The sequence below is a fragment of the Rhizobium leguminosarum bv. trifolii WSM2297 genome (assembly GCF_000271845.1).
On sequence record NZ_JH719395.1, the window covers coordinates 3607266 to 3663752 of the forward strand.

The 56487-nt window shown below is 61.6% G+C and carries 54 protein-coding genes and 1 pseudogene (2 of these 55 running past the window's edge); 26 read left to right on the forward strand and 29 right to left on the reverse strand.

The features are described 5' to 3' along the window. The 3 genes in view from RLEG4DRAFT_RS32605 to dnaQ are tightly spaced (each overlapping or abutting the next) and all read left to right on the forward strand, a layout consistent with a single transcriptional unit that may run on beyond the window. Positions 1-355 carry the final stretch of a shikimate dehydrogenase gene (locus RLEG4DRAFT_RS32605; protein ID WP_003583232.1) on the forward strand. 503 nt of this gene lie to the left of the window's left edge, so only the last 355 of its 858 coding nucleotides appear in the window; its start codon lies off the left edge, out of view; it ends in the stop codon at positions 353-355. Continuing rightward, on the forward strand, positions 355-966 hold the full coding sequence (gene coaE, locus RLEG4DRAFT_RS32610; RefSeq protein ID WP_003583234.1) for a dephospho-CoA kinase: 612 nt from the start codon (positions 355-357) through the stop codon (positions 964-966). The genes RLEG4DRAFT_RS32605 and coaE overlap by 1 nt, the downstream gene beginning before the upstream one ends. After that, complete coding sequence (dnaQ, locus tag RLEG4DRAFT_RS32615) at positions 959-1681, forward strand: DNA polymerase III subunit epsilon (protein ID WP_003583236.1); 723 nt, start codon at positions 959-961, stop codon at positions 1679-1681. The genes coaE and dnaQ overlap by 8 nt, the downstream gene beginning before the upstream one ends. Positions 1682-1748: 67 nt before the next feature. Here dnaQ and secB read toward each other — a convergent pair whose 3' ends face one another. Then, positions 1749-2231: a protein-export chaperone SecB gene (gene secB, locus RLEG4DRAFT_RS32620; protein WP_003583238.1), complete on the reverse strand. Its 483-nt coding sequence runs from the start codon at positions 2229-2231 to the stop codon at positions 1749-1751. Positions 2232-2332: 101 nt separating this feature from the next. After that, entirely contained in the window at positions 2333-2839 is a 507-nt protein-coding gene (locus RLEG4DRAFT_RS32625; RefSeq protein ID WP_003583241.1) for an FxsA family protein, read from the reverse strand. Positions 2840-2970: 131 nt separating this feature from the next. Here RLEG4DRAFT_RS32625 and RLEG4DRAFT_RS32630 point away from each other — a divergent pair, with 131 nt between their 5' ends. The 5 genes from RLEG4DRAFT_RS32630 (at position 2971) to gyrB (ending at position 8300) form a co-directional block, all read left to right on the forward strand. Beyond that, positions 2971-3675 (forward strand): Tim44/TimA family putative adaptor protein, encoded by a 705-nt coding sequence (locus RLEG4DRAFT_RS32630; protein WP_003583243.1) that lies wholly within the window; start codon positions 2971-2973, stop codon positions 3673-3675. After that, on the forward strand, positions 3668-4786 hold the full coding sequence (mltA, locus tag RLEG4DRAFT_RS32635) for a murein transglycosylase A (RefSeq protein ID WP_003583245.1): 1119 nt from the start codon (positions 3668-3670) through the stop codon (positions 4784-4786). Before RLEG4DRAFT_RS32630 ends, mltA begins: the two co-directional genes overlap by 8 nt. After that, positions 4786-5355 carry a Smr/MutS family protein gene (locus RLEG4DRAFT_RS32640; RefSeq protein WP_003583247.1) on the forward strand — a complete coding sequence of 190 codons (570 nt, stop codon included), beginning with the start codon at positions 4786-4788 and terminating at the stop codon, positions 5353-5355. Before mltA ends, RLEG4DRAFT_RS32640 begins: the two co-directional genes overlap by 1 nt. Continuing rightward, positions 5352-5729: a helix-turn-helix domain-containing protein gene (locus RLEG4DRAFT_RS32645; protein ID WP_003583249.1), complete on the forward strand. Its 378-nt coding sequence runs from the start codon at positions 5352-5354 to the stop codon at positions 5727-5729. Before RLEG4DRAFT_RS32640 ends, RLEG4DRAFT_RS32645 begins: the two co-directional genes overlap by 4 nt. A gap of 135 nt (positions 5730-5864) precedes the next feature. Continuing rightward, positions 5865-8300 carry a DNA topoisomerase (ATP-hydrolyzing) subunit B gene (gene gyrB, locus RLEG4DRAFT_RS32650; RefSeq protein WP_037094973.1) on the forward strand — a complete coding sequence of 812 codons (2436 nt, stop codon included), beginning with the start codon at positions 5865-5867 and terminating at the stop codon, positions 8298-8300. Positions 8301-8367: 67 nt separating this feature from the next. On the opposite strand, the gene RLEG4DRAFT_RS32655 is transcribed toward gyrB, so the two are convergent. Together RLEG4DRAFT_RS32655 and RLEG4DRAFT_RS32660 are read right to left on the reverse strand one after the other, a co-directional pair. Next, on the reverse strand, positions 8368-8967 hold the full coding sequence (locus RLEG4DRAFT_RS32655; protein WP_003583253.1) for a nitroreductase family protein: 600 nt from the start codon (positions 8965-8967) through the stop codon (positions 8368-8370). Between the two features lie 43 nt (positions 8968-9010). Beyond that, positions 9011-9295 carry a DUF2218 domain-containing protein gene (locus RLEG4DRAFT_RS32660; protein WP_003583255.1) on the reverse strand — a complete coding sequence of 95 codons (285 nt, stop codon included), beginning with the start codon at positions 9293-9295 and terminating at the stop codon, positions 9011-9013. A 271-nt stretch (positions 9296-9566) separates the two neighbouring features. Between RLEG4DRAFT_RS32660 and RLEG4DRAFT_RS32665 the strand changes: the two genes are divergently transcribed. The 9 genes from RLEG4DRAFT_RS32665 (at position 9567) to RLEG4DRAFT_RS32705 (ending at position 18655) form a co-directional block, all read left to right on the forward strand. Beyond that, positions 9567-10409: a fumarylacetoacetate hydrolase family protein gene (locus RLEG4DRAFT_RS32665; protein ID WP_003583256.1), complete on the forward strand. Its 843-nt coding sequence runs from the start codon at positions 9567-9569 to the stop codon at positions 10407-10409. 201 nt (positions 10410-10610) lie between these two features. Next, positions 10611-11888, forward strand: coding sequence for a polyhydroxyalkanoate depolymerase (locus RLEG4DRAFT_RS32670; protein ID WP_003583258.1), 1278 nt, complete (start codon positions 10611-10613; stop codon positions 11886-11888). Positions 11889-12033: 145 nt separating this feature from the next. After that, complete coding sequence (locus RLEG4DRAFT_RS32675; RefSeq protein WP_003583260.1) at positions 12034-12468, forward strand: DUF2852 domain-containing protein; 435 nt, start codon at positions 12034-12036, stop codon at positions 12466-12468. An 85-nt stretch (positions 12469-12553) separates the two neighbouring features. After that, entirely contained in the window at positions 12554-13312 is a 759-nt protein-coding gene (locus RLEG4DRAFT_RS32680; protein WP_003583261.1) for a M48 family metallopeptidase, read from the forward strand. Between the two features lie 179 nt (positions 13313-13491). Next, complete coding sequence (locus RLEG4DRAFT_RS32685) at positions 13492-14160, forward strand: phosphoribosylanthranilate isomerase (RefSeq protein ID WP_003583265.1); 669 nt, start codon at positions 13492-13494, stop codon at positions 14158-14160. Between the two features lie 2 nt (positions 14161-14162). Further along, complete coding sequence (gene trpB / locus RLEG4DRAFT_RS32690; RefSeq protein ID WP_003583267.1) at positions 14163-15383, forward strand: tryptophan synthase subunit beta; 1221 nt, start codon at positions 14163-14165, stop codon at positions 15381-15383. Between the two features lie 3 nt (positions 15384-15386). Next, on the forward strand, positions 15387-16226 hold the full coding sequence (gene trpA, locus RLEG4DRAFT_RS32695; RefSeq protein ID WP_003583268.1) for a tryptophan synthase subunit alpha: 840 nt from the start codon (positions 15387-15389) through the stop codon (positions 16224-16226). Positions 16227-16369: 143 nt separating this feature from the next. Then, complete coding sequence (gene accD / locus RLEG4DRAFT_RS32700) at positions 16370-17275, forward strand: acetyl-CoA carboxylase, carboxyltransferase subunit beta (protein WP_003583270.1); 906 nt, start codon at positions 16370-16372, stop codon at positions 17273-17275. Positions 17276-17302: 27 nt separating this feature from the next. After that, entirely contained in the window at positions 17303-18655 is a 1353-nt protein-coding gene (locus tag RLEG4DRAFT_RS32705; protein ID WP_003583271.1) for a bifunctional folylpolyglutamate synthase/dihydrofolate synthase, read from the forward strand. A gap of 88 nt (positions 18656-18743) precedes the next feature. Here the strand turns inward: RLEG4DRAFT_RS32705 and trxA are convergent, their stop codons facing one another. The 12 genes and pseudogenes from trxA to RLEG4DRAFT_RS32765 form a co-directional block, all read right to left on the reverse strand. Further along, positions 18744-19064 (reverse strand): thioredoxin, encoded by a 321-nt coding sequence (gene trxA, locus RLEG4DRAFT_RS32710; RefSeq protein WP_003544118.1) that lies wholly within the window; start codon positions 19062-19064, stop codon positions 18744-18746. 71 nt (positions 19065-19135) lie between these two features. Then, on the reverse strand, positions 19136-22687 hold the full coding sequence (addA, locus tag RLEG4DRAFT_RS32715; RefSeq protein ID WP_003583273.1) for a double-strand break repair helicase AddA: 3552 nt from the start codon (positions 22685-22687) through the stop codon (positions 19136-19138). Then, complete coding sequence (gene addB / locus RLEG4DRAFT_RS32720; RefSeq protein WP_003583275.1) at positions 22680-25874, reverse strand: double-strand break repair protein AddB; 3195 nt, start codon at positions 25872-25874, stop codon at positions 22680-22682. The genes addA and addB overlap by 8 nt, the downstream gene beginning before the upstream one ends. A 3-nt stretch (positions 25875-25877) precedes the next feature. Beyond that, entirely contained in the window at positions 25878-26609 is a 732-nt protein-coding gene (locus RLEG4DRAFT_RS32725; RefSeq protein ID WP_003583277.1) for a nucleotidyltransferase family protein, read from the reverse strand. A gap of 13 nt (positions 26610-26622) precedes the next feature. Next, positions 26623-28134 (reverse strand): tRNA (adenosine(37)-N6)-threonylcarbamoyltransferase complex ATPase subunit type 1 TsaE, encoded by a 1512-nt coding sequence (tsaE, locus tag RLEG4DRAFT_RS32730; protein ID WP_003583278.1) that lies wholly within the window; start codon positions 28132-28134, stop codon positions 26623-26625. Next, positions 28131-30714: pseudogene (locus RLEG4DRAFT_RS32735) on the reverse strand (ATP-binding protein). The gene tsaE and the pseudogene RLEG4DRAFT_RS32735 overlap by 4 nt, the downstream one beginning before the upstream one ends. A 203-nt stretch (positions 30715-30917) precedes the next feature. Continuing rightward, positions 30918-32318: an adenosylhomocysteinase gene (gene ahcY / locus RLEG4DRAFT_RS32740; protein ID WP_003583282.1), complete on the reverse strand. Its 1401-nt coding sequence runs from the start codon at positions 32316-32318 to the stop codon at positions 30918-30920. A gap of 172 nt (positions 32319-32490) precedes the next feature. Then, complete coding sequence (locus tag RLEG4DRAFT_RS32745) at positions 32491-32766, reverse strand: HPr family phosphocarrier protein (protein ID WP_003583284.1); 276 nt, start codon at positions 32764-32766, stop codon at positions 32491-32493. 9 nt (positions 32767-32775) lie between these two features. Beyond that, a complete protein-coding gene (locus RLEG4DRAFT_RS32750; RefSeq protein ID WP_003544139.1) occupies positions 32776-33177 on the reverse strand; it encodes a PTS sugar transporter subunit IIA in 402 nt (133 codons plus the stop codon). A gap of 150 nt (positions 33178-33327) precedes the next feature. Beyond that, positions 33328-33777: an HPr kinase/phosphorylase gene (locus RLEG4DRAFT_RS32755; protein ID WP_003583287.1), complete on the reverse strand. Its 450-nt coding sequence runs from the start codon at positions 33775-33777 to the stop codon at positions 33328-33330. Beyond that, the gene (locus RLEG4DRAFT_RS32760; RefSeq protein WP_003583288.1) at positions 33774-35564 is read right to left on the reverse strand and encodes a sensor histidine kinase; all 1791 of its coding nucleotides are present in this window, start codon (positions 35562-35564) and stop codon (positions 33774-33776) included. Before RLEG4DRAFT_RS32760 ends, RLEG4DRAFT_RS32755 begins: the two co-directional genes overlap by 4 nt. A gap of 79 nt (positions 35565-35643) precedes the next feature. After that, complete coding sequence (locus RLEG4DRAFT_RS32765) at positions 35644-36378, reverse strand: response regulator transcription factor (RefSeq protein WP_003571378.1); 735 nt, start codon at positions 36376-36378, stop codon at positions 35644-35646. Between the two features lie 337 nt (positions 36379-36715). Here RLEG4DRAFT_RS32765 and RLEG4DRAFT_RS32770 point away from each other — a divergent pair, with 337 nt between their 5' ends. The 3 genes from RLEG4DRAFT_RS32770 to RLEG4DRAFT_RS32780 all read left to right on the forward strand — a co-directional run bounded on the left by RLEG4DRAFT_RS32770 (position 36716) and on the right by RLEG4DRAFT_RS32780 (position 39548). Beyond that, positions 36716-38326, forward strand: coding sequence for a phosphoenolpyruvate carboxykinase (locus tag RLEG4DRAFT_RS32770; protein ID WP_003583291.1), 1611 nt, complete (start codon positions 36716-36718; stop codon positions 38324-38326). Positions 38327-38488: 162 nt separating this feature from the next. Further along, positions 38489-38929: an alternative ribosome rescue aminoacyl-tRNA hydrolase ArfB gene (arfB, locus tag RLEG4DRAFT_RS32775; RefSeq protein WP_003583292.1), complete on the forward strand. Its 441-nt coding sequence runs from the start codon at positions 38489-38491 to the stop codon at positions 38927-38929. A 1-nt stretch (position 38930) separates the two neighbouring features. Then, positions 38931-39548, forward strand: coding sequence for an alpha-ketoglutarate-dependent dioxygenase AlkB family protein (locus RLEG4DRAFT_RS32780; protein WP_003583294.1), 618 nt, complete (start codon positions 38931-38933; stop codon positions 39546-39548). A 21-nt stretch (positions 39549-39569) separates the two neighbouring features. Here RLEG4DRAFT_RS32780 and coaA read toward each other — a convergent pair whose 3' ends face one another. The 9 genes from coaA to hisB are packed head-to-tail and all read right to left on the reverse strand — an operon-like array spanning position 39570 to position 44984. Continuing rightward, positions 39570-40565 carry a type I pantothenate kinase gene (gene coaA / locus RLEG4DRAFT_RS32785; protein WP_003583295.1) on the reverse strand — a complete coding sequence of 332 codons (996 nt, stop codon included), beginning with the start codon at positions 40563-40565 and terminating at the stop codon, positions 39570-39572. Next, positions 40562-40885 (reverse strand): phosphoribosyl-ATP diphosphatase, encoded by a 324-nt coding sequence (locus RLEG4DRAFT_RS32790; protein ID WP_003571373.1) that lies wholly within the window; start codon positions 40883-40885, stop codon positions 40562-40564. The genes coaA and RLEG4DRAFT_RS32790 overlap by 4 nt, the downstream gene beginning before the upstream one ends. Positions 40886-40901: 16 nt before the next feature. Continuing rightward, positions 40902-41690 (reverse strand): imidazole glycerol phosphate synthase subunit HisF, encoded by a 789-nt coding sequence (hisF, locus tag RLEG4DRAFT_RS32795; RefSeq protein WP_003583297.1) that lies wholly within the window; start codon positions 41688-41690, stop codon positions 40902-40904. After that, on the reverse strand, positions 41691-42437 hold the full coding sequence (gene hisA, locus RLEG4DRAFT_RS32800; RefSeq protein WP_003583299.1) for a 1-(5-phosphoribosyl)-5-[(5-phosphoribosylamino)methylideneamino]imidazole-4-carboxamide isomerase: 747 nt from the start codon (positions 42435-42437) through the stop codon (positions 41691-41693). A gap of 6 nt (positions 42438-42443) precedes the next feature. Then, positions 42444-43001: a hypothetical protein gene (locus RLEG4DRAFT_RS32805; protein WP_003583301.1), complete on the reverse strand. Its 558-nt coding sequence runs from the start codon at positions 42999-43001 to the stop codon at positions 42444-42446. Next, the gene (locus tag RLEG4DRAFT_RS32810; RefSeq protein WP_003583302.1) at positions 42998-43180 is read right to left on the reverse strand and encodes a hypothetical protein; all 183 of its coding nucleotides are present in this window, start codon (positions 43178-43180) and stop codon (positions 42998-43000) included. Before RLEG4DRAFT_RS32810 ends, RLEG4DRAFT_RS32805 begins: the two co-directional genes overlap by 4 nt. Before the next feature lie 34 nt (positions 43181-43214). After that, on the reverse strand, positions 43215-43865 hold the full coding sequence (gene hisH / locus RLEG4DRAFT_RS32815; protein ID WP_003583304.1) for an imidazole glycerol phosphate synthase subunit HisH: 651 nt from the start codon (positions 43863-43865) through the stop codon (positions 43215-43217). A 2-nt stretch (positions 43866-43867) separates the two neighbouring features. Next, positions 43868-44353 (reverse strand): DUF2628 domain-containing protein, encoded by a 486-nt coding sequence (locus RLEG4DRAFT_RS32820; RefSeq protein WP_003583305.1) that lies wholly within the window; start codon positions 44351-44353, stop codon positions 43868-43870. Positions 44354-44375: 22 nt separating this feature from the next. Continuing rightward, positions 44376-44984, reverse strand: coding sequence for an imidazoleglycerol-phosphate dehydratase HisB (gene hisB, locus RLEG4DRAFT_RS32825; RefSeq protein WP_003583306.1), 609 nt, complete (start codon positions 44982-44984; stop codon positions 44376-44378). A gap of 177 nt (positions 44985-45161) precedes the next feature. Here hisB and hslV point away from each other — a divergent pair, with 177 nt between their 5' ends. The 5 genes from hslV to RLEG4DRAFT_RS32850 all read left to right on the forward strand — a co-directional run bounded on the left by hslV (position 45162) and on the right by RLEG4DRAFT_RS32850 (position 51942). Continuing rightward, a complete protein-coding gene (hslV, locus tag RLEG4DRAFT_RS32830) occupies positions 45162-45689 on the forward strand; it encodes an ATP-dependent protease subunit HslV (RefSeq protein WP_003583308.1) in 528 nt (175 codons plus the stop codon). 90 nt (positions 45690-45779) lie between these two features. Further along, positions 45780-47087, forward strand: coding sequence for an ATP-dependent protease ATPase subunit HslU (hslU, locus tag RLEG4DRAFT_RS32835; protein ID WP_003583312.1), 1308 nt, complete (start codon positions 45780-45782; stop codon positions 47085-47087). A 189-nt stretch (positions 47088-47276) separates the two neighbouring features. Further along, entirely contained in the window at positions 47277-48224 is a 948-nt protein-coding gene (locus RLEG4DRAFT_RS32840) for a DUF1402 family protein (RefSeq protein ID WP_003583314.1), read from the forward strand. Between the two features lie 48 nt (positions 48225-48272). Next, complete coding sequence (locus RLEG4DRAFT_RS32845; protein ID WP_003583316.1) at positions 48273-49685, forward strand: cytochrome P450; 1413 nt, start codon at positions 48273-48275, stop codon at positions 49683-49685. Between the two features lie 85 nt (positions 49686-49770). Next, a complete protein-coding gene (locus RLEG4DRAFT_RS32850) occupies positions 49771-51942 on the forward strand; it encodes a malate synthase G (protein WP_003583318.1) in 2172 nt (723 codons plus the stop codon). 78 nt (positions 51943-52020) lie between these two features. On the opposite strand, the gene RLEG4DRAFT_RS32855 is transcribed toward RLEG4DRAFT_RS32850, so the two are convergent. After that, entirely contained in the window at positions 52021-52704 is a 684-nt protein-coding gene (locus RLEG4DRAFT_RS32855) for a L,D-transpeptidase (RefSeq protein WP_003583320.1), read from the reverse strand. Between the two features lie 179 nt (positions 52705-52883). Here RLEG4DRAFT_RS32855 and RLEG4DRAFT_RS32860 point away from each other — a divergent pair, with 179 nt between their 5' ends. Next, positions 52884-53378, forward strand: a complete 495-nt coding sequence (locus RLEG4DRAFT_RS32860; RefSeq protein ID WP_003583321.1) for an MmcB family DNA repair protein — start codon at positions 52884-52886, stop codon at positions 53376-53378. Between the two features lie 12 nt (positions 53379-53390). Here the strand turns inward: RLEG4DRAFT_RS32860 and RLEG4DRAFT_RS32865 are convergent, their stop codons facing one another. The 3 genes from RLEG4DRAFT_RS32865 to hrpB all read right to left on the reverse strand — a co-directional run. Continuing rightward, positions 53391-53969, reverse strand: coding sequence for an ActR/PrrA/RegA family redox response regulator transcription factor (locus RLEG4DRAFT_RS32865; protein ID WP_025417428.1), 579 nt, complete (start codon positions 53967-53969; stop codon positions 53391-53393). Positions 53970-54037: 68 nt separating this feature from the next. Continuing rightward, positions 54038-55348: an ActS/PrrB/RegB family redox-sensitive histidine kinase gene (locus RLEG4DRAFT_RS32870; protein ID WP_003583323.1), complete on the reverse strand. Its 1311-nt coding sequence runs from the start codon at positions 55346-55348 to the stop codon at positions 54038-54040. A 23-nt stretch (positions 55349-55371) separates the two neighbouring features. Next, positions 55372-56487: the end of an ATP-dependent helicase HrpB gene (hrpB, locus tag RLEG4DRAFT_RS32875; RefSeq protein ID WP_003583325.1), read on the reverse strand. Its footprint extends 1350 nt past the window's final position; the window shows 1116 of its 2466 coding nt (coding positions 1351-2466); its start codon lies beyond the right edge, outside the window; it ends in the stop codon at positions 55372-55374.

Sequence of the window (56487 nt, forward strand, 5' to 3'; positions counted from 1 at the left end):
ACTGGCCGATCGCTTCGGTCCGAAGGTTCAGGCGCATCCGGCCGATGCGCTTGCCGAGGTCATGAAAGGAGCCGGCCTTTTCATCAATACCACCTCGCTTGGCATGGATGGCGAGGCGGCGCCGCAGCTCGATTTCACCCCGCTTGCAGCCGATGCCGTCGTCACCGACATCGTCTACATCCCGTTGAAGACGCCGATCCTGGCACAGGCAGAAGAGCAAGGATTTTCCACGGTCGATGGTCTCGGCATGCTGCTGCATCAGGCCGTGCCGGGATTCGAAAAATGGTTCGGCAAGCGTCCTGTCGTCGACGCGGCACTGCGCGCTCTGATCATCGCCGATATGGAAGCTCACTGATGCTGAAGATCGGACTGACCGGCTCCATTGGAATGGGAAAATCGACAGCAGGCAAGCTCTTTGCCGAGGCCGGGATCCCGCTGAATGATTCGGATGCCGTGGTCCATGATCTCTATGCAGGCGAGGCTGCACCCCTGGTGGATGCCGCCTTTCCCGGCACGATGAAGGATGGAACGGTCGACCGGCGCGAACTCGGCCGCCAACTGGCGCTTGATCCCGATGGCTTCAAACGCCTGGAAGCGATCGTCCATCCGCTGGTGCGCAAACGCGAGACGGAATTTTTAAAGCGGCAGCGCGGCGCCGGCGCCGAGATGGTCGTCCTTGATATTCCGCTGCTCTTCGAAACCAATGCCTGGGAAAGAGTGGATGTCGTCGTCGTTGTCAGCGCCGGTCCACAGATTCAACGCGAGAGGGTGCTTGCGCGCGAAGGCATGACCGAGGAAAAATTCGAGATGATTCTCTCGCGCCAAACGCCGGACGCGGAAAAACGGCGCCGGGCGGATTATCTGATCGACAGCAGCGGCAGTATCGCGGAGACGAAGGAACGGGTGCTCGAGATTATCGCCGACCTGAAAATACGGATTGCCAAGGGAGATTTCCGGAATGCGTGAGATCATCTTCGATACGGAAACCACCGGCCTCGACAACCGCGCCGACCGCATCATCGAAATCGGCGGCATCGAACTGTTCAACCATTTCCCGACCGGCAACGTCATCCATATCTACATCAATCCTGGAGACCAGAAGGTTCATCCGGATGCGCTCGCTGTGCACGGCATTACCGATGAGTTCCTGAAGGACAAGAAGCCTTTCGCAGACGTTGCCGAAGAAATCCTTGCCTTCTTCGGCGATGCGAAGTGGATTGCCCACAACGCCACTTTCGATATGGGCTTCATCAACGCCGAATTGGCGCGGATCGGTTTACCGCCGATCCTGCCGGAGAGGGTGGTCGATACCCTGTCGATGGCGCGGCGCAAACATCCGATGGGGCCAAATTCGCTCGACGCGCTCTGCCGGCGTTACGGCATCGACAATTCCCACCGCACCAAACACGGCGCGCTGCTCGACTCCGAACTGCTCGCCGAAGTCTATATCGAGATGATCGGCGGCAGGCAGGCAGCTTTCGGCCTGAGCATGACCGCGACGTCAGGCCAGAACGGTCGCGGCGACGGGGCGGAGGAAGAGGATGTGGTGATGGCATCGGTGCTCGAGCGGCCTCGACCGCTCGCCCCCCGCCTCAGCCCGTCTGAGGCGCAGGCGCATGAGGCGCTCGTCGCCAAGCTCGGTGAAAAAGGCATCTGGGCGAAATACGCCAGCCTCAATTAAACCGGCCTCAATTGAAAATGCCCGGGACTTGCCCGGGCATCCGCATCTCTGAACCGAAAAAATCCGATCAGTTCGGAACGGCCTGAACCTTGGCACGGGCCTGTTCTTCGGCAACGCGCTGAGCGAACATCTGCGTGAAGTCGATCGGGTCGATCATCAGCGGCGGGAAGCCACCGTTGCGGGTGACGTCGGCGATGATCTGACGGGCGAAGGGGAAGAGCATGCGCGGGCACTCAATGAAGAGAACCGGCAGCATGTGTTCCTGCGGGAAACCGGCAACGCGGAAGACACCGCCATAGGCGAGCTCGGTATGGAACACCGTCTTGTCGCCGTCCTTGGCTTCGGCATTCAGCGACAGCACGACATCGAAATCCGTATCCGAAAGCGGATTGGCGTTGACGTTCACATTGATGTTGATCGTCGGCGCCTTGTCGCGGGCCTGCAGCGAGCGCGGTGCACCCGGATTTTCGAAGGAGAGATCCTTGGTATATTGCGCAAGGATCGAAAGGGTGGGGCTGGCCGCACCGTTGCTGTTGTCATCGTCTGCCATTGGCTTTTCCTCGAGGGGCATGGGAATGGTGCCGCCATCTAACATTTCAGGGGAGGGCTTACAACCCTAGGCGCTTGGTCCGGTTGATCGGTCGAAGCGCCTCAGTCGCCGAGATGTTTGCCCGACCACGGCGAGTTGCGGTCCGGCTCCCTATGATAGTCCTCATCGTCGAGATCGACCACCTTTGAGTTCGGCTTGCGGTCGCGGAAATCGGGCTGTGGTCCGGCGGAAAAGCCGCCCTTGGCATTAATGGTGACGAAGCGCTTGGCGACCCACCGCCAGACAAGATCGCGCACCGGCGGAATGAGAATGAGGATCGCGACGATATCCGTGAGGAAGCCGGGAATGATCAGCAGCAGCGAGGCGATGACGTTCATCGCCGGCCGCAACAGCTCGCGACCCGGCATCACCCCGTTTCGTCCTTCGCTCGACATGCGGCGCAAAATACCGATGCCCTGCCGGCGCAGCAGAACCAGCCCGAGAACGAAGCCCAGCATGACGAGCGCCAGCGTCAGCCACAATCCGATTGCCCGGCCGACGACGACGAAACCGGCAATTTCGGCAAGCGGCAGCAGCAGAATGAAAGCTGGCAGGATCGAAAAACGCATGATCGTCATGTCCCGGGCTAACCGGTCTCCTCTTGGCGCCGGCGAAGATGCCAGCCATCATTTGAATCATCTGTATAGGCAGACTATATGGGAGTACAAATCAGAGATGTTAACGGCGGCTGCGATACGATATGAGTTCGAACGACTTCATCACATTATTCTTCCTGGTGGCGGCTGTGCTGATTTTCTTTCAGCTCCGCTCCGTGCTCGGGCGCCGCACTGGAAACGAGAAGCCGCCGCGCGATCTCTATACGCCGCGGGATGCGGCACCTGCCGAAGCCGCCGATGCCGGCAAGGTCGTGACGCTGCCGCGCCGCGATGCGACGACGGAGGATGAGGATCGTTTCGCCGCCATCGATGCCGTCGCCGCCCCGGGAACGCCGCTCAACGAATCGCTGCGCGCGCTGAACAAGGCTGATCCCGCCTTCAGCCCGAAGGAATTTCTGAATGGCGCCCGCCTGGCTTACGAAATGATCGTCATGGCCTATGCCGATGGCGACCGGAAATCGCTGAAGAACCTGCTGTCGCGTGAAGTCTATGACGGCTTCGATGCGGCGATCGGCGAGCGCGAAACTCGGGGTGAGAAGGTCAAGTCCACCTTCGTGGGCATCGACAAGGCCGAAATCACCCATGCGGAGACCAAGGGCAGTGAAGCGCAGATCACCGTCCGCATCATCAGCCAGCTGATATCGGCCACCTACGATAAAGCGGATGTGCTGATCGAAGGCGACGCCGAAAACGTCGCCGAGGTCAACGACCTCTGGACCTTCGCCCGCGACACCCGCTCGCGCGATCCGAACTGGAAACTCGTGGCGACCGAATCGGAACATGAGTGACCACGCATCGGACTTCGTCCTGCAGGCCATAAGCTTCGATACCCTGGAAGGCTGGAAGGATGACGATCCCTCCGGCCTTTTTGAAGTCATGCGACGCTGCCGGCGGCAGATCACCGATGTCAAACCTTACCGCACCGGATCGCTTGGCCTGAGCGCCGAAGACTTGCTTCCGCTTCTGCTCGCCGCCGAAGATTTCACGCCGTCATCTCCGGCCTCGGCGCGCGCCTTTTTCGAGACCCACTGTCGGCCCTTCCTGATCCGCCGCAAGGATGGCAATTCCGGCTTCGTCACCGCCTTCTACGAACCCGATATCGAGGTCTCGGAGCGGCCGGACGAGGTTTTCCGTTTCCCTTTCTACCGGCGCCCGGACGATCTGATCGATCTCGACGACGCCAATCGCCCCGCCGAGCTCGACAATTCCTATGCTTTCGGCCGTCGGCATGACGGCCGTATCGACGCCTATCCGGATCGCCGCGCCATCGATCAGGGTTATCTCGAAGGCCGCGGTCTCGAAATCGCCTGGGCAAAGTCGAAGGTCGATGTCTTCTTCGTGCATGTGCAGGGTGCGGCCCGCCTGCGTTGTCAAGACGGCCGTATCGGCCGCATCACCTATGCGGCGAAGGCCGGCCATCCCTTCTCCGCGGTCGGCAAGCTGCTGATCGACCGAGGCGAGATTGATCGCGCAGACATCTCGATGCAGACGATCCGTGCCTGGCTGGCGCGCAATCCCGAGCGCGTCGACGAGGTGCTGTGGCATAACCGCTCTTACATTTTCTTCCGAGAAGCGCCGGTGGCCGATCCCGAGGCCGGTCCGATCGCCGCCGCCAAGGTGCCGCTTCTCGCCGGGCGTTCACTTGCGGTCGACCGGATGATCCATACCTTCGGCTTTCCCTTTTTCATCCGCGCCGAAAGCCTCACCCACCTCGATCAAGGCAGGCCCTTCCGCCGGCTGATGCTGGCGCTCGATACCGGCTCGGCGATCGTCGGACCGGTGCGCGGCGATATCTTCACCGGCTCGGGGGATCTATCGGGTGAAATGGCCGGTACCGTCCGCAACGACGCCGATTTCGCCATTCTCATTCCCAATGCCGCCGCCGGACGATTCGATTGATGGCCAGGGATCGCAAACTCAGCGCCGATGAGAGGATCCTCTGGGGCAAGGTTGCCCGCAGCACGCGGCCGATGCCGGGCAAGGCGGGTGAACTGACCGAACTCGACGCTTTTCTCGCCGAAACCGAAGCGGCGGCGGAACAGGAGAAAGCGGAAAAGCAGGCACCGACATCGGCGATTCCCTTCCAGCCAGCAGCACCCGCGACGGCGAAACCATCGGCCGGGGTGCATCATCCGCTGGAAAAGCCGGTCAAGCGCAAGATCGCCAAGGGCCGGCTGGCGCTCGAAGCGCGGATCGACCTGCACGGGCTGGTACAGAGCGAGGCTCATGCCATCCTTCTCGATTTCCTGATCCGCGCCCACGATCGCGGTATGAGGCATGTCTTGGTCATAACCGGCAAGGGCAGCTCGATGGGCAGCGACGGCGCGCTGAAGCGGGCCGTGCCGCTGTGGTTCTCGAAGCCGGAATTCCGCTACCTGATCTCTTCCTATGAGTCGGCCGCACAGCAGCATGGCGGTGAGGGCGCTCTCTATATCCGCCTGTCGCGGCGGCATGGGGAAAGGCCATGACTCCCTTCGGAGAGGCGGTTCGCCGGCTGAGAGCGCGCAAAGGTGTCTCGCAGAAGGAGATGGCACAAGCGCTGAATGTCTCGCCCGCCTATCTCTCGGCGCTGGAACATGGCAAGCGTGGATTGCCGACATTCGATCTGCTGCAGCGCATCGCCGGCTATTTCAACATCATCTGGGATGAGGCGGAGGAACTGTTCCTGCTCGCCCGCTCCTCCGACCCGCGCGTGGTCATCGACACGTCAGGCCTGCCTCCGGAATATACCGAATTTGCCAACCGACTGGCGCGGCGGATTCGCAATCTTGACAGTGCCGAGATAGGCCGGCTATCGGCTCTTCTCGAAAATCACGGCAAAGGCGACGGAAAAGCGTCATAATCCCCTGTTTTATGCCTTGTTCAGGGGAGTTGCCATTGGGAACCGGGTTCAAAAAACCTATATACGAGAGTGAAGAAAGCCGGTGATTCGCAAGGCGCGCCGCAGCTTTACGACAACAGGGAAAATCTCGACAGAATGAGCGATACATCCGCGACGGAAAACGGCGTAAGCACCGAATATGGCGCAGATTCCATCAAGGTTCTGAAGGGCCTCGATGCGGTGCGCAAGCGTCCCGGCATGTATATCGGCGATACCGACGATGGCTCCGGCCTGCATCACATGGTCTATGAAGTCGTCGACAACGCGATTGACGAAGCGCTCGCCGGCCATGCCGACATCGTCACCGTCACCCTCAATCCGGATGGCTCGGTGACGGTCACCGATAACGGCCGCGGCATCCCGACGGACATTCACACCGGCGAAGGCGTGTCGGCGGCCGAAGTCATCATGACGCAGCTGCATGCCGGCGGTAAGTTCGACCAGAACTCCTACAAGGTCTCGGGCGGCCTGCACGGCGTCGGCGTTTCGGTCGTCAACGCGCTGTCCGTCTGGTTGAAGCTGAAGATCCGCCGCCAGGGCAAGATCCATGAAATGAGCTTCACCCATGGCGTCGCCGATGCGCCGCTGAAGGTCACGGGCGACGCGCCCAATGAGACCGGCACCGAAGTGAGCTTCATGCCGAGCACCGGCACCTTCACGATGACGGAGTTCGACTACGGCACGCTGGAGCACCGTCTTCGCGAACTCGCCTTCCTGAACTCCGGCGTCCGCATCCTGCTGACCGACAAGCGCCATTCCGATATCAAGCAGGAAGAACTGCGGTATGACGGCGGCCTCGAGGCTTTCGTCGCCTATCTCGACCGGGCCAAGAAGTCGCTTGTCGACAAGCCGGTCGCCATCCGCGGCGAAAAGGACGGCATCACCGTCGAAGTGGCGATGTGGTGGAACGACAGCTACCACGAGAATGTGCTCTGCTTCACCAATAACATTCCCCAGCGCGACGGCGGCACGCATATGGCCGGCTTCCGCGCGGCGCTGACGCGCCAAGTGGTTTCCTATGCCGACAATTCCGGCATCACCAAAAGGGAAAAGGTGACGCTGCAGGGCGAAGATTGCCGCGAAGGCCTGACGGCGGTGCTGTCGGTCAAGGTGCCCGATCCGAAATTCTCCTCGCAGACCAAGGATAAGCTGGTTTCCTCAGAAGTCCGCCCTGTCGTCGAAAGCCTCGTCAACGAGGCGCTGAACACCTGGTTCGAAGAACATCCGAGCGAAGCCAAGATTCTCGTCGGCAAGGTCGTTGAGGCAGCCGCCGCTCGCGAAGCGGCCCGCAAGGCCCGTGAATTGACCCGCCGTAAGGGCGCACTCGACATCGCTTCGCTGCCGGGCAAGCTTGCCGACTGCTCTGAACGTGACCCGTCAAAATCCGAAGTCTTCCTCGTCGAGGGTGATTCGGCCGGCGGCTCGGCCAAACAAGGTCGCTCGCGCGAGAACCAGGCGATCCTGCCGTTGCGCGGCAAGATCCTCAACGTCGAGCGCGCCCGTTTCGACAAGATGCTGTCGAGCCAGGAAATCGGTACGCTGATCACCGCCCTCGGCACCGGCATCGGCAAGGACGAGTTCAACGTCGAAAAGCTGCGCTACCACAAGATCATCATCATGACGGACGCCGACGTCGACGGCGCCCACATCCGGACCCTGCTGCTCACCTTCTTCTTCCGCCAGATGCCGGAACTGATCGAGCGCGGCCACCTCTATATCGCTCAGCCGCCGCTCTATAAGGTCTCGCGCGGCAAGTCTGTGCAGTATCTGAAGGATGAAAAGGCGCTCGAGGAATATCTCATCAGCCAGGGCCTAGAAGATGCGGCGCTGAAGCTCGGCAGCGGCGAAGTCCGCACCGGCCAGGATCTGCGCGAGGTCATCCTCGATGCTTTGCGCATGCGCGCTCTGCTCGACAATCTCCATTCGCGCTACAATCGTTCCGCCGTCGAACAGGCGGCGATCGCCGGTGCCCTCAACGCCGAACTCGCCAGCGACCCGACAAGGGCGCTGGCGTTGGCGAACGAAGTGGCAGGACGCCTCGACATCATCGCCGAGGAGACCGAGCGCGGCTGGCAGGGTGATCTGAGCAGCGATGGCGGCTTGCGCCTCGAACGCATGGTCCGCGGCGTCCGGGAAATCGTCGTGCTCGACATGGCGTTAATCGGCTCTTCGGATGCCCGCCATATCGACCAGCTGACTGCGCGCCTCAAGGAAATCTATCAGACGCCGCCGTCGCTGCATCGACGCGAAGGCGATGTCGAGATCTCAGGCCCGCGTGCCTTGCTCGACGCAATCTTTGCAACCGGCCGCAAGGGCCTGACCATGCAGCGCTACAAGGGTCTTGGCGAGATGAACGCCGAGCAGCTCTGGGAAACGACGCTCGATCCGAACGTCCGCTCGCTGCTGCAGGTCAAGGTCAACGACGCCACCGATGCCGACGGCCTCTTTGCCCGGTTGATGGGTGACGAAGTCGAACCGCGGCGCGAATTCATCCAGGACAATGCGCTGAGCGTCGCAAACCTCGATATCTGATGGATATCAGACATGAAAAAGCCCCGCCGTCCCAAGGGATGGCGGGGCTTTCGTTTGTTCTCACCGCTCAGTTGGCAACGAAACGGCCGTTGAAGGCGACCTCGGAGAGCGGTTTGCGCTGGCTGGGGAATTCGCGCGCTTGATAGCGCTCGGAAAGCACGCTCTTGTCGGCGATACGGCCGACGGCGATGCCGGCTTCGACCCGGTACCCCTCGGGAATGGCGAAGGTCTGGCTGATCTCGTCATGTTTGATGCCGCCCATGCCATGGGCATAGAAACCGGAGAGGCGGGCCTGGAGCGCCAGATACCCCCAGGCGGCACCGGCATCGAAGGAATGGGTGTAGCTCGGCTTTTCCTCACCTGAACCGGCAATCCCGGTGAAGCCGCGCGAGACGACGAAGACCAGCGCCGACGCATTCGCCGCCCATTCCTGGTTGGCCGCGACCAGCAATGCGACGAATTTCTGCCAATGCTCCGACCCGTTCAGGGCATAGATGAAGCGCCAGGGCTGTTGATTGGACGAGGATGGCGCCCAATGGGCGGCGTCGAGCAGGCTGAGCAGCTGCGCTTCCTCGATGATTTCGCCGGTGAAGGCGCGCGGTGACCAGCGGTCGAGAAACATCGGATCGATCGGATATTGGGATTCGCGGTTATTGCTCTGTGTCATGCTTGTTCCCGGGGTTGGGGCAGAAATTCGGATCGGGGTTGGATCAGTCCGTCCGGACGATGTCGAGTTCCTCACGGAAGGCAAAACGCTTCAGATGATCGTCGATGACGCCCTGCATCCTTGTCTGTTGCGCCGGATCGGCGACGGAAAGCATCATGGTCAGCGCCGCATCGTCGGCGGCAAACGTCACCTCGGCCGACTCGCTGAACGGCACCCGACCCTTGTGCGAGTCGAAATCGACGCTGAATTTATGGCTCCAGTGTTTGCAGAGCTGCTGCAGATAGCGGCTTGCATGTTCGGTGGGCACGACGGCTTTGGAGAGGTGCATTTCAAACTCCATCTCATCTCGGACTGGAGCCGAGTCATATTTCCTGCTTCGCAGCCTTGGCAAGTGCAACGCCGTCGCAGTTGGGTAGACGGACTGTCTTCAGAAAAACGGCCTCACTCGGCGTCGATGATGCGGCAATTCATGCGGTTTGCGCCGAAATTGATCCGAATTCAGGAAAAGCCGTACCGCTTGGCGGCAAAGCCGTAATGACACCGGTGAATAATTCGTTCATAGGTGGCTGCAAATCCGTTTTCGATGAGGAGGAAATTCCATGAAGCTGATGCGTGTTGGCGAAGCAGGCAGTGAAAAACCCGCACTTCTCGATGCCGATGGCAAGATCCGCGATCTCTCCGGGCATGTCGCCGATATCGGCGGCGAGGTGATCACCCCGGCCGGCCTTGCAAGAATAGCGGCGATCGATCCGAAGAGCCTTCCGGAACTTGCCCCCACCCGCATCGGCGCCTGCATCGCCGGCACCGGCAAATTCATCTGCATCGGCTTGAATTATTCGGATCATGCCGCCGAAACCGGCGCCACCGTTCCGCCGGAGCCGATCATCTTCATGAAAGCAACATCGGCAATCGTCGGGCCGAACGACAATGTCGTCATTCCCCGCGGTTCGGAAAAGACCGATTGGGAAGTCGAACTCGGCGTCGTCATCGGCAAGACGGCCAAATATGTCACGCAAGCCGAAGCGCTGGACCATGTCGCCGGTTATTGCGTCTCCAACGACGTTTCCGAGCGCGCTTTCCAGACCGAACGGTCCGGGCAATGGACGAAGGGCAAATCCTGCGACACCTTCGGCCCGATCGGCCCCTGGCTGGTGACCAAGGACGAAATTCCCGAACCGCAGAACCTCGGCATGTGGCTGACGGTCAACGGCCAGAAGATGCAGAACGGCTCATCGAAGACCATGGTCTACGGGGTTGCTTTCCTCGTATCCTACCTCAGCCAGTTCATGTCGCTGCATCCCGGCGATGTGATCTCGACCGGCACGCCTCCGGGCGTCGGCATGGGCCTCAAGCCGCCGCGTTATCTCAAGGCCGGCGACGTGGTCGAACTCGGCATTGAGGGCCTCGGCACCCAGAAGCAGACCTTCGTAGCGGATCGTTAACGACGATTCCTGCTGAGAACCTTAGTTTTCACGCCGATAATGATGCCGGAGAGTCACTTCTCCGGCATTTCTTGTGCGGGTCTGGGTCGTCCATGTTGCTGCGCAACAAAAAACTGTTAGTCTGCGTGACGTGCCCGCGTAACGGAAAGAGTCGATGCCTCTCAATCGGCGTCATCTTTTCGATAGAGAAAGGTGGCGCTTTTGTTTTATCAGCTTTATGAATTGAACCATGCCGCCATGGCGCCGTTTCGCGCCGCGGCAGACATCATGCGATTTGCCTATGCCAATCCGCTGAACCCGTTTTCCCACACGCCGTTCGGCCGGACGATTGCGGCAAGCCTCGAAATGTTCGAACGCACGACGCGCCGCTATGGCAAGCCGGAATTCGGATTGAATCAGACGACGATCGGTGAGCAGACGGTTTTTGTTCGCGAAGAGATCGTCTGGTCCCACCCCTTCTGCAATCTCCTGCATTTCGCCCGCAGTGGTCCAGGTGCCCGCGGCAACGACCCGCGCATCCTGATTGTCGCGCCGATGTCCGGCCATTATGCGACGCTGCTGCGCGGGACGGTCGAGGCGCTGCTGCCGAGTGCCGATGTCTACATCACCGACTGGATCGACGCCCGCATGGTCCCGATGACGGAAGGCAGCTTCGATTTCGACGACTACGTCGACTACGTCATCGAGATGCTGCATTTCCTCGGTCAGGACACGCATGTGATCGCTGTCTGTCAGCCGTCCGTTCCGGTGCTGGCGGCCGCTGCCGTGATGGAAGAAGCCAATGATCCGCTGTCGCCGTCGTCGATGACGCTGATGGGCGGCCCGATCGACACGCGCATCAACCCGACGGCGGTCAACCAGCTTGCCCAGGAGCGGTCGCTGCAGTGGTTCTCCGACAATGTCATCATGAACGTGCCCTGGCCGCAGCCGGGCTTCATGCGTCCGGTCTATCCCGGCTTCCTGCAGCTTTCGGGTTTCATGTCGATGAATCTCGACCGGCATCTGGTCGCCCACAAGGAATTCTTCATGCACCTGGTGAAGAACGACGGCGAGCCGGAAAAACATCGCGATTTCTACGACGAATATCTCGCCGTCATGGATCTGACCGCCGAATTCTACCTGCAGACGGTCGAGCAGGTGTTCATCAAGCATTCCCTGCCGAAGGGCGAGTTGATGCATCGCGGCAAACGCGTCGATCCCGCGGCCATCCGCAAGGTGGCGCTTCTGACCGTCGAAGGTGAGAACGACGACATCTCAGGCGTCGGCCAGACCGAGGCGGCGCAGACCATCTGCGTCAACATTCCCGAAAATATGCGCATGCATTATCTTCAGCCGGATGTCGGCCACTATGGTGTTTTCAACGGCTCGCGGTTCCGCCGCGAGATCGCGCCGCGCATCATCAATTTCGTCCGCGAGCATTCCCGTTCCGCCGTCAAGCCGCCGGTGCCGCGCGTCATCAAGGGCGGTCGCAGCGCCTGATTTAGGCGCAGCTGAATTAGCAAAACGGATTCAAGGCCTTGTCCGATTTTATGGGCAATCGTCTTGAAGGCCGTTGTTGCGGTAACCACATCGATTTCAGCGTTCGGTATCCTGCCGGGCGCGGAAAGCGAGGGATACCCGCACGATGAACCAGTCAGCATTGCTTCGACCGGATTGGACTCCGGCTACCATTGCCCTGATGATTCTCGGCTTCATGGTTTTCTGGCCTCTGGGTCTTGCCATGCTTGCCTACATCATCTTCGGCGACCGTCTGCGCGGCTTCAAGCGTGACGTCAACCAGGCGACCGATGGCTTCTTTGCCTCCTGCCGCCGTTCGAACGGCCGGCACCGCCCGCACTTCTCGACCGGCAATGTCGCCTTCGACGACTGGCGCAAGGCCGAGATCGACCGGATCGAGGAAGAGCGCCGCAAGCTCGATGAAATGCGCGAGGAATTCGACGCCTACATGCGCGAACTTCGCCGCGCCAAGGACCAGGAAGAGTTCGATCGCTTCATGCGTGACCGCAGGAACGCCAAGCGTGACGACAACGGCCCGGTCGCTGAATACCAGACGCCGTGAAGGCCTGAACGCTGAAAGTGACCGGCATCTTCCGATGCCGGTTTTTCTATGTCCGCTCCCCCGGCGAATCGGGTAGAAAACAACCATGTTCTCGCTTCTGAAAACAAGGCCGAAAGCCCGAAAACCGGCGCCGCCCGAAACGCGGACGCTCGATGTAGCCGGCCGGCTGATGCCGCTGACCATCAAGCAGCACGACCGGGCGACGCGCATCACCTTGCGCATAGAGCCGGGCGGCCGGGCCTTGAAGATGACCGTGCCGAAAGGTCTTGCGGCGCGCGAGGTCAATGCCTTTCTCGACCGGCACCAGGGTTGGCTGCTGACCAAACTTGCCAAGTTTTCGACTGATGCCGGCCTGCGCGACGGCGGCGAAATTCCCTTTCGCGGCGTTTCCCATCGGATCCAGCATACCGGCAGCTTGCGCGGCCTGACAGAAGCGGTTTCCGTCGATGGCAGACCGGTGCTGCTGGTCAGCGGAATGGAGGAACATGTCGGGCGGCGCATCGCGGCCTTTCTCAAGAAAGAGGCGCGCGCCGACCTCGTAAAACTGGCGACGCTGCATGCCGGCACGATCCGGGCGCCGATCCGCTCGATCTCGATGAAGGATACCCGCAGCCGCTGGGGCTCGTGTTCGTCGGAAGGAAATCTGAGCTTTTCCTGGCGTATCGTCATGGCGCCGCCGTCGGTGATCGATTATCTCGCCGCCCACGAAGTTGCCCATCTCAAGGAAATGAACCACGGCCCGCACTTCTGGACGCTTTGCCGCAAGCTTTGCCCCGGTATGGAAGAGGCAAAGACTTGGCTGAAGCGGCATGGCAGCCAGTTGCACGCCATTGATTTCGACTAATTCAAGTCACCCGGAAATGTGCGGCGGTTCCTGGAGAACGACATGCATAAAAACAAGGCGCTAAAGCCCGTCGCATGAATCCAGTTTGATGCGACGCGCTTGAGCCGAAAGCCGCGCTAAATACAGCTTTCCATGCAAATTGGCTCGACTCTTGCCGCATTTCGTGTCACTTCGCTGCCATGAAACCGGATATCAAGATCTGTGGCTTGAAGACGCCTGAAGCTGTCGATCGCGCGCTGAAACGCGGCGCGACCCACATCGGTTTTATCTTTTTCGAAAAGAGCCCGCGCTATATCGAACCGGACCTGGCGGCAAAACTTGCCGAGCCGGCGCGCGGCAAGGCGAAGATCGTCGCCGTTGTCGTCGATCCCAGCAATGACGAACTGGACGAGATCGTCTCGCTGCTGAAGCCGGATATTCTGCAGCTGCACGGCAATGAGAGCCCCGAACATGTGCTGACCATAAAGGCGCTCTATGGTCTGCCGGTCATGAAGGTATTTTCGGTGCGCACGGCCGATGATCTGAAGCGTGTCGAGGCCTATATCGGCATCGCCGATCGTTTCCTCTTCGATGCAAAAGCGCCGAAGGGGTCCGAATTGCCGGGTGGTAACGGCATTTCCTTCGACTGGAGCCTTCTCGCCTGGCTCGATGGCAGCATCGACTACATGCTGTCCGGCGGGCTGAACAAGAACAATGTCGCGGATGCGCTGGCCAATACCAAGGCACGTGGTATCGACGTCTCTTCGGGCGTCGAAACTGCGCCTGGCGTCAAGAGCGTCGCAATGATCGATGAATTTTTCGATGCGGTTGAAGAGGCGGATGCGCCTGTCATGGCCTCAGGGAGTTGAGAGTGAACGAGACGCCTAAACCGAATTCCTTCCGCTCCGGGCCTGATGAAGACGGCCGCTTCGGCATCTATGGCGGTCGTTTCGTTGCCGAAACATTAATGCCCTTGATCCTCGATCTGCAGGACGAGTGGGAAAAGGCCAAGAACGATCCGGCATTCCAGGCCGAATTGAAGCATCTCGGCGCCCATTATATCGGCCGCCCGAGCCCGCTCTATTTCGCCGAGCGGCTGACGGCGGAACTCGGCGGCGCGAAGATCTACTTCAAGCGCGAGGAGCTGAACCACACCGGCTCGCATAAGATCAACAATTGTATCGGCCAGATCCTGCTTGCCAAGCGCATGGGCAAGACCCGGATCATCGCCGAAACCGGCGCCGGCCAGCATGGTGTCGCCTCGGCCACCGTCGCCGCCCGCTTCGGCCTTCCCTGCGTCGTCTATATGGGCGCCACCGACGTCGAGCGTCAGGCGCCCAACGTTTTCCGCATGAAGCTGCTCGGCGCCGAGGTCAAACCGGTGACAGCCGGCAGCGGCACGCTGAAGGACGCGATGAACGAGGCGCTGCGCGACTGGGTCACCAATGTCGAGGATACCTATTACCTGATCGGAACGGCGGCTGGTCCGCATCCCTATCCGGAGATGGTCCGCGATTTCCAGTCGGTGATCGGTACCGAAGCGAAACAGCAGATGCTGGCAGCCGAAGGCCGCCTGCCGGATCTCGTCATCGCTGCCGTCGGCGGCGGTTCGAATGCGATCGGCATCTTCCATCCTTTCCTGGATGATCCCACCGTCAAGATCGTCGGCGTCGAAGCCGGCGGCAAGGGCCTGCAGGGCGACGAACATTGCGCGTCGATCACCGCCGGTTCGCCGGGCGTGCTGCACGGCAACCGCACCTATCTGCTGCAGGATGGCGACGGCCAGATCAAGGAAGGCCATTCGATTTCCGCCGGTCTCGATTATCCCGGCATCGGCCCCGAACATTCCTGGCTGAACGATACCGGCCGCGTCGACTATGTTCCGATCATGGATCATGAAGCGCTCGAGGCCTTCCAGACTCTGACCCGCCTCGAAGGCATCATCCCGGCGCTCGAGCCGTCGCATGCGATTGCCGAGGTGATCAAACGCGCACCGAAGATGGGCAAGGACGAGATCATCCTGATGAACCTCTCCGGCCGCGGCGACAAGGATATCTTCACCGTCGGCAAGATTCTGGGAATGGGACTGTAAGACATGACCGCACGCATGGACAAACGCTTTGCCGAGCTGAAGGCCGAGGGCCGTCCGGCGCTCGTGACCTATTTCATGGGCGGCGATCCTGACTACGATACCTCGCTCGGCATCATGAAGGCGCTGCCGGAGGCGGGCTCCGACATCATCGAGCTCGGCATGCCCTTTTCCGATCCGATGGCCGACGGCCCGGCGATCCAGCTGGCCGGCCAGCGTGCGCTGAAAGGCGGCCAGACGCTGAAGAAGACGCTGCAGCTGGCGGCCGATTTCCGCAAGAGCAACGATTCGACGCCGATCGTGATGATGGGCTACTACAATCCGATCTATATTTACGGCGTCGAGAAATTCCTCGATGACGCGATCGCCGCCGGTATCGACGGCCTGATCGTCGTCGACCTGCCGCCCGAAATGGATGACGAACTCTGCATTCCGGCGATCCGCAAAGGCATCAATTTCATCCGCCTTGCGACGCCGACGACGGATGAAAAGCGCCTGCCGAAGGTTTTGAAGAACACCTCAGGTTTCGTCTATTACGTCTCGATGAACGGCATCACCGGGTCGGCGCTGCCGGATCCGTCGCTGGTTTCGGGCGCGGTCGAACGCATCAAGCAGCACACCGAGCTGCCCGTCTGCGTCGGCTTTGGCGTCAAGACGGCGGAACATGCAAAGGTCATCGGCGGTTCGGCCGACGGTGTCGTGGTCGGCACCGCCATCGTCAACCAGGTGGCGACCAGCCTGACGAGTGACGGCAAGGCAACGGCGGACACGGTTCAGGCCGTTGCCACGCTGGTGCGCGGCCTTTCCACGGGAACCCGTTCGGCGCGCCTTGTTGCTGCCGAATAGTTTGCCCACATTGGCACTAAAGCATGTCGCGCGAAGTGTGCAGCGGTTTGCGGCAACGACATGCGGGAAAACAAAGACCTGAAGCGTCGGCCAGGCAATTCTGACAGCCCGGGACGCGCTTTAGTTAATCAGGAGTATACGAGTTGAACTGGATCACCAACTACGTTCGCCCGCGGATCAATTCCATGCTGGGCCGTCGCGAAGTGCCGGAGAATCTCTGGATCAAGTGCCCGGAAACCGGCGAGATGGTCTTCCACAAGGATCTGGAAGGCAACAAATGGGTCATCCCGGCCTCCGGTTATCACATGAAGATGCCGGCCAAGGCCCGCCTGGTCGATCTTTTCGACAATGGCGAGTTCGAATCGCTGCCGCAGCCGAAGGTCGCCCAGGACCCGCTGAAGTTCCGCGATTCGAAGAAATATAGCGATCGCCTGCGCGACAGCCGCCTGAAGACCGAACAGGAGGATACGATCCTCGCCGGCCTCGGAAAGGTGCAGGGTCTGAAGCTCGTCGCCGTCGTGCACGAGTTCAACTTCATCGGCGGTTCGCTCGGCATGGCCGCCGGCGAGGCGATCGTCAAGGCTTTCGAGCGTGCGACCTCCGAAAAGTGCCCGCTGGTGATGTTCCCCGCTTCCGGCGGCGCGCGCATGCAGGAAGGCATCCTGTCGCTGATGCAGCTGCCGCGCACGACCGTTGCCGTCGACCTGCTGAAGGAATCTGGTCAGCCCTACGTCGTCGTCCTGACCAACCCGACCACGGGCGGCGTCACCGCCTCCTACGCCATGCTCGGCGATATTCATCTGGCCGAACCGGGGGCCGAAATCGGCTTTGCCGGCAAGCGCGTCATCGAGCAGACATTGCGTGAAAAACTGCCCGAAGGCTTCCAGACCTCCGAATATCTCTTGGAGCATGGTATGGTGGACATGGTCGTCAAGCGTCACGACATTCCGGAAACGCTGGCGCGTCTCCTGAAGATCCTGACGAAGAAGCCCGTCTCGGCGGCGAATGACATGAATAGCGGCGCGATCGCCCTGGCGGCGAGCGCCTGATAACCGATAAGCAGGCGGGGTGCCAAATTGATACCCAGGGGCCAAACCGCGGTGAGTGAGGCAGCACAGGAGATTGAAAAGCTCATGGGATTGCATCCCAAGGGCTTCGACTTGTCGCTGGATCGCATCACCCGTCTTCTCGATGTGCTCGGCAATCCGCACATTAAATTGCCGCCGGTGATCCATGTCGCCGGCACCAACGGCAAGGGCTCGGTCACCGCCTTCTGCCGGGCTCTGCTCGAAGCCGGCGGCTACAGCGCTCACGTTCACACCTCGCCGCATCTCGTCAATTGGCACGAGCGTTATCGCATCGGTGTCAAGGGCGGGCGCGGGCAGCTTGTCGATGACGCCGTCTTTGCCGAGGCCCTGCGCCGGGTGGCAAATGCCAATGCAGGACAGCATATCACCGTCTTCGAAATCCTGACGGCAGTCACCTTCATCCTGTTTTCCGAACAGCCGGCCGATGCCGCGATCATCGAAGTCGGTCTCGGCGGCCGGTTCGATGCCACCAACGTCATTTCCGATCCGGCCGTCTCGGTGATCATGCCGATTTCGCTGGATCATCAGCCCTATCTCGGCGACCGGGTCGAGCTGATCGCCGCCGAAAAAGCCGGCATCATGAAGCCCGGATTTCCCGTCGTCATCGGTCATCAGGAATATGATGCGGCTCTCGACGTGCTGATGTCGACGGCCGAACGGCTGCATTGCCCGAGCGCCGTCTTCGGACAGGATTTCATGGCGCATGAGGAATATGGCCGGCTCGTCTACCAGGACGAATTCGGTCTTGCCGACCTGCCGCTGCCGCGCCTTCCCGGTCGCCATCAATATGCCAATGCCGCCGCCGCCATTCGCGCCGTCAAGGCCGCGGGTTTCACCGTCACCGAGACTATGATGGAAAAGGCGATGAATCTCGTGGAATGGCCGGGCCGGCTGCAGCGCCTGGGCGAAGGCCGGCTGCTGGCGCATGCGCCCGCCGGCGCCGAGATCTGGATCGATGGCGGGCATAATCCCGGTGCCGGCGAAGTGATCGCCGAGGCCATGGCCAATTTCGAAGAGCGCCAGTCACGGCCGCTTTTCCTGATTATCGGCATGATCAACACCAAGGACCCGGTCGGCTATTTCAAGGCCTTTGCCGGATTGGTCGAGAAGGTTTTCTGCGTGCCGATCCGCGGCAGCGACGCGATGATCGACCCGGTGATATTGTCGAACGCCGCTTATGATGCCGGCTTGGTTGCCGAACCGATGTCGACGGTCGGCGATGCGCTGGAAGCCATCAAAGCCGTCCTCGATCCGGAAGGCCTACCCCCGCGCATCCTCGTCGGCGGCTCTCTCTATCTCGTCGGCGATGTGCTTTCCGACAACGGCACGCCCCCAAGATAAAGGGCGCGAAGTGAAGGTTGCGACATGAAAAAAGCCCGGTCGAACCGGGCTTTTTCGTTCATGCGATCTCAGTAGGGGGCGATATCAATCAGGCAGCGCTCGAAATCCAGTTCGAAAGCGCGGTCTTCGGCTTGGCGCCGACAGAGATATCGGCAACTTCGCCGCCCTTGAAAATTGCAAGGGTCGGAATGGAGCGCACACCGAATTGTGCGGCGAGTTCCGGGTTTTCATCGATATTCAGCTTGGCGACCTTGACCTTGCCTTCCATCTCGACGGCGATTTCTTCGAGGCTCGGCGCAATCATCTTGCACGGGCCGCACCATTCAGCCCAGAAATCGACGACGACGGGTTCTGCAGATTCCAGAACTTCCGACTGGAAGTTGTTGATATCGACTTTCACGGTAGCCATGGGCTGCTCCTTTAATTCAAGTGTTGAACCACATGTGATGGTGCGGTGCCAAATTTTCAATGTCCGGTATTTCACTTTGTCTTGACCGCTGCAAGCGCCAAACCGAGCGCCTTTTCGCTCAGCGTGTAGAGCGAGGCATTTTCGGTATAGACGAGCATGCAATCGATCGGCTTGTCGGGATAGAGCGGCGCCAGGATTTCGCGATAGATCGCCAGCTGCGCCCGGTGCGCAAAGGGGATAGCCGCCTCGGTCGCCGGCGGCACCCGATTGGTCTTGTAATCGAGAATGACAACCCGATCGGCAAGGACGGCAAGCCGGTCGATGCGGCCGGAGACGGCATAACGCCTGTCATCGAGCGTCAATGTTCCCATGATCGAGACCTCGGGCTGGGCCTCAGTCCCGAGGACTGCCTGCAGGCCCTCTTCGTCCAATAGTTTCAGAACCGAATCGACAAGCTTGCGCCGTTCGGCTTCCGGCCAGAACCGCGCCGCCCGTTCGGCATAGCGGCCGGCGGCATCCGCCCGTTCGGCAGGTGGAATTTCGGGAAGCGCCTGCAGCATGCGATGGATCAGCCGGCCCTTCTCCAGCGAACGATCGCTGCGCTCCTTCTCGCCAAACAGCGGAGATGCAACGAGCAAACCACCCTCGTCTTCATCGATGATCGTCCCGGCGCCGGAGGGGCTGAGCGGCCGCGGCAGCTCGGCCTGCGGCGGCAATGGCCGCAACAGACCGTCCGGCAAGGCCTCTTCGCTGTCGCGCTCCTGGGCGCGGTCGGCACGCTCGAAGCGGCGTTCGACGGGCGGCACGCGCCATTTGATCCCCGGCCATTCCCCATCGGGACTGGAGAAAGTAGCCGCCTGCACATGCGGATGGTCGTCGCGCAGTGCCGTCGAAATCATCATATGCCAGGTGTCGTTATTCAAGCGCACGCCGCGATAGCCGCAGACGACCAGCCGGTCGGCGGCACGCGTCATGGCGACATAAAGCAATCGGCGGTACTCTTCCTCCGCCAGCATCTGGATTCGAACGGCGTCGTTCTGGGTTAACGAATTGGCGAGATCGGAGACGGGAACCCAGACGGGCATCGGCGGCTCGTCGGCGTCGGTCTCGATCAGCCGCAGCTTCGGCAGATGCGTATGGGTGAAGGCCTTCGAACCGCCGTCGACGAGGAAAACGATCGGCGCCTCAAGGCCCTTGGAGGCGTGCACCGTCATGATCCGCACTTCGTTGCGGCCCTTATCCTGCTCCCGCTTCACCACCGGGGCTTCGAGCTCCAGCGTCGAGATGAAGGATTGCAGCCCGGGAAGGCCGGAACTCTCGTGGTCGAGGGTGAAGGTCAGGAATTCGTCGAGGATATCGCTGACCTCGGTGCCGAGCCGGGCAAGGAATTGCCGCCGCCCGCCATGGCTGCCCAGCACACGCGCATAGAAATCATGAACCGAGAGGCTCCTGGATTGCCGAAGGAACAGCTCCAGCTTCTCGACGGCTGCACGGAAACGTTCGGTGCCGTCGGCGGCGAAGCTTTTGAGATGGTGCCAGGCGCTCTGATTGTCGCCGCGGAGCGCGGCGATCGCAAAGATATCGTCTTCGGAGAGATCGAAAAGCGGGCTCTTGAGCACGGCGGCGAGCGAAAGATCGTCTTCCGGCAGCAGCAGGAAACGGCCGAGCGCCAGCAGATCCTGCACGGCGATATGGCTGGTCAGCACCAGCCGGTCGGCGCCGGCGACCGGAATGTCGCCGCGGCGTTTCAAGGCGCGCGTCAACGCATTGACGAAGGCGTCGCGTTTGCGCACCAGCACCAGGATATCGCCGGCCTCGATCAGGCGCTCCTTGCCTTTGTCGACGATCGTTTCGCGGCCGACAAGAGTGCCGACCGAATGGGCGATCCGTCGTGCCAGGATTGCGGCTGGCGCGCTTTCCGGCGTGGCATCGAAAGGCGCCGTCCAGTCCTCCTCCTTCACCACCGCTTCCGGCGCGACCATCTCCCAGAGATCGACGGCGCCGGGATGTCCGATGCGGCTGGAGCGATGCACGACCGGTTCGCCGAGTGCGCTGAGGCCGCGTGAGTTGTCGGGCTCCCTGAAAATATGGTCGACGGCTTCGAGCACGTCGGCGGTCGAGCGGAAGGAGAGCGGCAGCCGGACGGAGGAAAAACTCTGGCCGCTGTCGGACACGCGCCGCCGTGTCCGGTCGCTTTCCTCGGAAAAACGCTCGGGCCGGGCGCCCTGGAAGGAATAGATCGACTGTTTCTCGTCGCCGACGGCAAACAGCGTGCGCACGACCGGCCGGGCGCTTTCGCCGGAGAAGAAATCCTCGGCGAGCGACTGGATGACGCTCCACTGGATCGGGCTGGTATCCTGCGCTTCATCGACGAGGATATGGTCGATGCCGCGATCGAGCTTGTAGTGGATCCAGGGGCCGACGCCGCTTTTCGTCAAAAGGTCGGCGGTGCGGGTGATCAGATCCTCGAAATCGAGTTGGCTGCGCTGCTTCTTCAGTTCCTCATAGTCGTGATTCAATCGGTCTGCGAGCACGAGTGCTGCATGTGTGGCGCCGTACATCCGTATCAGTTTCAGCCGGTCGCGGCTTGCGGCGACATGTGCGCGGGCAGCGGCGATCGCCTCCGTCAGTTGCGGTGCTTCGGTCAGCATGGCCTTGACCGTGAATTGCGAGTCCGCCTTCGGCTCACCCTTCACGGTCAGAAAGATTTTCTCGAGAAACTCGGCGCGCTTAGTCTCATCGCTTTCCCGCCCGGCAAGCCTGAGGCCGTAGGCAACCTCCTGCGCCTTCGCGCCGCCCTTCTGGTCGGCAAGCGACAGATAAAGCTCCAGCATGTGGCCGGAAAGCTCAGGCAGCGGCCAATATTGCGCCGCGATCCGGTCCTCCGTGTCGTCGGGGGCAAGACCAAGCCGTTGGCGCAGAACCATCTCGATACCGCCCTGCCGCTCGGCCATTGCGGTGAAACGACGGATGGCGTTGCGGTTGGCGACGATGTCGCCGAGCAGATTCTCCAGCCCGGATTCGTCGCCGAGATCGAGCACATAGGCGAAGGCCTCGGCAAGGGCGCTGTCTGCCTCCGGCGCGGTCGCCGTCAGCAGCGCCCGGCGCGCATCGGAAAGCAGTGATTCCGCCGCACGGTCGTCGAGAACCGAGAAATGCCCGGCGACGTTGGCCTCCAGCGGGAACTGATGCAGCAGCGCCTCGCAAAAGGCATGGATCGTCTGGATCTTCAGCCCACCGGGTGTCTCCAGCGCCTTGGCAAACAGCCGGCGGGCTTCGGCAAGCTTTATTCCGTCAGGCGCCGTCCCCTCGATCTGGGCGATCCGCCGGCTCAGATCGTCATCGTCGAGCACCACCCAGTCCGCCAGCCGCTCGAAGACGCGGTTCGACATTTCGGAGGCTGCAGCCTTGGTATAGGTGAGGCACAAAATCGCGGAGGGCCGCGCCCCGGCAAGCAGGAGACGGATGACGCGCTGGGTCAACACATGCGTCTTGCCGGAACCGGCATTGGCCGAGACCCATGCGGAACGCTCGGGATCGGAGGCAATCGCCTGCTGGATCGTCGTCCAGCCGATCCAGGCGCCCGGATCATCGTCGCTCGGAAGTGGCGTTACATCACTCATCGCCGCCGCCCTCCTCGGTCTCGGCCGTCGACCATTCGGAGACGCGGGCGAGATGATCATAATCGCCGCCGAAATCGAATTGCTGTGCCGGGATCAGCCGCGAGGTGAAGCCTTTCTCGCCGGATTGCAGCAAGCTCACGAACTTGACCAGCTGATCGATCGATTCCGCGGCGAGATCCATCGCCGATTTCGCCTTGTCGCTGCGCGCCGAGCTCTCATTGTTGACGATGTCGACCAGAAAACGGCGTCCCGGCCGCAGGCGCACATAGAGCAGGTCCTGCGGCACGAGACTGCCGGCATCACGGAAGGCGCCGGCGCTCAAGGCCGCCGCTTCGAGCGCAAGCTGCGGATCGAGAAGCACACGGGCCTGCGCCGGCGAGGGATTGTAGCCGGTCTTGTAGTCGATGATATCGGCGGCGTTCGGTCCGGTGATGTCGATCCTGTCGGCAACGCCGTTGAGCCGGATATTGATTGCTTCCAGTTCGACGCCGCCCCGCACCTCCGTCAGCGTCTTGCGGATGCCGGGCCGCCGGCCGGCCTCCCAGTCGAGGAAGGCGCGGGCCACCGCGCGAAAGCGCGGCCGCCAGACGGCATCGATATGCGGCGGCAGCTGCTCCATGTCGAAAAGCTCGGAAAGGATGCGCTCCATCGCCGCCGCCGCATGCGGCGTACCGGCAACATGGGCTTCGCGAATGAACCGGTCGATGATCTTGTGGTAGAGCGTGCCGCGCTCGGCCGCGCCCGGATCGCGGTTGAACGCATCGACAGGATCGAGCCGCAGAATGCGGCGGGCATAGATGGCGTAGGGGTCGCGGCGCAGCCGGCCAACCTCGCTGAAAGAGTAGGATGTCGGCTGCAGCGCCAGCGGCGGTTTCGGCGAGGGCCGCTGCGCCGGTGTTTGGGCATCGCCGCGATCGATCAGGCCGGCCCATCGAAGAAACCGGTTGCCGCGTCCCTTCGATTCCGCTTCGAACGCCTCTCCGGCAAGCGCCAGCAGCCGCTGCAGCCAGCGCGAGGCGACCGTCGGCGTCGACCCCTGGCGCAGCGCGCGCGAATAGATCAGATGGCGCGTGCCGTTTGCCATCTCGAAGTCATGCGCCAGCTGGCCGATGCGCCGTTCCGGCGGCTCGAGGCCGATCTCCGTCTTCATCATCCGCGGAATGAAGGGATTGTTGGCAGTCTGCCCCGGCCAGGTGCCCTCGTTCAGGCCGCCGATAATCAGCGTATCGACGCTCTGCAGGCGGGCTTCCAGCGTGCCGAAGATGAAGAGGCGGGGATGGCTGAGCGCCCGCGGCTTCACCGCATGACCGGCGGCAAGGGCTGCCATGATGTCGATCCATTGCGGTCCGTCGGCTTCCATCTGGCCGTTGGTATCGATCACTTCGCTGAGCAGGGCAGCGAGCGCATCGCCGGCTTCATCAGACCAGAGATCGGCGAGATTACCGCGCGGATCGACAGCCACCGCTTCAAGCGAACGACCGGTGCGCTCCGCCCATTCGGACAAGGTGAAACTCGAGGTCTTCCCACGATCTTCCGGCCGATGCCGCATCAAGGCCGAAGCCAGAGGCTCGGTTGCTTGTGTGACCCGGCGGGCAAGGTCGTATGCGGCCTCGGCTGCGTCAGGCGCAAGCGCCTTTCGCCATTGCGGCGCGTGCCTGTCCTCGGCCTGTTCGGCAAGCTGATGGGTCAGCAATGGCTCGAGCCGGCTGATATCCACCTCCGCCACGCCGCCGCGCAGCGCCAGCAGTTCGAGCGCCTGGGTCGCCGAAATCAAGGCGTCGCGTTCCAGGCCGAAACGCGCCAGCGGATGTTTGAGCAGCGAGACGATCGCCACCGGATCGCCCGGTCGCAGCGCTGCCTCCAGCAGCAATTGCAGAAGCGTGCCCTGCGGCGTGGCCGCAAGCGGTGTACCCGCCGAATCGTCGGCGAGGATTCCGAAGCGGGAAAGCTCGGCCATTACCCGCCGGGCGAGATTGCGGTCCGGCGTGATGAGCGCCGCCCGGCTCTCGCCGTCCTGCCCCGGTCTTTCCAGGGCAAGTCGGAGCGCGATGGCAATCGCTGTTGCTTCCTCGCGCTCGTTGGCGGCTTCGATCAGCGAAACGTCGGCGAAGGCTGAAGACAGAGCTCCCCCCGGCAGCTCGCTCTTCCACGCCCCCCAATCGCTGGTCGCCTCCGATGGGGTGAGCGCCCGAGACAGGACTTCGGCGCGCCGGTCGAGATCGGCCTCCGGCCTGTCGAGGGCCGTCACCTCGGCACGCGTCAGCTTCAGCCGCTTCAGCAACGACGACAGGCCATATTGTGGGTGGCTACGGCTTGCAGGATTGGCGTATTGGCCGGGTGCCGGTTCGGGCGCGACCATCTGCCAATGGGTCTCAGGCATGGAGAGGTCGAGGCCCGGAAGCACGATCACCCCTTCCGGCATATTGGCGACGGCGGCGATCAAATCGGCGGTGGCGGGAACGGAACCGGTCGAACCGGCAATGATAATCGGACCGGCGGGTTGCGTCGCCGAAAGCCTGGATGCTTCGGCGCGGAGAATGGCGTTTCGGTGCCGCGCCGGCGAGGATTTGCCGAGTTCGGAAAGCCGCTCCGGCCAGAAGGCGCTGGCGATCTGCAGGAATTCCGCCGTCAGCTGCCACCAGGCGGCATAATCGCCGGTGTCGAGTTTCGACAGTTCCGACCAGTCGAGATCCTCGGTTTCGATGGAATCGATCAGCTCGGCGAGGTTGCGGGCGAGCCAGATCGCATCCGCCGGGCTTGCCGGGGCGACGAGCGGCGAATCCGAATGAATGTGGCGGACGATCTCCGGCAGCTTGTTTCGCCACGCGAGAATCAGGCGGGCAAGCTCCAGCAGGCGGGCGGTATTCGACAGCGGCTGGGCGAGATCGATCGTTGCCGGCAGCGCCTCATCGAAATAGCCGCTATCGTCGTCGGTTTCGCCGAGAGGACGAATAACCGGCAGGATCGCCGAACGGCCGCCGAGCAGATCCACGAATTCCGAACGCAGCACACGCACGGCGCGCCGCGTCGGCAGGTAGATCGTCACCCTGGAAAGCGACAGCGGATCATCGGTCTCATGCCGGAAGAGCGGCGTCAGCCGGCCGTCGCAAAGCGTCGTCGCCAGCGTTTTCAGGAAGGAGAGGCCCGCCGGGATCGTCAGAATGCGTGGCTGATGCCGCTCCGCCATATCTCACGCAAACGTCCGCAGCCGTCGGATCGTTTCCTCCGCTTCGCCGATCGCCTCCGGCGTTCCCACCGTCAGCCAGTGGCCTTCGAGCACCATGCCGAACAGTCGCCCGCGCGCGATCGCCTTGTCGAAATAAATATTGAGGTTGAACGCATCCTTTGGCGCGTCATCGAGCAAGGACGGGTTCATGACGATCGCTCCGGCATAGACCACGGGATTGGACGGGTCGTCGCGATACCGCGTCAGCCGGCCGTCAGCCGCCATGCCGAAATCATTCCGGCCGTTATGCCCTGTCGTATCCTCAATCCCAACGCAAAGCAGTGCCATGTCCATGCGCTCGGCATCGAAGAATCCGGCTAAGCGCTCCAAGTTCGTCGGCCGCCCCGGCTGTTCGCCGATCCAGAAGAGATCGGCATTCATGACGAAAACGTTCTCGCGATCAAGCAGCGTCAGACCCTTCGCCAGCCCGCCGCCGGAATTCATCAGCGCTTCCCGTTCATCGGAAATGATGATGTCGAGGTCGCGATAGGCCTTGAGATGGTCGAGCATCTGGCCGGCAAAGTGGTGAACATTGACAACGACCCGTTCGACGCCGGCCGCAACCAGCGAATCCAGCGCATAATCGATCATCGGCTTGCCGTCGATTTTCACCAGCGGCTTCGGGATCGTGTCGGTGATCGGGCGCATACGGGTGCCGAGACCCGCGGCCAGTACCATGGCTTGTCTGATGGTCATGCTGATCCGGAACTTATGATTCGCTTTGGCCTATTCCAGCCCTTGCGGACCAATCGCGCAAGGGGGCAAGCGCTTCGTGCTCGAACGCGACCTGGAGATAGGCAAGCGTTCGCGGCATATGTTTGAGATAGCCGGGCTTGCCGTCGCGCTGCAACAGCCGCACCCAGAGACCGGCAAGTTTGCAATTGCGCTGCGCCGACATTATCGCCCAGACTTTCATGAATCCGGCCTCGTCAAAGCCGCCCTGGGCGCGGCGCAGGGTGAGGTAATCGTCCATCAACTGCCGGAAGAGCTCCGGTTCGATCGTTGCGCGCGCATCCTGGACGATGGAGGCAAGGTCATAGGCGGTCGGGCCGATCATCGCATCCTGGAAGTCGATGATGCCGACCTTGCCAATACCGCTTTCCCCCTCGCGCCAGATGATGTTGGGCGAATGGAAGTCGCGCAGCAGCAGGTTCTTCTCGGCTGTGGCGAGCTCGTCGATGAGCGCGTCCCAGATCGCCAGATACTCCGCCCGTTCGGTATCGGTGGGAGGTGTGCCGCGCTTCCAGGCCATATGCCAATCGAGCACAAGCTGCACTTCCATCTTCATTGCCGTGCGGTCGAAGTCCGGAATGTGATGGGTATGCGTTGTCGAAACCGGGATATCCTGCGGAATCTGGATGGAATGAAGATGGGCGAGGCAGGCGACGCTTTGCCGGTAACGTTCGGCGATCGGCCGCCCGTCGTCATCAAGAACGCCTTCCGTGCCGAGATCCTCCATCAGCAGGATGCCCTGCTGATAATCGACCTTGTAGATCTCCGGCGTCGCAAACCCTCGCCCGCGCAACACATCGGCAATCGCAACGAAAGGGTAGGCGTTCTGTGCCAGATGCGCCACCTTGGGGTAGGGCTTGCCATCATAGACCGGCGGGCCCTCGGGATGCGGGCGCCAATCCATCAGTATTTTTCGCGGGCCACCGTTCGGATAGATCGCCTCATAGGCGCGCAGCGAAGCGTCACCGGTCAGGAAGCGGCGTTTGACATCGGGATAGCCGGCTTGGTCGAGGAAGGCGCGGATCGCCAGGACCCTGCGGATCCGCGAAGCCTGCGGATCTATGGCTTTGATCGTTGCCCGGCGGCCGCTGCCCTCATGTTCCAGCCTCAGGGCAATGCGCCCGGCGGGCAGTTCGCCCTCAGCCATCTCCGGCCATTCGACGAGACAGATGCCGCTCTCCAGGGCCTCGTCGAAGCCGAGTTCCGTCAGTTCGGCCGGATCGCCGAGCCGGTAGAGATCGAAATGCGAAATGGCGATGCGCAGATCGTAAGATTGCACCAGCGTGAAGGTCGGGCTCGGGACTTCGAGCCCCTCGTCGTCGGCCATGGCGCGCAGGATCGCCCGGGCGAGCGAGGATTTGCCGGCGCCGAGATCGCCGGAAAGGGCAAGACAGTCGCCGGCTTTCAGCGCCAGCGCCAGGTCTTCGCCGAGTCGAATGGTAGCCGCCTCGTCTTTCAGGAAAAGCGAGATCGTATCGGTGGTCGTCATTCGGCGGCCGCGGTATGCGGGACATTCACCGAGGGGATACGGCAGACGACGGTGGTGCCTTTGCCGGGCTCGCTGTCGATCGTCACGTCGCCATGATGCAGGCTGACGAAGCTGTCGACGATCGAGAGACCGAGGCCGGCACCGCCGCGCTTGCCGCTTTTTGCTCCTGTGGCAAAACGGTCGAAGACGGTGGCGATCATGTCAGGCGAGATGCCGGGGCCGCGATCGCTGACGGCGAAGACGAAATCCGTGCCTTCGCGACGGCATTCGAGCGAGATCGAGCTGCCCTCGGGCGAGAAGTTCGCCGCATTGGAAAGCAGCTTCAGAAGGATCTGCTTCAGCCGCTGCGGATCGGCGACGATCGAGCCGAGATAGGCCGGTGCGGTGATTTCAAGCGCGACGCCGCTTTCGTGCAGGCGATCGGCGATCTGCATCGAGACGTCGTCGAGCAGGTCGTTGAGATCGATATCCGCATAGTTCAGGCGCATGATGCCGGCATCGACGGTGGCAAGGTCGAGGATATCGTTGACGAGCGTCAGGAGAACCGAGGACGAGGTCGAGATATGGTCGATATATTCGGCCTGCCTCTCGTTCAGCGGCCCGACGCCCTGCGTGCGCAGCAGGTCGGTGAAGCCGATGATATTGGTCAGCGGCGAGCGCAGCTCGTAGGAAACATGTTGGACGAAGTCGTTCTTCAGCTCGTCGGCCTTGCGCAGCGCTTCGTTCTTCTCGGTCAGCGCCCGCTCGGCCCGCACGCTGTCGGTCATGTTGACGAAGGTCAGCATGGTCTGGGCGTTCGGCAGCGGGATGACGGCATAGTCGAGCACGAGGCCGGAGAAGAGTTCCAGCGTTCCCTGGCCCGAGCGGCGTTCGTCGTCGAAGCTGGTGATCAGTTCCGCGAAGGCCTTCCAGCCATCCGGCCGGTCATAAGACGGGGCGCAGGCCTCGCCCAGCGCACGGATATGGGTGCCGGGCTTGGCCTCGGTTTCGGTGATCCCCCACAGCGCGCGGAAGGCCGGGTTCGACAGACGGATGCGTCCATCCGGGCCGAACACCGCCACACCTTCGGAAAGATGGTCGATCGTTTCGCCCTGCACCTTGACCAGCGTATTGTAGCGCGTTTCGAGATCGACCTGCTCGGTCAGATTTTCGAACACCCAGGTGGCGCCGCCCTGCGGATGGGCGGTCGCAAAGACGCGCAATGTCTGGCCATTGGGCAGGTGCCAGAGATCGGATTGCGTGTCGAGCGCGCGATAGACGGAAAGGGCTGCTTCCTTCCAGCTTTTCCAGTTGAGCTGGTCCGGCAGCTTCTTGGCTGCCCGCAGCCGCTCGAGCAACTCGCTATTATCTGGCCGGCCTTCAAGGAAGGCGATATCCAGCTCCCAGAGCGCGACGAACGCCTGGTTATAGAATTGCAGCCGGCGGTCGCCGTCGAAGATGGCAACCGGCGTGGCGAGATGGTCGAGCGTTTCGGCATGGCTCTTCAGCGTCCGTTCCAGCTCGGCGCGTACCGCTTCGATGTCGGACACGTCGATTGCGATGCCGGCCGAGCCGCTGGCAAGCCTGACGTCGACCACATCGAAGAATGTGCGGTTGCCGTGCACGACCGTCGAGATCGTGTCGTGGAAGGGTGATTCCGGCGTCGTCGTCGCGCGAATGCGTTCGCGCGCCACCGTCGTCAGCATCTCGCGGCCTTCATTGATTGCCTGCTGCGGCGAGCGCGCTTCGACGGCCTCGCCATAAGCCTGGTTGACCCAGGTGAGGCGGCCGGCCGGATCGCGCTGCCAGGCCGGCATGTCGATCGCGTCGAGCATGCTCTGGAAGGCCGAGATCGAAGTCATCAGCCGGTCGCGCTCGATCCTCAGCTCCGCAAGCTCGGCGCGCAGATTGTTGAGCGCCACGAAACGGACGAAGGCGCGGCCGCCGGAAACCCGGCCCTGTGCCTCGAGGATTTCATCGCGGATGGTTTCGACCACCATGTCGAAGCTCTGTCGCCCCGTCGCGCAGCCGGTCGATCGCCTTTTCCAGATCGGCGGCCGAGCGTGACTTCAGCCAGAGGCCGAAGGCCAGGAATTCGCCGTCCTGCGGCGCGCCGGTCTCGGGCGGAAGCTGGCCGAGCAGTTCGGGACGGGCATTGCCGTCCCAGATGACGATCCGCCGGTTCTTGTCGGCGATCAGCGCCTGGTATTGCGAAATGCGCTGCTGGGCATCGGACAGCGCCGAGCGGATTTCCCGGCTCTCGCTTTCCAGATTGCCGCGCTGGCGCACCAGCCACAGCGTCGAAAGCAGGGCTGCGGATATGACGCCGATGACGACGGAAACGCCGACGACCTGCGAGGATGTGAAGAGGTGAGCCGAGGCCGTCGCCTGCTGCTCCGTCTGTGCCAGAACCGGCCGCGCCAGCGCGGCAAACGCCGTGCCGGCCGCGCAGGCTTTCAGAAAGCGCGCCAATGATCTGTCTTGCTTTGCGGCCTCGTGTGCCGTTGCAAATTGATGGTCTTGGCCTGCCATCAACGGGCGGCGACCGGCGCGAGCGCCATCATCCGCCTGACCGGGCAGGCTGTTTTTCATTTCCGACATCCGCGGTATGTCTCCGTCCTTCAATGTGCCGCATTACGACAAGACATCCCATTTTCGGAGCGGTCGGACAGGGTCCGGCGCCACGAATCAAGTCTTAAAACAATACTTCGGAAGGGAATCGGCGGGAAGGGAGCGCCCAAAAAATAAGCCGCGGCATTTGTCAATGTCGCGGCTTCTACATCTTGTGGATATTAACGATCAGGTCAATATCTGTAGTGGTCGGCCTTGAACGGGCCCTTCGGCGAGACGCCGATATAGGCAGCCTGTTCCGCAGAAAGCTCGGTCAGCTTCACGCCGAGCTTGTCGAGATGCAGGCGCGCGACCTTCTCATCGAGATGCTTCGGCAGGATATAGACCTGGTTCGAATATTGCTCGGGCTTGGTGAAGAGCTCGATCTGCGCCAGCGTCTGGTTGGTGAAGGAGGCCGACATCACGAAGGACGGATGGCCGGTGGCGTTGCCGAGGTTGAGCAGACGGCCTTCGGAAAGCAGGATGATGCGGTTGCCCTTGGGGAACTCGATCAGGTCGACCTGCGGCTTGACGTTGGTCCACTTGAGATTGCGCAGCGCAGCGACTTCGATTTCATTGTCGAAGTGGCCGATATTGCCGACGATCGCCATGTCCTTCATCGCCCGCATATGGTCGATCCGGATGACGTCCTTGTTGCCGGTGGTGGTGATGAAGATATCGGCCGAGGAAACGACGTCCTCGAGAAGCACGACTTCATAACCGTCCATGGCGGCCTGCAGGGCGCAGATCGGATCGGCTTCGGTGACCTTGACGCGGGCGCCGGCGCCGGAGAGCGAAGCAGCAGAACCCTTGCCGACGTCGCCGTAGCCGCAGACGACGGCAACCTTGCCGGCCATCATCACGTCGGTGCCGCGGCGGATACCGTCGACCAGCGATTCCTTGCAGCCGTATTTGTTGTCGAACTTCGACTTGGTGACGGAATCGTTGACGTTGATCGCCGGGAAGGGCAGCAGGCCCTTCTGGCTGAGCTGGTAGAGGCGGTTGACGCCGGTCGTCGTTTCCTCGGTGACGCCCTTGATCGCGTCGCGCTGCTTGGTGAACCAGCCAGGCGATGCGGCAAGACGCTTCTTGATCTGTGCGAAGAGGATTTCCTCTTCCTCGGAATGCGGATGCGACAGCACGTCCTCGCCGGCTTCGGCGCGGGCGCCGAGCAGGATGTACATGGTGGCGTCGCCGCCGTCATCGAGGATCATGTTGGAAAGGCCGCCGTCGGCCCACTGGAAGATCTTGTCGGTATAGACCCAGTAATCTTCGAGCGATTCACCCTTGATGGCGAAAACAGGGACGCCGGCAGCGGCGATCGCGGCAGCGGCGTGATCCTGCGTCGAGAAGATGTTGCACGAGGCCCAGCGGACTTCGGCGCCGAGCGCCACCAGCGTCTCGATCAGCACGGCGGTCTGGATGGTCATGTGCAGCGAGCCGGTGATGCGCGCGCCCTTCAGCGGCTTTGCCTGGCCGAATTCGGTGCGGCAGGACATCAGCCCCGGCATTTCGGTTTCGGCGATCGTAATTTCCTTGCGGCCGAAATCCGCAAGCCCGATATCGGCGACGACATAATCTTTTTCGGTGCTCATAGAGGTCTCCAGGCTGAAAAACGTCTCAAAATTGGCGCAGGCGCGAAAATGACCGCGCGACGGATAGGCCGGATGCAAGCTCACGGCATGTCCGCCGTTTAGCAGGCTTCGGATGCGAAGGCAATAAGGATATAAAGAAGTCTTTATATGTTTATATGAGCTTGGCCGAAGCCTACATCTCTTCGCCGAAGCGATTCTGGATCAGCTGGTCCAGGGCCTCCAGCGCTTCTTCGGCCTGGATGCCGCTTGCCGAGACGACGACGCTCGAGCCGGGGCTCGCGGCAAGCATCATCAAGCCCATGATCGAGGTGCCGCCGACCGTCATTCCGTCTTTGGAAACGGTGATGGCGGCATCGAAAGTCTCGACCATCTGCACGAATTTGGCGGAGGCGCGCGCGTGGAGACCGCGCTTGTTGATGATGAGGAGTTCCCGGGAGAGCGATGTCATGAAGGGCCGTTATTTTCCGCTGAGCACGCGGCTCGCGACATTGATATATTTTCGCCCGGCTTCGGAAGCCTCCACCAGTGCCTTCTCCATATTGTTCTCGCCGCGCACGCCGGCGAGCTTGATCAGCATCGGCAGGTTGACGCCGGCAATGACTTCGGTATGGCCGCTGCTCATGACTGAAATGGCGAGATTGGACGGCGTACCGCCGAACATGTCGGTCAGAATGACGACGCCATGGCCGTCATCGGCACCGGAAACAGCTTCCAGAATGTCCTGCCGTCTTTGATCCATGTCGTCTTCGGGGCCAATACAGACCGTCTCGATGAATTTCTGAGGACCGACGACGTGCTCGACAGCATGACGAAACTCTTCAGCCAGCTTGCCATGAGTGACAAGCACAAGTCCGATCATGATATTACTGCTCCCATATACGCGAACGGTGGCCCCAATATCGCAATGCAGCAATTACGTCCACCGGTGGGGGCACATCTTGGCTATGAAAAGCCGAAGTGCAAGATAAAAATGCGAATATATAAGGCAGATTGATCAATCCGGAAGGCGTCAATGCCCGATATCGGGTGCTTTCGCCATCAGCATTGCAAGGGGTGACGAGACGCCTGTGAGCAACCGCAATGCGGGAAGCGAAAAACCGGGCGCGAGGCTGACGATTTCACCCTCTGGCGGCAGGCGGTTTTCACCGGACGCGCTGCCCGGAAGCACGGCATAATGCATCGCCGCCTGGGGAACGTGCTCCTGTCGGACGATGCCGGTGCCGCGAAGCTCGATCAGCCCGGCGATCGACGGCGGGCAGCTGGCCACCACGGTGCCGGTCTCTTCGGAGAGAAGAACCTGGTCGTCGGCGACCAGTGCCGTAAAGAGCCCGAGCCGGCGCGCTTCGGTCATGCAGGTAAAGGCCAGCATTGATTTTCCCCAGCCGGAGGGGCCGCTGAACAGCAGGCCCGTGCTGCCGACGACGATCGCCGTCGCATGGATGTTTAAGGCCGCCGTCATGCGGCGGCGTCAAGCGGCAGAGCCAGGATAAAGCGTGCACCGAGCACCTTTCCGCCTTCGGTGTCGGTGATGTTTTCTGCTCTCAGCGAGCCGCCATGGGCTTCGGCAATCTGCCGGCTGATCGACAGGCCGAGCCCCGAATTCTGCCCGAAGCCTTCCGATTCCGGTCGGTCCGTATAGAAACGCTCGAAGATGCGGTCGATATTTTCCGCCTGGATGCCGGGGCCGTTGTCTTCGATCGTGGTGACGCAGCGCGAACGTGTCCGCACCAGCCGCACGGTAATCTTGCCGCCCTTCTCAGGCACGAAAGAGCGGGCGTTCTCGATCAGGTTGGCGATGATCTGGCCGATGCGCAGATCGTGGCCGTTGACGACGAAGCGCGTCTTGACGTTCGGCTTGCGATCGATCGCATATTCGATTTCCACCTGCTTCTTGCTGCTTCTGACCTGGCGTGAAACCTCGATAAGGTCGCGCAACAGCACCTCCATGTCGACGGAACCGGCATCGACGCGCGCGAGTTCGGCATCGAGGCGGGAGGCGTCGGAGATATCGCTGATCAGCCGGTCGAGGCGGCGGACATCGTGCTGGATGACGTCCATCAGCCGCTTCTTGGAATCGTCGGACCGGGCAAGCGGCAGCGTTTCGACGGCGCTGCGCAGCGAAGTCAGCGGATTCTTGAGTTCGTGGCTGACATCGGCGGCGAAACTTTCGATCGCATCGATGCGGTCGTAGAGCGCCGTCGTCATCTCGCGCAATGCGATGGAAAGATTGCCGATTTCATCCTGGCGGGCGGAAAAGTCAGGAATCTGCTCACGCGTCTTGGCCCCGCGGCGCACACGGATGGCGGCGGCCGAAAGGCGGCGCAGCGGATTGGCGATCGTCGACGAGAGCACCAGCGACAGCAGCACGTTCACCAGCGTCGCGACGCCGAAGACGCGCATGATCGCAAGCCGCTCGGCATGAACGATATTGTCGATGTCGCCTGCCTGGGTCGACAACAGCAGCACCCCGAGCACGGCGCGGAAACGCTGGATCGGCACGGCGACCGAAACGATCAGCTCGCCTTTTTCGGTCGTGCGCACGACGGCGCCGCGCACGCCGGTGAGCGCGTTCATCACCTCAGGATAGATCGAACCGTCGCCGCCCGGCGCTTCCTTGTAGAGCGGCAGGTTGCCGGGCTGCAGCGCCTTGTTGAACAGGGTGGCAAACCATTCGCTCCAGGTCTGCTTCTCCTCCTCGACCGGCGGCAGGTCGAAACGCAGCACTTGGCCGCGCGAATAAAGATGGCGGGAATCTAGCAGCAGATTGGCATCGGCATCGAAGATGCGGGCGCGGGTGCGCGTCGGAGAGATCAGCCGGCGCAGCACCGGCGCGACTTTCTCGGGATCGATCGGGAATTCGAGGTCTTCGTCGTTCGGTACCGGGGTGATGCTCTGGCCGGCCTGCAGCTCGAGCAGCTTCTGGGGATCGATGGTGATCGAGTTCGTATCGACCGATGCGGAAGCCGAAATGGCGCCGGCGATGATCTCGCCTTGCGTCAAAAGGCTCTCGGCGCGGGCGTCGATCAGTCCCTCGCGAAACTGGTTGAGGTAGAGGATGCCGCCGACCAGCACCAGCAGTGCGACGAGATTGAAGAAGACGATGCGCCGCGTCAGGCTCGAAAATACGGCATTGCCGAAGATGCGGCGGATCAGCGTGAAAGGATGCGACCAACGGCGGTCTCGGACGCGACGGGTGTTTACGCCCTCCGCATCGTCCAGATCCCTATCCTGCACCAACTGTGCCAACGACTGGCCCTTTCGAAGGGCGGGGCCGGATAAACCGGCCCGCAGCCCTCAACAATGTCTCGCGCTGCGCCGTCTGGGCTCAGGCTGCTTCGCGGAAGCGGTATCCCACTCCGTAGAGCGTTTCAATCATATCAAAGTCGTTGTCGACCATCTTGAATTTCTTGCGCAGCCGCTTGATGTGGCTGTCGATGGTCCGGTCGTCGACATAGACCTGTTCGTCATAGGCTGCGTCCATCAGCGCGTCGCGGCTTTTGACGACGCCGGGGCGCTGCGCCAGCGAATGCAGGATGAGGAATTCGGTGACCGTCAGGGTAACGGCCTCACCTTTCCAGGTGCAGGTATGACGTTCCTGATCCATAACCAGCTGTCCGCGCTCCAGCGAGCGGGCCTGCTGCACGGCGCCGTTTTTCGGCGCGCCGACGGGGCTCGTGCCGGCGGCTGCGGCTTCACGGCTAGAGGCGCGCCGCAGCACGGCGCGGACGCGCTCGACCAGCAGACGCTGCGAAAAAGGCTTGGTGATGAAATCGTCGGCGCCCATCTTCAGGCCGAAGAGCTCATCGATCTCTTCATCCTTGGAGGTGAGGAAGATGACGGGAATATCCGACTTCTGCCGCAGGCGGCGCAGCAGTTCCATGCCATCCATGCGCGGCATCTTGATATCGAAGATCGCCAGCTGCGGCGGTCGCGCCAGAAGGCCGTCGAGCGCCGAAGCACCGTCCGTATAAGTCTCGACCTTATATCCTTCGGCCTCCAGTGCGATCGACACCGAGGTGAGGATGTTGCGGTCGTCGTCAACGAGCGCGATTGTCGGCATGGTGTTGGTCTCCGTCATCAGTGCGCAATCTCCCGGATTTTGCTCTCCCCAGGCGGTCTCAGTGACCGGATGCGCTTATGGAGGATAAAGGTGGAACAAATTGTGGCAAAGATAAAGGGAAAGATTGTCGTCGAATTCGCCGGCAATCTTAAGTGGCGCGACAAAATGTTTCAACGCGCAATCTAAAACGATTTAAAACGGAGGCAATAAATTTAAATCGATTAAATAATTGATATTACTATATTTTTTCAAGTTTTGTGTCTTGTGTTTTAAAATTTCTACCCGTATTTTCGCGATTAGTTTTAACGGCAACGCGCCTGAGCAAAGGGAACTAGCCATGGAAAAGTTCGGAGTTCATAACCCGGCAACGGAGCTGGCAACGGTTGGATTGGGCGGCGCAGCCAGCGTTCGCTACAACTTTTCCGCCGCCGCACTCTATGAAGAAGCGATCCGCCGGGGTGAAGCCGAACTGACTGCTCAGGGCGCGCTGCGGGCCATCACCGGGCAGCACACCGGCCGTTCGCCGCGCGACAAGTTCGTTGTTCGCGACAGCAATACCGATGGCCAGATCTGGTGGGACAACAACAAGCCGCTCTCGCCGGAACATTTCGCCCTGCTGCGCGACGACATGCTGGCGCATGCCGCCGGTAAGGACCTGTTCGTCCAGGATCTCGTCGGCGGCGCCGAGGAAGGTCATGCTCTGCCGACCCGGGTGGTTACCGAGTTTGCCTGGCATTCGCTGTTCATCCGCAATCTGCTGATCCGCCCCGATGCCACGGCACTCCCCAGCTTCGCGCCGAAGCTGACGATCATCGATCTGCCGAGCTTCAAGGCCGATCCGGCCCGCCACGGCTGCCGTTCGGAGACGGTGATCGCCTGCGACCTGACCAATGGTCTCGTCCTCATCGGCGGCACCTCTTATGCCGGCGAAATGAAGAAATCGGTCTTCACTGTGCTCAATTACCTGCTGCCGGCCAAGGGCGTGATGCCGATGCACTGCTCGGCCAATGTCGGTCCGGACGGTGACGCGGCGGTGTTCTTCGGCCTTTCCGGCACCGGCAAGACGACGCTGTCGGCCGATCCGGCCCGTACGCTGATCGGTGATGACGAACACGGCTGGAGCGAAAACGGCATCTTCAACTTCGAAGGCGGCTGCTACGCCAAAACCATCCGTCTGTCGGCCGAGGCCGAGCCGGAAATCTATGCGACGACCCAGCGTTTCGGCACCGTGCTCGAAAACGTCGTGCTGAACGAAGGCCGCGAGCCGGATTTCAATGACGGCTCGCTGACCGAAAACACCCGCTGCGCCTACCCGATGAATTTCATCCCGAACGCTTCGGAAACCGGCCGGGCCGGCCATCCGAAGACGATCATCATGCTGACCGCCGATGCCTTCGGCGTCATGCCGCCGATCGCCCGTTTGACGCCCGATCAGGCGATGTATCACTTCCTCTCCGGCTACACCGCCAAGGTAGCCGGCACTGAAAAGGGTGTCGTCGAGCCGGAAGCGACCTTCTCCACCTGCTTCGGCGCCCCCTTCATGCCGCGGCATCCGGCTGAATACGGCAACCTGCTCAAGGAGCTGATCGGCCGCCACGGCGTCGAATGCTGGTTGGTCAATACCGGCTGGACCGGCGGCGCCTACGGCACCGGCAAGCGCATGCCGATCAAGGCGACGCGCGCGCTTCTCGCTGCTGCTCTCAACGGCAAACTCGGCCAGGTCGAATTCCGCGCCGATACCAACTTCGGCTTCGCCGTACCGGTCTCCGTCAATGGCGTCGACAGCGGCATTCTCGATCCGCGCTCGACCTGGGCCGATAAGGCAGCCTATGACGCACAGGCCGAAAAGCTGGTCTCGATGTTCATTGCGAACTTCGCCAAGTTCGAGAACCACGTCGACGGCGGCGTTCGCGACGCGGCTCCCGGCGTGAAGGTTGCCGCCGAATAAGAAGCGCAAGCAATTCCAGCAAAAGCGTGTAGCGGTTTTACGCCCGGAATTGCACTAAACAGACTCTCTGACTCACGTGAAACCCGGCATCGCAGGACTGCCGGGTTTTTCCGTTGACGGCCGATATGTTCAACCGGCTGTCAATGTGAGATAGAACGGGGCATGGCCAGCGACGCACTCTATATCGACGACAGGATCACCATCGCCGGATGGGAGCTGACGGAACAGTTTGTTCTGGCGGGCGGTCCCGGCGGGCAGAACGTCAACAAGGTTTCGACCGCGGTCCAGCTGTTCTTCAACATCCCGAACTCGCCGTCGCTGAACGACCGCGTCAAGGCCAATGCGGTCAAGCTCGCCGGCCGGCGCCTGTCGAAGGAAGGGGTGCTGATGATCGAGGCGAGCCGCTTTCGCAGCCAGGACCGTAATCGCGAGGACGCGCGCGACCGGCTGAAGGAGTTGATTCTGGAGGCCGCCAAGCCGCCGCCGCCGCCGCGCAAGAAGACCAGGCCGACCAAGGGGTCGGTCGAGCGCCGCCTGAAGGAAAAATCCGGCCGCTCGGAAGTCAAGAAAATGCGCGGCCGCCCTGGCGGAAGCAGTGAATGACATGCCGGACCTCTTGAGCGGCATTCGCCATCTCCCCGGCTATCTCGACCGGGCGCGCCAGGAGGCGTTGGTCGAGGTCATCCGCACCATTGTCGCCAAGGCGCCGCTTTATGTGCCGGTCATGCCCGGCACCGGCAAGCCGATGTCGGTGCGCATGACCAATTGCGGGCCGCTCGGCTGGGTGACCGACAAGGAGCGCGGCTATCGTTACCAGCCGACGCATCCGGCAACCGGCAGGCCTTGGCCCGATATGCCGCAGGAATTACTCGATATCTGGAATGATGTCGGCGGCTACGACAAGCCGCCGGAAGCTTGCCTGATCAATTTCTACTCCGACGACGCCCGTATGGGCCTGCATCAGGACAAGGACGAGAGGGATTTCCAGGCGCCGGTCGTCTCGATTTCGCTCGGCAACAGTTGCCTCTTCCGCATCGGCGGCCTCAGCCGCAAGGATCGTACGCTATCCTTTAAGCTGTCCAGCGGCGATGTGGTCGTTCTGGGCGGCGAGGGGAGGCTGTGTTTCCACGGCGTCGACCGCATTCATCCGGCGACGTCGACGCTCTTGAAGAATGGCGGCCGCATCAATCTGACGCTGCGCCGCGTCAATCCTTCGAGCTGACAGTCAGCGCAGGATCGCCTGCTATAGTTTCCGCAGTGCGACCTGTTCGATCAGATGATCCTTGCCCTTTTTCAGGATGAGATCGGCACGCGGCCGCGTCGGCAGGATATTCTGGCGCAGGTTTTTCAGGTTGATATTCGTCCAGAGTTCCTCGGCGATCTCGAGCGCTTCCCCATCGCTGATCGAGGCGTAGCGATGGAAATAGGAATTAGGATCCCGGAAGGCGGTTTCGCGCAGCCGCATGAAGCGTGTGACGTACCAGTTGTGAATCTGGTCTTCGGCGGCATCGATATAGATCGAGAAGTCGAAGAAGTCGGACACCATCGGCACGATCTTGCCGCCGGCAGGCAGGTCGCGCGATTGCAGCACGTTGATGCCCTCGAAGATCAGGATGTCGGGCCGGTCGACGATCTTGTATTCATCCGGCAGCACGTCATAGACGAGGTGCGAATAGCTGGGCGCCTTCACATCCGGCTGTCCGGCCTTGATCGCCGAGAGAAAACGCAGGATCGCGGCCGTATCGTAACTCTCCGGAAAACCCTTGCGCTGCATCAGCTTTTGCCGCTGTAGCACGGCGTTCGGATGAAGGAAGCCGTCGGTGGTGACGAGGTCGACTTTCGGACTGGAAGGCCAGCGCCCTAGCAGTTCCTTGAGGATACGGGCGGTGGTCGATTTTCCCACAGCGACCGAGCCGGCGATGCCGATGACGAAGGGCGTCTTCGTCACATCGGAGAGGCTGAGGAAGCGGTTGCGCTGTTCAAACAGCATCTGCGAGGATTCGACATGCGCCGACAGCAGCCGCGACAGCGACAGATAGATGCGCCGGACCTCGTCGAGATCGATCGGGTCGCCCATCGAACGCAGCCGCTTGACCTCGTCGCTGGTCAGCGTCAATGGCGTGTCGGCGCGGAACTTCGCCCACTGCTCGGAAGAAAAGAAGTGGTAGGGCGAATAGGATTCCGACTGGAAGTGATCCAACGTTTCCGGCACCCCGATAATCTCAGTCGCGATACTCATGAACTCTGCCGGCCGGCCTTTTCCTTGAGGCCGGACTGCGCGGTTCTGCGCTCGAGCTCGGCCATGACATTCTCTAACGGTATTTCAGCAATCTTCAATACGACCAATAGGTGATAGAGCACATCGGCGGCTTCATAGGTCAGATTGTCGCGGTCGCCGGTCACCGCCGCCATCACCGCTTCGATCGCCTCTTCGCCGAGCTTCTTTGCCGCTTTCGGCTGGCCGGCGGCCACGAGCTTTGCCGTCCAGGATTGCTCCGGTGAGGCTTTCGACCGCTCGGCGACGATGCTTTCGAGATCGGAAAGGGAAAATCCGCTCATAGGTCCGCTTTCAAGTTCAGTCGAGACGCATGTCGATGCCGCACTTCGACATATAGTGTTTCGCCTCGCCGACGGAATAGGTGCCGAAGTGGAAGATCGATGCGGCGAGCACCGCATTGGCGTGGCCCTCCTTCACCCCGGCGACGAGATCGTCGAGATCGCCGACGCCGCCGGAGGCGATGACGGGCACGCGCACCGCATCGGCGATCGCCCGCGTCAGTTCCAGATCGTATCCGACCTTGGTGCCGTCGCGGTCCATCGAGGTCACCAGCAGCTCGCCGGCGCCGCGCGCCACCATCTTCTGGGCGAATTCGACGGCATCGATGCCGGTCGCGTTGCGGCCGCCATGCGTATAGATTTCCCAGGCGCTGAGATTGTCGCCGCCGACCGCCTGCGTACGCCGGCGCTTGGCGTCGATCGAGACGACGATGCACTGATCGCCGAACTTGTCGGCCGCTTCAGCGACGAAGTCGGGATTGCTGACGGCTGCCGAATTGATCGAGACCTTGTCGGCGCCGCACAGCAGGAGCTTGCGGATATCGGCGATGGTCCGCACCCCGCCGCCGACGGTCAGCGGCATGAAACATTGGTCGGCCGTGCGCGACACGACATCGAAGATCGTCTCGCGATTGTCCGAGGAAGCGGTGATGTCGAGGAAGCAGAGCTCGTCGGCACCGGCCGCATCATAGGCCTTGGCCGCTTCGACGGGATCGCCGGCATCGACGAGGTTGAGAAAGTTGACGCCCTTGACGACACGGCCGTCCTTGACGTCGAGGCAGGGAATGACACGGGCCTTGAGGGTCATTTACGCGGTCTCCTTTGCCCTGCTGGCCTTGATCAGCGCCAGCGCCTGCCCGGGATCGATACGGCCGTCATAAAGCGCACGGCCTGAAATCGCGCCTTCGAGCTTCTGCGCATCCGGCTCCAGCATGCGTCTGACATCGTCGAGCGAGGCAAGGCCGCCGGAGGCAATGACCGGAATGGAGACGGCGTCGGCAAGCTCCAGCGTCGAGGCCCAGTTGATGCCGGCAAGGATGCCGTCACGGTCGATATCGGTATAGATGATCGCCGCGACGCCGGCGCCTTCGAATTTTTTGGCGAGTTCGATGATCCCGAGTTCCGAAGCCTCCGCCCAGCCCTCGACCGCCACCTTGCCGGCCTTGGCATCGATGCCGACGGCGACGTGGCCCGGAAATTTCCGGCAGGCCTCGATGACCAGATCAGGATTTCTGACCGCGACGGTGCCGAGAATGACGCGCCGCAGCCCGCGCGACAGCCAGGCCTCGATATGATCGAGGGTGCGGATGCCGCCGCCAAGCTGCACCGGATTTTTCGTTGCCTTGAGGATCGCCTCGACGGCATCGCCATTGGCCGAATGTCCCGCGAAGGCGCCGTCGAGATCGACCACATGCAGCCATTCGAACCCCTGGTCTTCGAAGGATTTCGCCTGGGCGGCCGGGTCGGTGTTGTAGACCGTCGCCTGTTGCATGTCGCCGAGCTTGAGGCGGACACATTGGCCGCCCTTCAGGTCGATCGCGGGAAAAAGGATCATGTCGTCTTACGTCCGTAGTGTGGTCGATACCATCAGCGCATTCCACGCATCTACGATATCCGAGCGGAAAAAGACAGCGGCAATGGTGGCCGCGCCGAAAAGCAGAAGAAGCAGCAGGGTGACGGTAAAGCCGGACCGAACCTGGCGCCAAAAGCTGAGACGCCGCTTCATCGATTTTTCGATGTCGCGCACGTCGCGCAGCGCCTGGCTGTTGACGGCGGCGAGCCGGATTTCCGGCTCCATCGCCTCGACATAGGTTTCGGCATAACTCGAAAGGATCTGCGAGGCGCGGTCGCGCAGCGTATTGCGCAGGTCGGTCGAGAGATAATTGCTGGCGACCGCGGCAAGCTCGGCCTCGTTGGGAGAGCGGCCGGCGTTGCGCTTGCGATAGCTGATGACGAAATCGCGCTTCTGCCGCTCGTAAAGGGCATAGGCAAGCAGACCGATCAGATCGTCCTCGCCTTCGATATAAAATTCCAGCACCGCCTCGGCGATATCGGCGGCGTTGATGCCGTTGGCGCGCAGCTGTGAATTCTCGTTGCCGGCCAGAAATTCTTGGATCATCGGTCCAGCCTTTCTTTCAACGCCTTGGCTGCATTGGAAAGCGCTCTTTTGTGAATGATCTCATCGACACGGCGGATAATCGTTCCGTCGGGAAGCCGGATGTCCGAGAAGGGAGGCATGCCCTCCCTGGAGGGTCTCAGCGTATAGAACACCTTGCCTGATTTCCGCGAAGCCGGCATCGAGCGCACTCCTGTTCCGCCGTTTCCATCGGTATTACGGGTTCCAGCGCAGGAAATTGGCGATCAGCGCCAGGCCGAGCTTCTGGCTCTTTTCCGGGTGAAACTGTGCGCCGACCATGTTGTCGCGCCCGACGAGAGCGGTCATCGCACCGCCATAGTCGACGGTCGCGATGACGTCGTCGTCGTTTTCGGCGGCAAGATGGTAGGAATGCACGAAATAGGCATGCAGCCCCTCAGGCCCCGTGGCAATGCCATCGAAAAGTGGATGTTCGCGCTTCAGGTCGAGCGTGTTCCAGCCGATCTGCGGGATTTTCAGTGTGGGATCACCGGGCGTCATCTCGACGACGTCGCCGGGGACCCAGCCGAAGCCGTGCGTCACCGTCTTCTCGAGGCCGCGCGACGACATCAGCTGCATGCCGACGCAGATACCGAGGAACGGCCGCGCCTTCTTCTCGACGGCTTCGATCAGCACCTCGGCCATCCCGGGCACGGCATCGAGGCCGCGCCGGCAATCGGCATAGGCGCCGACGCCGGGAAGCACGATACGATCGGCCGCCGCGACATTCTCTGCCCTGTCGGTGAGATCGATATGCGCATCGATGCCCGCTTCACGGGCGGCACGTTCGAAAGCCTTGGTCGCCGAACGCAAATTGCCGGAACCATAATCGATAATCGCGACGCGCATCGTCAGCGTCCTCCATCAAAACCAAAAAGGCCAAGCGCTGTGCCATGGCCCCGCGGGCCGCTCGGCCGGGATTTGTTCTCCCAGTCCGGTGCCGCGTTGTCGTCACTCTCCGTGGTGGCCGCCTGGTCCGAAAAATAGACTTGCTCGGCAATGCCGATCGTATCGGCGGCAATCAGGGCGTCTTCGGTCCAGCCCTTGGCAGCGAGGTTGCGGATCCGGAAATTTTGGCCTTCGAGGCCGACCAGCAGATTCACGCCCAGCATGATGGCCGCGCCCGCCGGCCAGAGACCCGGTTCCTCCATCAGCGCACCGCCGATGCCCTGCAGCAGAAAGGCCGCGGCCGCATGCAGCCAAAGCCGATGTGCCAGCAGCCACGGCCAGGGGAAGAGGAAGCCGAGCAGCGTGAAGCCGTCGCGGATGGTCCGCGTCTGTTCGAGCGTGGCGCTCGTGCCGCCGGGCGGCTTCAGGAAGATATAGCTCGACGTCATTGTCGCCGCTCCCTTGAGGGGCTCAGACGAGCGTGCCCTTGGTCGAGGGAACACGGCCAGCCTGTCTCGGATCGATCTCTGTCGCCGTGCGCAGTGCGCGGGCAACGGCCTTGAAGCATGTCTCGGCAATATGGTGGTTGTTGGCGCCATAATGGTTGAGAATATGCAAGGTGATGCCGGCATTCTGGGCGAGCGCCTGGAAGAATTCGCGAACGAGTTCGGTGTCGAACGTGCCGATCTTCGGCGCGCTGAAGGCGACGTTCCAGACGAGGAACGGCCGGCCGGAAAGATCGACCGCAGCCTTGGTCATCGTCTCGTCCATGGCGAGATCGATCGAAGCGTAGCGAGTGATGCCGCGCCGGTCGCCGAGCGCCTTGGAGATCGCCTGGCCGATGGCGATGCCGGTATCCTCGACCGTGTGGTGGTCGTCGATATGCAGGTCGCCCTTGGCTTCGATTTCCATGTCGATGAGGGAATGCCGCGAAAGCTGGTCGAGCATATGGTCGAAGAAGCCGACGCCCGTCGAAATCTTCGATTTGCCGGTGCCGTCGAGATTGACGGAAACCGAAATCGAGGTTTCGTTGGTCTTGCGGGAAACGCTGCCCGTACGGCTTGCTGCGGTCTCGGCCATATGGCCCTCCATCGGGAATAAGTCCGTTCCTTATCAGGCGCATCGGCAAATATCCAGAAGCCGGGCGAGAGAAAAGCCGGCCCATTTGCAAACGGCGCCGGCCCACTTACATAGGGCTTAACAGGGCCGGTGTGCGGCCCGGTGGAGTAGCCCGCGCCAAGGGCAGACAGGTGTTTGATGACAACGATCATTACAGTTCGAAAAGGCGGTAAGGTGGTGATGGCGGGCGACGGCCAGGTGAGCCTCGGCCAGACCGTCATGAAGGGCAATGCCCGCAAGGTGCGCCGCATCGGCAAGGGCGAAGTCGTCGCCGGTTTCGCCGGCGCCACTGCCGATGCCTTCACCTTGCTCGAAAGGCTTGAAAAGAAGCTCGAGCAATATCCCGGCCAGCTGATGCGCGCCGCCGTCGAGCTCGCCAAGGACTGGCGCACCGACAAATACCTGCGTAATCTCGAAGCCATGATGCTCGTCGCCGACAAATCGATCACGCTGGCGATCACCGGCAATGGCGATGTCCTGGAGCCTGAGCATGGCACGACGGCGATCGGCTCGGGCGGCAATTTTGCCTTCGCCGCCGCCCGCGCGCTGATGGATACCGACAAATCGGCCGAAGAGATCGCGCGCCGCGCCCTCGAGATCGCCGCCGATATCTGCGTCTACACCAACCACAATATCGTGGTGGAATCGCTGGATGTCGAAGGCTGAATTCCCAGCCTTCCGGCCGCTGCCGCGGCCAACAAAGACGAATTCCGGCCGGGCGCTGATGGCCCTGGACCGCCAGGAGAATGATACGCAATGACGACTTTTTCCCCCCGCGAGATCGTTTCCGAACTCGACCGCTACATTATCGGCCAGCATGATGCGAAGCGCGCTGTCGCGATCGCACTGCGCAACCGCTGGCGCCGCCAGCAGCTGGATCCCAGCCTGCGCGACGAAGTCATGCCGAAGAACATCCTGATGATCGGCCCGACCGGTGTCGGCAAGACCGAGATCTCCCGCCGCCTGGCAAAACTCGCCGGCGCGCCCTTCATCAAGGTGGAAGCCACCAAATTCACCGAAGTCGGTTATGTCGGCCGCGATGTCGAGCAGATCATCCGCGATCTGGTCGAGGTCGGCATCGGCCTGGTGCGCGAGAAGAAGCGGTCCGAGGTCCAGGCCAAGGCGCATGTCAGCGCCGAGGAACGTGTTCTCGATGCGCTGGTCGGCACCACCGCGTCGCCCGCCACCCGCGAAAACTTCCGCAAGAAGCTGAGGGACGGCGAACTCGACGACAAGGAAATCGATATCGAGGTGGCTGATGCCGGTTCCGGCATGGGCGGCTTCGAAATTCCCGGCATGCCGGGCGCCAATATCGGCGTGCTCAACCTGTCGGAAATGTTCGGCAAGGCGATGGGCGGCCGCACCAAGAAGGTACGCACCACGGTCAAGGCCTCCTATAGCGACCTGATTCGCGATGAATCCGACAAGCTGATCGACAATGAGGTGATCCAGCGCGAGGCCGTCCGCTCCACCGAGAATGACGGCATCGTCTTCCTGGACGAAATCGACAAGATCGCCGCCCGCGACGGCGGCATGGGCGCCGGCGTTTCCCGCGAAGGCGTCCAGCGCGACCTCCTGCCGCTCGTCGAAGGCACGACGGTCTCGACCAAATACGGGCCTGTCAAGACCGACCATATCCTGTTCATCGCCTCCGGCGCCTTCCATGTCTCCAAACCCTCGGATCTTCTCCCCGAGCTTCAGGGCCGCCTGCCGATTCGTGTGGAGTTGCGTGCGCTGAACAAGGAGGATTTCCGCCGGATCCTGACCGAGACGGAAGCAAGCCTCATCCGCCAGTATCGCGCGCTGATGGAAACCGAGAGCCTGAGCCTCGAATTCACCGACGACGCGATCGATGCGCTGGCCGATGTCGCCGTGCATCTGAACTCTTCTGTCGAGAATATCGGCGCCCGCCGTCTGCAGACGGTGATGGAACGGGTTCTGGACGATATTTCCTACAACGCGCCGGATCGCGGCGGGACGGCCATCACCATCGATGCCGCTTATGTCCGCGAACATGTCGGCGATCTCGCGCAGAATACCGATCTGTCACGCTTCATTCTGTGATATCGGCGCACCGGTTCATGTCTTTCCCGATGTGAATGCCGGATGTGACGAAGTCCACTCTCGACAGCGGGCCTTTTACTTTTTAGTGAAGGCCCGTTTTGTTTTCCGTTCCGGCTTTATTCGGCCAAGATTCTGGTCCAGTCAGCCGCATCGCAAACAGGACGATGGAACGGGACGGGATAGCGGATCGTGCGACGCCTTTTGACAAGCCTTTTGATTGCCGTTGCCCTGGTGAATTCGGCGCCCGCCTTTGCCATGCAGACGGTGCCGGCCGGCAATCGTCATGCCGAGCAGCCCGATATTCCGGGTGCATCCGTCCGGCGCACCAAGGGAACCAAGAGCAGCTTCGATCTGAAGTATGAAAAGGTCCACGAGCTTCTGGCGACCGATCGCGAGCTGATGGGCAAGATCCGGAAGGTCTCCAGCGCTTACGGCATCAATCCCATCCATGTCGTCGGCGCGATTGTCGGCGAACACACCTATAATGTCGACGCCTACGACCGGCTGCAGGCCTATTATGTCAAGGCAGCCTCCTATGCCGGCGAAAGTTTCCGCTTCGCTTATGACGGCGAAAACGTCGATGATTTCGTGGCGCGGCCGCAATTTGCGCAATGCAAGGCCAAGAGTGATTCCTACACGCTGTGGTCCTGCCGCGAAGATGTCTGGGAGAGCGATTTCCGCGGCAAGACGGTGGCTGGCAAGAGCTTCCCCAACAACCGCTTCAGCGCAGTCTTCTTCCAGCCCTTCTACGCCGGCCAGACCTTCGGCCTCGGCCAGGTCAATCCGCTGACGGCGCTGATGCTCTCCGATCTCGTCAGCCGCGTTTCGGGCTATCCGAAGCTCAACGAGAAGAATGCCGGCGCCGTCTATAAAGCCATCATGGATCCCGATATCTCGCTCGCCTTCGTCGCCGCCTCGATCCGCAGGTCGATCGACGATTACAAGGAGATTGCCGGCATGGACATTTCGGGCAATCCCGGCCTGACGGCGACGCTTTATAATGTCGGCAACTCACGCCAGCGTGCCGCTGCCCTTGCGGCGAAGAACCGCGGCGCCGGCGCGACCGTCTGGCCGGAAGAGAATTATTACGGCTGGCTGATCAATGACAAGCTGGACGAACTCAAGGGCCTGCTCTAGCTTCTAGCTTGCCGGGAAGGCTTCGTTCTTCCCCGAAAGGCTTTGACGATGGACATGCGTCCTGATCCCTTCGTTCCGCCAGCACCGTTGCCGCGTACCGTGCCGCCGAGCCGGCTTGATATCATCCGCATCATCCTGCGCAATCCGCTCGAACTCTGGGGCGAGCCGTCCTATACGCTGCCCTGGATCAAGACGAGCTTCTTCGGGCAACACACCCTGATCGTCAACGATCCCGGCCTGATCAAGCATGTGCTGGTCGACAATGCCGGCAATTACCGCATGTCCGATATCCGCCAGCTGGTGCTGCGGCCGATCCTGCGCGACGGCCTGCTGACGGCGGAAGGCCAGGTCTGGAAACGGTCGCGAAAGGCGGTCGCCCCGGTTTTCACGCCGCGCCATGCCAAAGGTTTCGCCGGCCAAATGCTGCGGCAATCGGAAGATTATGTCGGCAAATATGCGGGCACCGGCCCGGCAGGCCAGGTCTTCGATATCGCCACCGACATGACGGATCTGACCTTTGCGATTCTCGCCGAAACGCTCTTTTCCGGCGAAATCGTCTCCTCGAGCGGCCATTTCGCCGATGACGTCAACCAGCTTCTCCACCGCATGGGCCGCATCGATCCGATGGACCTGTTGCGCGCCCCCTCCTGGGTGCCGCGTCTCACCCGTATCGGCGGCCAGAAGGTGCTGGAGAAATTCAGGGCGATCGTCCGCGACACCATGGATATGCGGCTGGCGAAGATGAAGACCAATCGCGCCGCCGCACCGGACGATTTTCTGACGCTGCTTCTGGAACAGGCGGGCCCCGATGGCCTGACCAAAGAGGAAATCGAGGACAATATCCTGACCTTCATCGGCGCCGGACACGAGACGACCGCTCGCGCACTGGCCTGGACGCTTTATTGTGTGGCGAACAGCCCGCATATCCGCGAGGCGATGGAAACGGAAATCGACGCTGTTCTCGCAACCGGGGCCGAGCCGGTGGAATGGCTGGATCTGATGCCGGTGACGCGGGCGGCTTTTGAAGAGGCTCTCAGGCTATATCCGCCCGCACCATCTATCAATCGCGCCGCGATTGCGGATGATCGCTGGACGAACGCGAAGGGCGAGAAGGTCGAGATACCGGCCGATATCACCGTGCTCATCATGCCTTGGACGCTGCATCGCCACGAACTCTATTGGGAAAAGCCGCGCGCCTATATGCCGGAACGTTTCCTGCCGGAAAATCGCGGCAGTATTGGCCGCTTTCAGTTCTTGCCCTTCGGCGCCGGCCCGCGCGTCTGCATCGGTGCGACCTTCGCGCTGCAGGAGGCGGTGATCGCGCTGGCGGTGATGATGCACCGTTTTCGCTTCGACCAGACGGAAACGACCAACCCCTGGCCGGTGCAGAAGCTGACGACGCAGCCGCAGAACGGGCTGCCGATGCGCGTGACGCCGCGCATAATTTCCACGAAAGCATAAATCTTTCGAATTATTGCGGAATTGACTGTGAATGAAAGCCGGGCAAAGTGGCAGCATTCAAAGTCGTTGCCAGGGAGAATGCCGCATGAGCCGCGTTGATAAGAACGGTCTTGCCGTCGAAACCGTCCTTCATGATTTCCTGACCCAGGAGGTTCTGCCGGGCCTAGCGGTCGATGCGGACAAGTTCTTTGCCGATTTTTCGGCGATTATCCATGATCTCTCCCCGAAAAATCGGGCGCTGCTGGCAAAACGCGACGACCTGCAGCTCAAGATCGACGACTGGTATCGCCGCCACGGCGCTCCGGTCGATATGGACGAATACCAGTCCTTCCTCCGCGAAATCGGCTATCTCCTGCCCGAGGGTTCGGACTTCCAGGTCTCGACCCAAAACGTCGACACGGAAATCGCCTCGATCGCCGGCCCGCAGCTCGTCGTTCCCGTCATGAACGCCCGTTATGCGCTCAACGCCGCTAATGCCCGCTGGGGCTCGCTCTATGATGCGCTCTACGGCACCGACGCCATTGCCGAGAGCGACGGCGCCGAAAAGGGCAAGGGTTACAATCCAAAGCGCGGCGAGAAGGTCATCGCCTGGGTGCGCGATTTTCTCGATAGGTCGGTGCCGCTGCAGGATAGCAGCTGGAAGGACGTCGGCAGTTTGATCGTCAAGGATGGAGCACTTGTCGTTCGATCGACCGATGGCGAGCAGGCAATGTTTGCGGATGCTGGGCATTTTGCCGGTTATCGCGGAGATGCGGCCGCTCCGACGCATATTCTCCTGAAGAACAACGGTATCCACATCGAGATCGTCATCGATGCGACGACGGCGATCGGTAAGACCGATCCGGCCCATATTTCCGACGTCTGGCTGGAATCGGCGATCACCACGATCATGGACTGCGAGGATTCGATTGCCGCCGTCGATGCCGAGGACAAGGTCGTCGTCTATCGTAACTGGCTCGGCCTGATGAAGGGCGACCTGCAGGAAGAAGTGGTAAAGGGCGGAACAAGCTTCGTCCGCAAGCTCAACCCGGATCTGGATTATGCTGGTCCGGATGGCGCTGCCTTCGAGCTGCATCGCCGCTCGCTGATGCTGGTGCGCAATGTCGGCCACCTCATGACCAATCCGGCCATTCTCGACCGCGACGGCAACGAAGTGCCCGAGGGCATCATGGATGCCGTCATCACCGGCCTGATTGCGCTTTACGATATCGGACCGGCCGGCCGGAGAAAGAATTCCCGCACCGGCTCCATGTATGTGGTCAAGCCGAAGATGCATGGGCCGGAAGAGGTCGCCTTCGCCGTCGAGATCTTCTCGCGGGTCGAAGATGCGTTGGGGTTGCCGCGCAACACCATCAAGATGGGCATCATGGATGAGGAGCGCCGCACCACCGTCAATCTCAAGGAGTGCATCCGCGCTGCCCGCGAACGTGTCGTCTTCATCAATACCGGTTTCCTCGATCGCACCGGCGACGAGATCCACACCTCGATGGAAGCCGGTCCGATGATTCGCAAGGGCGATATGCGCCAGGCGGCCTGGATTTCCGCCTATGAAAACTGGAACGTCGACATCGGCCTCGAATGCGGCCTCGCCGGCCATGCCCAGATCGGCAAGGGCATGTGGGCGATGCCGGATCTGATGGCGGCGATGCTGGAGCAGAAGATCGCCCACCCGAAGGCCGGCGCCAACACCGCCTGGGTACCGTCGCCGACGGCCGCCACCCTGCACGCCACCCATTATCACCGGGTCAATGTCGCCCGCGTTCAACAGGGATTGAAGGATCGTGCCCGCGCCAAACTCTCCGACATTCTCTCCGTGCCTGTTGCGGTGCGGCCGAACTGGACGCCGGAGGAAATCCAGCGCGAGCTCGACAACAATGCCCAGGGCATTCTCGGCTACGTCGTGCGCTGGGTCGATCACGGCGTCGGCTGCTCGAAAGTGCCCGACATCAACAATGTCGGTCTGATGGAAGACCGCGCCACATTGCGCATCTCGGCCCAGCACATGGCGAACTGGCTGCATCACCAGGTCGTCACCGAGGCTCAGATCGTCGAAACGATGAAGCGCATGGCCGCTGTCGTCGACCGGCAGAACGAGACGGACCCCGCCTATCAGCCGATGGCCGGCAATTTCGATGGCTCGATCGCCTTCCAGGCCGCCCTCGATCTCGTTTTGAAGGGCAGGGAGCAGCCGAACGGCTATACCGAACCGGTGCTCCACCGCCGCCGCCTTGAGCTCAAGGCGAAGCAGGCCGGGTGAGAGTATAGTTTTGAAATATGAAAAGGCCGCCGAGACGACAGTCCGGCGGCCTTTTTTATACCGAATTCGGTAATTAGCTTACTGGATAACGACGACCTTGGAGGTGCCCTTGCCGGGACGAACGCGGCTATAGAGGTCGATGACGTCCTGGTTCATCAGGCGAATGCAGCCCGAGGAAGCGGCGGTGCCGATCGAGGCCCATTCCGGCGTGCCGTGCAGGCGGAACAGCGTGTCCTTGCCGTCGTCGTTGAAGAGATACATGGCGCGTGCGCCGAGCGGATTGCTGAGACCCGGGCCCATGCCGTCTTCGACATACTTGGCGACGTCAGGGCGGCGGACGGCCATTTCCTTCGGCGGGTGCCAGGTCGGCCATTCCTGCTTCCAGGCGACGTAGGCGGTACCGGCCCATGCGAAGCCCTGCTTGCCGACGCCGATGCCGTAACGCATCGCCTTGCCGTTGGCCAGGATGTAATAGAGGAAGCGCTCGCGCGTGTTGACGATGATCGTTCCCGGACGCTCGGTGGTCTGGTAGCTGACGACCTGGCGGCGGAACTGCGGCTTGACCCTGTCGATCGGGATCGCCGGCAGGGAGTATCCGGCATCCTTCGTCACGCCATAGGCGTCGTTGAAGATTTGAGCCGTCTGTACCGTCGGGCCTGCGCCCTTGTCGTCGACGGATGCGCTATCGGAGTTGGTGGAGCAACCGGCCAGTGCGAGCGTTGTCAGCAGGCCAAATACAGGGAATGCATTGCGGATGCGCATAGATGACTCTTGAAGTTTTGGGGCAAGGAGAACAGTCTTTCGACCATCGTTGATTATGGTTTATTTTCGATTAACTTGCGCTTTGCAAGGCTACTGCAGCGCGACAAATCCGTACGCCGCGCAAATTAGAAGCGCATGGTTTTTTTGCAACAACACGCCAGCCCCTGCGATGGTTATCCATGACGATTTTGAGTGTTTACAATAACAATCCGTTAATCGATGGCCGGCAATCGGACAGGGCCATGATGGTGCGGCGGGGGACGCAGATTTTGCTGCATGAAATGCGCCATGCCGTGCTGCCCGAACTGCCGCTAGCCAGTGGCCGTCGTGCCGATTTGATCACTATTTCGGAAAAGGGCGAGGTCTGGATTATCGAAATCAAGACGTCGATCGAGGATTTCAGAGTGGATCGCAAATGGCCGGAATACAGGCTGCATTGCGACCGGCTGTTCTTTGCGACTCACGAGGGCGTGCCGCTCGACATCTTTCCCGAGGAGTGCGGGCTTTTCCTCTCGGACGGTTATGGCGCCCATATGATTCGCGAGGCGCCCGAACACCGTTTGGCCCCGGCCACGCGCAAATCCGTCACGCTCAATTTCTCGCGCGCCGCCGCACAACGGCTGATGATGGCCGAATGGGCGAACGGAAAGCCGTTCACCGTCGATGATGTCTGATGGATGTCTCGGCTATTTCGGTGCCCGTTTGGCAAGAATGCGCTGTAGCGTCCGCCGGTGCATGTTGAGCCGGCGCGCCGTTTCCGAAACATTGCGCTCGCACATTTCATAGACCCGCTGGATGTGTTCCCAGCGCACCCGGTCGGCCGACATCGGGTTCTCGGGAAGCTCCGCCTTTTCGCCTGCCCGCTGCGTCAGCGCCGAAAACACGTCGTCGGCATCCGCCGGCTTTGCCAGATAATCGACGGCGCCGAGTTTGACGGCCGTCACCGCCGTTGCGATATTGCCGTAGCCGGTCAGTACGATGATCCTTGTGTCGTCGCGCCGCTGGCGGATCGCTTCGATGACATCAAGCCCATTGCCGTCGCCGAGGCGAAGGTCAACCACGGCATATTTCGGCGGCCTGCCCTTCGATTTCGCAACGCCCTCCGCCACTGATTCGGCCGTTTCCACCTGGAAACCGCGCGTCTCCATCGCCCGGGCCAGCCGGCGCAGGAACGGCCCGTCGTCGTCGACGATCAGCAGGCTGGCGTCGGGACCGATATGGTCTTCATCTGTCGCAGCGAAATTTTCGTGATTTTGTTCTGTCATCGTCTTGGCCCTGGCGCTTGAACGCCCGATCTGCGTCAACCGCTTATATCCTACTTATGCCGACAAAGTCACTTTGTCGAATTTGCGTCGATCAGCATGCGCGGCCATTCGATTCGGATACGCGCGCCCGCACTTTCCGGGTCGCGATTCTCGAAAATCAGCGATGCCCCCGAGCGCTCCAGCAGGGTCTTGGCGATGAAAAGCCCGAGCCCGAGGCCGCCGGCCGTATCCTCTTTCTGCCGTTTGGTGACATAAGGCTCGCCGATCCGCGTCAGAATATCGGGCGCATAACCGTTGCCGTCGTCCTCGATGACGATCAGCACTTTATCGTGATCATGTTCGACGGTGACGATCACTTTCTCCCGCGCATAATCGACGGCGTTTTCAATCAGATTGCCGAGCCCGTACATGATGCCGGCGTTGCGGTCGGTCACCGGCTCGTCCTTGCGCGGGCTCTTTTCGATCAGCTCGAGGGTGATGCCGAATTCGCGGTGCGGCGCGACGATCTCCTCGATCATCGAGGAAAGCGGCAGGCGGCGCATATGCGCTTCGCCTTCGGAGGACAGTGTCGTCAGCCGCCGCAGGATGTCACGGCAGCGTTCGCTCTGGCTGCGTAGCAGCATCACGTCCTCGCGGAAACGATCGTCGTTCTTGAGTTCCCGCTCCATTTCCTTGGCGACGACGCTGATCGTCGCAAGCGGCGTGCCGAGTTCGTGGGCAGCTGCGGCGGCCAGTCCGTCGAGCTGCGAAAGATGCTTTTCCCGCTGCAGCACCAGTTCGGTCGCAGCCAGCGCATCGGCAAGCTGGCTCGCTTCCATCGACACCCGGTAGGCATAGAAGGCGGCGAACGCCATCGTCGAGGCGATCGAACACCAGACACCGAACTGCATGACGTTGTGGACATTGATCTCGACGCCGTCGAACCAGGGGAGCGGGAAGGGCGAAAAGGCAAGCACGGTGATGCAGACCATGGCGACGCCGATCAGGGCTGTGCTGTAGCGGATCGGCTGCGAGGCAAACGAGATGATGACCGGCACGCAGACGAGCGCCGCGAAAGGATTGGCAAGGCCGCCGGTGATGAAGAGCAGCGCGCAAAGCTGCAGAAGATCGAAGCCAAGCAGCGCAAAGGCCGCCGGCGGCTCCAGCCGATGCGTCGGCGGATAGCGGATCGTCAGGTAGAAATTTACCCAGGCAAGGGCAGCGATCAGCGAAGAGCTGGCGATCAGCGGCAAAGAAAATTTCAGCCAGAAGGCCACGATGAACACCGTCATCGCCTGTCCGCCGACCGCAAGCCAGCGCAGCCGCACCAGCGTCTGCAGGCGCAGCCTGCGACTGCTGTGCCGGTCCTCCAGCGTAAAGCTTTCCGTTTTGTCGGTCATGCCGAAGGCTCCTTGAATGGCCGTCATGTACCACGCGGTTTTGCCCGTGTCGTCGGCAACGCCTCTTCCGGCCGCTCCGGCCAGGGGTGACGGGGATAGCGTCCGCGCATATCGGCGCGGACATCCTTCCACGAGCCGGCCCAGAAGCCAGGCAGGTCGCGTGTCGTCTGGATCGGCCGATGCGCTGGAGAGGTGAGTTCGAGCAGCAGCGGCAGGCGGCCGCCGGCGATGGCCGGGTGCTGCTTCAACCCGAACAGCTCCTGCACGCGGATTGTCAGCACCGGCTCCTCGCCCTCATATTGGATCGGGTGCCTCTGGCCGGTCGGCGCTTCGAAATGGGTCGGCGCAAGTCGGCTAAGGTCGCGTTGCAACTCGTGCGGCACCAACGACATCAGCCCATTCGAAAGCCCGGCCGCGGAAATCTCGGAAAGGCCGCGGGCCTCCGTCTGAAAAGGACCGAACCAGTCGTCCAGCCGGGACAGCAGGGCATCGTCGCTGACATCGGGCCAAGGTTCGCCGATCGTCCTGTGGAGGAAACCGATCCGCTCCCGAAGTTGCACCGCCTCTTTCGAGAAGGCAAGCTGATCGAGCCCCAGCTCGCGCACCCCCTCCACCAGCGCCTGGGTGACCGCAGGCCCGGACGGCCGCGGCAAGGGCGTTTCTTCGAAGACGATCGCGCCGAGCCGGGTTGCCCGCCGCGCCCGTATTTGCCGGCTTTGCCGGTCGAAGAAGATCTGATCGCCGGTTTTGATCTCGCCGGGCAGTTCGGCTTCGATGTCGCCGCGCGTCACCTCGGCTGCCGAGAGAACCCGCGCCTGCGCCGCCCGTCCGGTGAGATCGGCGATGACGAGCATCTGGCTGCCGGCCAGCCTCTCGGTTTCCGGCAGCTCCGCGCCGCGACCGTTCGCCATGACGAATCGGCCGCGCCCGCCGCGCTGAAGTGCGATTCGATCCGGGAATGCATGCAGCAGCAGCTGGCCCGCAAGCGCCGGCGCCGTTGCCGCAACGCTGTCGAGCCCGTTCGCCAGCCGCCCCGCCAGCCGCCGCGAGGCGTCGGCTCTTTCGCCGCGCTCGGCCTTGAAGCGCCGCAGCCGGTCCTCGATATCGATGCTCGTTCCGCCAAGCCCCTGTTCGGTAAG

Bases quoted from the DNA above. Each gene is read 5' to 3' on its own strand.
- coaE (WP_003583234.1), top strand. From the start codon at position 355: ATGCTGAAGATCGGACTGACCGGCTCCATTGGAATGGGAAAATCGACA.
- dnaQ (WP_003583236.1), top strand. From the start codon at position 959: ATGCGTGAGATCATCTTCGATACGGAAACCACCGGCCTCGACAACCGC.
- secB (WP_003583238.1), bottom strand. From the start codon at position 2,231: ATGGCAGACGATGACAACAGCAACGGTGCGGCCAGCCCCACCCTTTCG.
- RLEG4DRAFT_RS32625 (WP_003583241.1), bottom strand. From the start codon at position 2,839: ATGCGTTTTTCGATCCTGCCAGCTTTCATTCTGCTGCTGCCGCTTGCC.
- RLEG4DRAFT_RS32630 (WP_003583243.1), top strand. From the start codon at position 2,971: ATGAGTTCGAACGACTTCATCACATTATTCTTCCTGGTGGCGGCTGTG.
- mltA (WP_003583245.1), top strand. From the start codon at position 3,668: ATGAGTGACCACGCATCGGACTTCGTCCTGCAGGCCATAAGCTTCGAT.
- RLEG4DRAFT_RS32640 (WP_003583247.1), top strand. From the start codon at position 4,786: ATGGCCAGGGATCGCAAACTCAGCGCCGATGAGAGGATCCTCTGGGGC.
- RLEG4DRAFT_RS32645 (WP_003583249.1), top strand. From the start codon at position 5,352: ATGACTCCCTTCGGAGAGGCGGTTCGCCGGCTGAGAGCGCGCAAAGGT.
- gyrB (WP_037094973.1), top strand. From the start codon at position 5,865: ATGAGCGATACATCCGCGACGGAAAACGGCGTAAGCACCGAATATGGC.
- RLEG4DRAFT_RS32655 (WP_003583253.1), bottom strand. From the start codon at position 8,967: ATGACACAGAGCAATAACCGCGAATCCCAATATCCGATCGATCCGATG.
- RLEG4DRAFT_RS32660 (WP_003583255.1), bottom strand. From the start codon at position 9,295: ATGCACCTCTCCAAAGCCGTCGTGCCCACCGAACATGCAAGCCGCTAT.
- RLEG4DRAFT_RS32665 (WP_003583256.1), top strand. From the start codon at position 9,567: ATGAAGCTGATGCGTGTTGGCGAAGCAGGCAGTGAAAAACCCGCACTT.
- RLEG4DRAFT_RS32675 (WP_003583260.1), top strand. From the start codon at position 12,034: ATGAACCAGTCAGCATTGCTTCGACCGGATTGGACTCCGGCTACCATT.
- RLEG4DRAFT_RS32680 (WP_003583261.1), top strand. From the start codon at position 12,554: ATGTTCTCGCTTCTGAAAACAAGGCCGAAAGCCCGAAAACCGGCGCCG.
- RLEG4DRAFT_RS32685 (WP_003583265.1), top strand. From the start codon at position 13,492: ATGAAACCGGATATCAAGATCTGTGGCTTGAAGACGCCTGAAGCTGTC.
- trpA (WP_003583268.1), top strand. From the start codon at position 15,387: ATGACCGCACGCATGGACAAACGCTTTGCCGAGCTGAAGGCCGAGGGC.
- trxA (WP_003544118.1), bottom strand. From the start codon at position 19,064: ATGGCTACCGTGAAAGTCGATATCAACAACTTCCAGTCGGAAGTTCTG.
- addA (WP_003583273.1), bottom strand. From the start codon at position 22,687: ATGAGTGATGTAACGCCACTTCCGAGCGACGATGATCCGGGCGCCTGG.
- addB (WP_003583275.1), bottom strand. From the start codon at position 25,874: ATGGCGGAGCGGCATCAGCCACGCATTCTGACGATCCCGGCGGGCCTC.
- RLEG4DRAFT_RS32725 (WP_003583277.1), bottom strand. From the start codon at position 26,609: ATGACCATCAGACAAGCCATGGTACTGGCCGCGGGTCTCGGCACCCGT.
- tsaE (WP_003583278.1), bottom strand. From the start codon at position 28,134: ATGACGACCACCGATACGATCTCGCTTTTCCTGAAAGACGAGGCGGCT.
- ahcY (WP_003583282.1), bottom strand. From the start codon at position 32,318: ATGAGCACCGAAAAAGATTATGTCGTCGCCGATATCGGGCTTGCGGAT.
- RLEG4DRAFT_RS32745 (WP_003583284.1), bottom strand. From the start codon at position 32,766: ATGACATCGCTCTCCCGGGAACTCCTCATCATCAACAAGCGCGGTCTC.
- RLEG4DRAFT_RS32750 (WP_003544139.1), bottom strand. From the start codon at position 33,177: ATGATCGGACTTGTGCTTGTCACTCATGGCAAGCTGGCTGAAGAGTTT.
- RLEG4DRAFT_RS32755 (WP_003583287.1), bottom strand. From the start codon at position 33,777: ATGACGGCGGCCTTAAACATCCATGCGACGGCGATCGTCGTCGGCAGC.
- RLEG4DRAFT_RS32765 (WP_003571378.1), bottom strand. From the start codon at position 36,378: ATGCCGACAATCGCGCTCGTTGACGACGACCGCAACATCCTCACCTCG.
- RLEG4DRAFT_RS32770 (WP_003583291.1), top strand. From the start codon at position 36,716: ATGGAAAAGTTCGGAGTTCATAACCCGGCAACGGAGCTGGCAACGGTT.
- arfB (WP_003583292.1), top strand. From the start codon at position 38,489: ATGGCCAGCGACGCACTCTATATCGACGACAGGATCACCATCGCCGGA.
- RLEG4DRAFT_RS32780 (WP_003583294.1), top strand. From the start codon at position 38,931: ATGCCGGACCTCTTGAGCGGCATTCGCCATCTCCCCGGCTATCTCGAC.
- coaA (WP_003583295.1), bottom strand. From the start codon at position 40,565: ATGAGTATCGCGACTGAGATTATCGGGGTGCCGGAAACGTTGGATCAC.
- RLEG4DRAFT_RS32790 (WP_003571373.1), bottom strand. From the start codon at position 40,885: ATGAGCGGATTTTCCCTTTCCGATCTCGAAAGCATCGTCGCCGAGCGG.
- hisF (WP_003583297.1), bottom strand. From the start codon at position 41,690: ATGACCCTCAAGGCCCGTGTCATTCCCTGCCTCGACGTCAAGGACGGC.
- hisA (WP_003583299.1), bottom strand. From the start codon at position 42,437: ATGATCCTTTTTCCCGCGATCGACCTGAAGGGCGGCCAATGTGTCCGC.
- RLEG4DRAFT_RS32805 (WP_003583301.1), bottom strand. From the start codon at position 43,001: ATGATCCAAGAATTTCTGGCCGGCAACGAGAATTCACAGCTGCGCGCC.
- RLEG4DRAFT_RS32810 (WP_003583302.1), bottom strand. From the start codon at position 43,180: ATGCCGGCTTCGCGGAAATCAGGCAAGGTGTTCTATACGCTGAGACCC.
- hisH (WP_003583304.1), bottom strand. From the start codon at position 43,865: ATGCGCGTCGCGATTATCGATTATGGTTCCGGCAATTTGCGTTCGGCG.
- RLEG4DRAFT_RS32820 (WP_003583305.1), bottom strand. From the start codon at position 44,353: ATGACGTCGAGCTATATCTTCCTGAAGCCGCCCGGCGGCACGAGCGCC.
- hisB (WP_003583306.1), bottom strand. From the start codon at position 44,984: ATGGCCGAGACCGCAGCAAGCCGTACGGGCAGCGTTTCCCGCAAGACC.
- hslV (WP_003583308.1), top strand. From the start codon at position 45,162: ATGACAACGATCATTACAGTTCGAAAAGGCGGTAAGGTGGTGATGGCG.
- hslU (WP_003583312.1), top strand. From the start codon at position 45,780: ATGACGACTTTTTCCCCCCGCGAGATCGTTTCCGAACTCGACCGCTAC.
- RLEG4DRAFT_RS32845 (WP_003583316.1), top strand. From the start codon at position 48,273: ATGGACATGCGTCCTGATCCCTTCGTTCCGCCAGCACCGTTGCCGCGT.
- RLEG4DRAFT_RS32850 (WP_003583318.1), top strand. From the start codon at position 49,771: ATGAGCCGCGTTGATAAGAACGGTCTTGCCGTCGAAACCGTCCTTCAT.
- RLEG4DRAFT_RS32855 (WP_003583320.1), bottom strand. From the start codon at position 52,704: ATGCGCATCCGCAATGCATTCCCTGTATTTGGCCTGCTGACAACGCTC.
- RLEG4DRAFT_RS32860 (WP_003583321.1), top strand. From the start codon at position 52,884: ATGACGATTTTGAGTGTTTACAATAACAATCCGTTAATCGATGGCCGG.
- RLEG4DRAFT_RS32865 (WP_025417428.1), bottom strand. From the start codon at position 53,969: ATGACAGAACAAAATCACGAAAATTTCGCTGCGACAGATGAAGACCAT.
- RLEG4DRAFT_RS32870 (WP_003583323.1), bottom strand. From the start codon at position 55,348: ATGACCGACAAAACGGAAAGCTTTACGCTGGAGGACCGGCACAGCAGT.